The 57,308-nt window shown below is 60.9% G+C and carries 53 protein-coding genes (2 of these 53 only partly in view); 10 read left to right on the top strand and 43 right to left on the bottom strand.

The genetic code is table 11. The features are described 5' to 3' along the window. From M516_RS0114090 to M516_RS0113985, 22 genes are all read right to left on the bottom strand, one after another. On the bottom strand, window positions 1–371 hold the beginning of the coding sequence (locus M516_RS0114090) for a HEAT repeat domain-containing protein (RefSeq protein ID WP_029099712.1). Its footprint begins 796 nt before the window's first position; 371 of the gene's 1,167 nt are visible here — the first part of the coding sequence; its start codon is at window positions 369–371; its stop codon lies off the left edge, out of view. Between the two features lie 37 nt (window positions 372–408). Beyond that, a complete protein-coding gene (locus M516_RS0114085) occupies window positions 409–2,628 on the bottom strand; it encodes a hypothetical protein (protein ID WP_029099711.1) in 2,220 nt (739 codons plus the stop codon). Between the two features lie 348 nt (window positions 2,629–2,976). Beyond that, window positions 2,977–3,195, bottom strand: a complete 219-nt coding sequence (locus tag M516_RS0114080) for a hypothetical protein (protein ID WP_029099710.1) — start codon at window positions 3,193–3,195, stop codon at window positions 2,977–2,979. Between the two features lie 102 nt (window positions 3,196–3,297). Further along, window positions 3,298–5,079, bottom strand: coding sequence for a M3 family oligoendopeptidase (locus M516_RS0114075; protein WP_029099709.1), 1,782 nt, complete (start codon window positions 5,077–5,079; stop codon window positions 3,298–3,300). A 118-nt stretch (window positions 5,080–5,197) separates the two neighbouring features. Then, on the bottom strand, window positions 5,198–6,520 hold the full coding sequence (locus M516_RS23490) for an MFS transporter (RefSeq protein WP_035289735.1): 1,323 nt from the start codon (window positions 6,518–6,520) through the stop codon (window positions 5,198–5,200). 22 nt (window positions 6,521–6,542) lie between these two features. Continuing rightward, window positions 6,543–7,760 carry a M20 family metallopeptidase gene (locus tag M516_RS0114065; protein ID WP_029099708.1) on the bottom strand — a complete coding sequence of 406 codons (1,218 nt, stop codon included), beginning with the start codon at window positions 7,758–7,760 and terminating at the stop codon, window positions 6,543–6,545. A gap of 152 nt (window positions 7,761–7,912) precedes the next feature. Continuing rightward, on the bottom strand, window positions 7,913–8,470 hold the full coding sequence (locus M516_RS0114060) for an ECF transporter S component (protein WP_029099707.1): 558 nt from the start codon (window positions 8,468–8,470) through the stop codon (window positions 7,913–7,915). A 60-nt stretch (window positions 8,471–8,530) separates the two neighbouring features. After that, complete coding sequence (locus M516_RS0114055) at window positions 8,531–9,367, bottom strand: energy-coupling factor transporter transmembrane component T family protein (RefSeq protein WP_029099706.1); 837 nt, start codon at window positions 9,365–9,367, stop codon at window positions 8,531–8,533. A gap of 12 nt (window positions 9,368–9,379) precedes the next feature. Next, a complete protein-coding gene (locus M516_RS0114050) occupies window positions 9,380–10,240 on the bottom strand; it encodes an energy-coupling factor transporter ATPase (RefSeq protein ID WP_029099705.1) in 861 nt (286 codons plus the stop codon). After that, window positions 10,237–11,106 (bottom strand): energy-coupling factor transporter ATPase, encoded by an 870-nt coding sequence (locus M516_RS0114045; protein ID WP_029099704.1) that lies wholly within the window; start codon window positions 11,104–11,106, stop codon window positions 10,237–10,239. Before M516_RS0114045 ends, M516_RS0114050 begins: the two co-directional genes overlap by 4 nt. Before the next feature lie 20 nt (window positions 11,107–11,126). After that, complete coding sequence (locus M516_RS0114040; RefSeq protein WP_029099703.1) at window positions 11,127–11,885, bottom strand: SDR family oxidoreductase; 759 nt, start codon at window positions 11,883–11,885, stop codon at window positions 11,127–11,129. Window positions 11,886–11,898: 13 nt separating this feature from the next. Then, window positions 11,899–13,344: an aldehyde dehydrogenase family protein gene (locus tag M516_RS0114035; RefSeq protein ID WP_035289732.1), complete on the bottom strand. Its 1,446-nt coding sequence runs from the start codon at window positions 13,342–13,344 to the stop codon at window positions 11,899–11,901. Window positions 13,345–13,347: 3 nt separating this feature from the next. Further along, a complete protein-coding gene (locus M516_RS0114030; protein WP_029099701.1) occupies window positions 13,348–14,424 on the bottom strand; it encodes a tartrate dehydrogenase in 1,077 nt (358 codons plus the stop codon). A 150-nt stretch (window positions 14,425–14,574) separates the two neighbouring features. Then, the gene (locus tag M516_RS0114025) at window positions 14,575–15,888 is read right to left on the bottom strand and encodes a sigma-54 interaction domain-containing protein (protein WP_029099700.1); all 1,314 of its coding nucleotides are present in this window, start codon (window positions 15,886–15,888) and stop codon (window positions 14,575–14,577) included. Next, window positions 15,885–16,133 carry a hypothetical protein gene (locus M516_RS0114020; protein ID WP_029099699.1) on the bottom strand — a complete coding sequence of 83 codons (249 nt, stop codon included), beginning with the start codon at window positions 16,131–16,133 and terminating at the stop codon, window positions 15,885–15,887. Before M516_RS0114020 ends, M516_RS0114025 begins: the two co-directional genes overlap by 4 nt. A 113-nt stretch (window positions 16,134–16,246) precedes the next feature. Next, window positions 16,247–16,918 carry a hypothetical protein gene (locus tag M516_RS0114015; RefSeq protein WP_029099698.1) on the bottom strand — a complete coding sequence of 224 codons (672 nt, stop codon included), beginning with the start codon at window positions 16,916–16,918 and terminating at the stop codon, window positions 16,247–16,249. A gap of 25 nt (window positions 16,919–16,943) precedes the next feature. Beyond that, the gene (locus M516_RS0114010) at window positions 16,944–17,630 is read right to left on the bottom strand and encodes a GNAT family N-acetyltransferase (RefSeq protein ID WP_029099697.1); all 687 of its coding nucleotides are present in this window, start codon (window positions 17,628–17,630) and stop codon (window positions 16,944–16,946) included. 17 nt (window positions 17,631–17,647) lie between these two features. Further along, window positions 17,648–18,505: a carbon-nitrogen hydrolase family protein gene (locus M516_RS0114005; protein WP_029099696.1), complete on the bottom strand. Its 858-nt coding sequence runs from the start codon at window positions 18,503–18,505 to the stop codon at window positions 17,648–17,650. Window positions 18,506–18,725: 220 nt separating this feature from the next. Next, window positions 18,726–19,985, bottom strand: a complete 1,260-nt coding sequence (locus M516_RS0114000) for a M20 family metallo-hydrolase (protein ID WP_029099695.1) — start codon at window positions 19,983–19,985, stop codon at window positions 18,726–18,728. Beyond that, a complete protein-coding gene (locus M516_RS0113995) occupies window positions 19,982–21,604 on the bottom strand; it encodes an amidohydrolase (RefSeq protein ID WP_029099694.1) in 1,623 nt (540 codons plus the stop codon). Before M516_RS0113995 ends, M516_RS0114000 begins: the two co-directional genes overlap by 4 nt. A 24-nt stretch (window positions 21,605–21,628) precedes the next feature. Continuing rightward, a complete protein-coding gene (locus tag M516_RS0113990; protein ID WP_029099693.1) occupies window positions 21,629–23,119 on the bottom strand; it encodes a sodium:solute symporter family protein in 1,491 nt (496 codons plus the stop codon). Further along, window positions 23,116–23,316, bottom strand: coding sequence for a DUF3311 domain-containing protein (locus M516_RS0113985; RefSeq protein ID WP_029099692.1), 201 nt, complete (start codon window positions 23,314–23,316; stop codon window positions 23,116–23,118). The genes M516_RS0113990 and M516_RS0113985 overlap by 4 nt, the downstream gene beginning before the upstream one ends. 177 nt (window positions 23,317–23,493) lie before the next feature. Between M516_RS0113985 and M516_RS0113980 the strand changes: the two genes are divergently transcribed. After that, window positions 23,494–25,116 carry a PucR family transcriptional regulator gene (locus M516_RS0113980; RefSeq protein WP_029099691.1) on the top strand — a complete coding sequence of 541 codons (1,623 nt, stop codon included), beginning with the start codon at window positions 23,494–23,496 and terminating at the stop codon, window positions 25,114–25,116. Window positions 25,117–25,202: 86 nt separating this feature from the next. On the opposite strand, the gene M516_RS0113975 is transcribed toward M516_RS0113980, so the two are convergent. From M516_RS0113975 to M516_RS0113945, 6 genes are all read right to left on the bottom strand, one after another. After that, window positions 25,203–26,816 (bottom strand): ABC-F family ATP-binding cassette domain-containing protein, encoded by a 1,614-nt coding sequence (locus M516_RS0113975; protein WP_029099690.1) that lies wholly within the window; start codon window positions 26,814–26,816, stop codon window positions 25,203–25,205. Window positions 26,817–27,258: 442 nt separating this feature from the next. Then, complete coding sequence (locus M516_RS0113965; protein WP_029099689.1) at window positions 27,259–28,383, bottom strand: sulfate/molybdate ABC transporter ATP-binding protein; 1,125 nt, start codon at window positions 28,381–28,383, stop codon at window positions 27,259–27,261. Beyond that, the gene (gene cysW, locus M516_RS0113960) at window positions 28,383–29,243 is read right to left on the bottom strand and encodes a sulfate ABC transporter permease subunit CysW (RefSeq protein WP_029099688.1); all 861 of its coding nucleotides are present in this window, start codon (window positions 29,241–29,243) and stop codon (window positions 28,383–28,385) included. The genes M516_RS0113965 and cysW overlap by 1 nt, the downstream gene beginning before the upstream one ends. 3 nt (window positions 29,244–29,246) lie before the next feature. Then, a complete protein-coding gene (cysT, locus tag M516_RS0113955; RefSeq protein WP_029099687.1) occupies window positions 29,247–30,092 on the bottom strand; it encodes a sulfate ABC transporter permease subunit CysT in 846 nt (281 codons plus the stop codon). A gap of 23 nt (window positions 30,093–30,115) precedes the next feature. After that, complete coding sequence (locus M516_RS0113950; RefSeq protein WP_029099686.1) at window positions 30,116–31,210, bottom strand: sulfate ABC transporter substrate-binding protein; 1,095 nt, start codon at window positions 31,208–31,210, stop codon at window positions 30,116–30,118. 273 nt (window positions 31,211–31,483) lie between these two features. Next, a complete protein-coding gene (locus M516_RS0113945) occupies window positions 31,484–32,149 on the bottom strand; it encodes an MOSC domain-containing protein (protein ID WP_029099685.1) in 666 nt (221 codons plus the stop codon). Window positions 32,150–32,269: 120 nt separating this feature from the next. On the opposite strand from M516_RS0113945, the gene M516_RS0113940 reads away from it, so the two are divergent. Beyond that, entirely contained in the window at window positions 32,270–32,566 is a 297-nt protein-coding gene (locus tag M516_RS0113940; protein WP_029099684.1) for a DUF3846 domain-containing protein, read from the top strand. Between the two features lie 103 nt (window positions 32,567–32,669). Here M516_RS0113940 and M516_RS0113935 read toward each other — a convergent pair whose 3' ends face one another. The 3 genes from M516_RS0113935 to M516_RS0113925 form a co-directional block, all read right to left on the bottom strand. Continuing rightward, a complete protein-coding gene (locus tag M516_RS0113935; protein WP_035289728.1) occupies window positions 32,670–33,209 on the bottom strand; it encodes a dUTP diphosphatase in 540 nt (179 codons plus the stop codon). A gap of 39 nt (window positions 33,210–33,248) precedes the next feature. After that, window positions 33,249–34,280: a ribonucleotide-diphosphate reductase subunit beta gene (locus M516_RS0113930; RefSeq protein ID WP_081656544.1), complete on the bottom strand. Its 1,032-nt coding sequence runs from the start codon at window positions 34,278–34,280 to the stop codon at window positions 33,249–33,251. A 72-nt stretch (window positions 34,281–34,352) separates the two neighbouring features. Then, the gene (locus tag M516_RS0113925; RefSeq protein ID WP_193746976.1) at window positions 34,353–36,602 is read right to left on the bottom strand and encodes a ribonucleoside-diphosphate reductase subunit alpha; all 2,250 of its coding nucleotides are present in this window, start codon (window positions 36,600–36,602) and stop codon (window positions 34,353–34,355) included. Between the two features lie 297 nt (window positions 36,603–36,899). Between M516_RS0113925 and M516_RS0113920 the strand changes: the two genes are divergently transcribed. The 5 genes from M516_RS0113920 to trhO all read left to right on the top strand — a co-directional run bounded on the left by M516_RS0113920 (window position 36,900) and on the right by trhO (window position 41,473). Continuing rightward, window positions 36,900–37,637, top strand: a complete 738-nt coding sequence (locus M516_RS0113920) for a hypothetical protein (protein WP_029099680.1) — start codon at window positions 36,900–36,902, stop codon at window positions 37,635–37,637. Next, window positions 37,630–38,703 carry a DUF3419 family protein gene (locus tag M516_RS0113915; protein ID WP_029099679.1) on the top strand — a complete coding sequence of 358 codons (1,074 nt, stop codon included), beginning with the start codon at window positions 37,630–37,632 and terminating at the stop codon, window positions 38,701–38,703. Before M516_RS0113920 ends, M516_RS0113915 begins: the two co-directional genes overlap by 8 nt. After that, window positions 38,700–39,704 (top strand): GNAT family N-acetyltransferase, encoded by a 1,005-nt coding sequence (locus M516_RS25630; RefSeq protein ID WP_029099678.1) that lies wholly within the window; start codon window positions 38,700–38,702, stop codon window positions 39,702–39,704. The genes M516_RS0113915 and M516_RS25630 overlap by 4 nt, the downstream gene beginning before the upstream one ends. 10 nt (window positions 39,705–39,714) lie before the next feature. Then, complete coding sequence (locus M516_RS24365) at window positions 39,715–40,410, top strand: iron-containing redox enzyme family protein (RefSeq protein ID WP_051188219.1); 696 nt, start codon at window positions 39,715–39,717, stop codon at window positions 40,408–40,410. A 121-nt stretch (window positions 40,411–40,531) separates the two neighbouring features. Next, window positions 40,532–41,473, top strand: coding sequence for an oxygen-dependent tRNA uridine(34) hydroxylase TrhO (gene trhO / locus M516_RS0113900; protein WP_029099677.1), 942 nt, complete (start codon window positions 40,532–40,534; stop codon window positions 41,471–41,473). Between the two features lie 127 nt (window positions 41,474–41,600). Here the strand turns inward: trhO and M516_RS0113895 are convergent, their stop codons facing one another. The 4 genes from M516_RS0113895 to M516_RS0113880 form a co-directional block, all read right to left on the bottom strand. Next, complete coding sequence (locus M516_RS0113895) at window positions 41,601–42,650, bottom strand: sensor histidine kinase (RefSeq protein ID WP_029099676.1); 1,050 nt, start codon at window positions 42,648–42,650, stop codon at window positions 41,601–41,603. After that, window positions 42,647–43,321, bottom strand: coding sequence for a response regulator transcription factor (locus tag M516_RS0113890; RefSeq protein ID WP_029099675.1), 675 nt, complete (start codon window positions 43,319–43,321; stop codon window positions 42,647–42,649). Before M516_RS0113890 ends, M516_RS0113895 begins: the two co-directional genes overlap by 4 nt. Before the next feature lie 5 nt (window positions 43,322–43,326). Continuing rightward, complete coding sequence (locus M516_RS0113885; protein WP_029099674.1) at window positions 43,327–45,108, bottom strand: ABC transporter ATP-binding protein; 1,782 nt, start codon at window positions 45,106–45,108, stop codon at window positions 43,327–43,329. A gap of 564 nt (window positions 45,109–45,672) precedes the next feature. Further along, window positions 45,673–46,122 carry a hypothetical protein gene (locus M516_RS0113880; RefSeq protein WP_029099673.1) on the bottom strand — a complete coding sequence of 150 codons (450 nt, stop codon included), beginning with the start codon at window positions 46,120–46,122 and terminating at the stop codon, window positions 45,673–45,675. A gap of 450 nt (window positions 46,123–46,572) precedes the next feature. Here M516_RS0113880 and M516_RS0113875 point away from each other — a divergent pair, with 450 nt between their 5' ends. Beyond that, window positions 46,573–47,559 carry a glycerophosphodiester phosphodiesterase family protein gene (locus tag M516_RS0113875; protein WP_029099672.1) on the top strand — a complete coding sequence of 329 codons (987 nt, stop codon included), beginning with the start codon at window positions 46,573–46,575 and terminating at the stop codon, window positions 47,557–47,559. 139 nt (window positions 47,560–47,698) lie between these two features. Here the strand turns inward: M516_RS0113875 and M516_RS0113870 are convergent, their stop codons facing one another. The 4 genes from M516_RS0113870 to M516_RS0113855 form a co-directional block, all read right to left on the bottom strand. Then, on the bottom strand, window positions 47,699–48,799 hold the full coding sequence (locus M516_RS0113870; protein ID WP_029099671.1) for a YheC/YheD family endospore coat-associated protein: 1,101 nt from the start codon (window positions 48,797–48,799) through the stop codon (window positions 47,699–47,701). 42 nt (window positions 48,800–48,841) lie between these two features. Further along, complete coding sequence (locus tag M516_RS0113865; RefSeq protein ID WP_029099670.1) at window positions 48,842–49,762, bottom strand: RluA family pseudouridine synthase; 921 nt, start codon at window positions 49,760–49,762, stop codon at window positions 48,842–48,844. Between the two features lie 37 nt (window positions 49,763–49,799). Beyond that, the gene (locus tag M516_RS0113860) at window positions 49,800–50,147 is read right to left on the bottom strand and encodes a thioredoxin family protein (protein WP_029099669.1); all 348 of its coding nucleotides are present in this window, start codon (window positions 50,145–50,147) and stop codon (window positions 49,800–49,802) included. A gap of 81 nt (window positions 50,148–50,228) precedes the next feature. Next, window positions 50,229–51,116 (bottom strand): LysR family transcriptional regulator, encoded by an 888-nt coding sequence (locus M516_RS0113855; protein ID WP_029099668.1) that lies wholly within the window; start codon window positions 51,114–51,116, stop codon window positions 50,229–50,231. Between the two features lie 114 nt (window positions 51,117–51,230). Here M516_RS0113855 and leuC point away from each other — a divergent pair, with 114 nt between their 5' ends. Further along, entirely contained in the window at window positions 51,231–52,661 is a 1,431-nt protein-coding gene (gene leuC, locus M516_RS0113850; protein ID WP_029099667.1) for a 3-isopropylmalate dehydratase large subunit, read from the top strand. Continuing rightward, window positions 52,661–53,257, top strand: coding sequence for a 3-isopropylmalate dehydratase small subunit (gene leuD, locus M516_RS0113845; RefSeq protein WP_029099666.1), 597 nt, complete (start codon window positions 52,661–52,663; stop codon window positions 53,255–53,257). The genes leuC and leuD overlap by 1 nt, the downstream gene beginning before the upstream one ends. A 566-nt stretch (window positions 53,258–53,823) precedes the next feature. Here leuD and M516_RS0113840 read toward each other — a convergent pair. The 4 genes from M516_RS0113840 to M516_RS0113825 form a co-directional block, all read right to left on the bottom strand. Beyond that, window positions 53,824–55,482, bottom strand: coding sequence for an AMP-binding protein (locus M516_RS0113840; RefSeq protein ID WP_029099665.1), 1,659 nt, complete (start codon window positions 55,480–55,482; stop codon window positions 53,824–53,826). 176 nt (window positions 55,483–55,658) lie between these two features. Further along, complete coding sequence (locus M516_RS0113835; RefSeq protein ID WP_029099664.1) at window positions 55,659–56,129, bottom strand: hypothetical protein; 471 nt, start codon at window positions 56,127–56,129, stop codon at window positions 55,659–55,661. Window positions 56,130–56,210: 81 nt separating this feature from the next. Continuing rightward, a complete protein-coding gene (locus tag M516_RS0113830) occupies window positions 56,211–56,702 on the bottom strand; it encodes a YajQ family cyclic di-GMP-binding protein (protein WP_029099663.1) in 492 nt (163 codons plus the stop codon). 49 nt (window positions 56,703–56,751) lie between these two features. Beyond that, window positions 56,752–57,308, bottom strand: partial view of an SDR family oxidoreductase gene (locus M516_RS0113825; RefSeq protein WP_029099662.1) — the 3' portion only. Its footprint extends 232 nt past the window's final position; the window shows 557 of its 789 coding nt (coding positions 233–789); its start codon lies off the right edge, out of view; its stop codon occupies window positions 56,752–56,754.

Here is a 57,308-nt window from a genome sequence, read left to right as displayed (position 1 = left end):
AAGCGGTTTACGCCAAACGAACGGGTGAGACGGGCCAGTTCTTTTTCCGGCAGCCCCAGCCGCTCAAACAGCTCGGCCAGACGCTCGCGATGCTTTCCTTTGACGCGCTCGGCCAGCTCGATCAACTGCTCTTCCAGCACGGCCAGGTCCCACTTGCCGAGCGGACCGACCGGGAGTTTCAACTCCTCGTCCGCATCGAGATGGGCGATGACGTACGCAACATAGTCCTGCTGCTTTTTTCGTGCTTCGTCTTTCATGCGGGCCATTCGCAGGTTTCGCCACTTGATCACGAGCAGGAGGACCACCCCGCTGACAATCAGTGCGGATGCGACGCAGATAAACCCGTATGCGATCTGCAGATGTTGAAACATGCTTCTCGCACTCCTCTCCTCTCCTCTGACTTGACCACTAGCGGTAGGCCGGAATGGTCTGCAGCGCTTTCTGGTAGATCGAATAGCTCTCCTTTTTTCGTTCCGAAAACTGCGGCTGCTCCCAATCCCGCCAGGTATACCGCTCCCATGTCGAGAGCGGCACAACGGTGTCGCCCACTCCGCGGAGCCGTCCGGACGCTTTTTCCCCCCGCAGGCCAATGATGCGAATCCCTTCGGTTGCGACGGCGGTAAACGACTTGGTTTTGCCGTCTCCATAGCTCAGGACGTGTTTCGTGCTCGGATCGGTAAATCCCAGCAGCATCCAGGGAATGCGCACTTCCAACCACTCACCGTTGACCTGCCAGTGTGCCTGCGAGCTGTAGCCTTCTTTTCCAACAGCGGTCGTCCCCCGACGCAGCTTTCCTACCACCACCTCCTCAAACGGATGGACCTGCTTCGTATCCGGGGGCGACATCTCCAGGCTGACCGCCAGCTTCACCGGCGTAAACAGGCCGGAATTGTCTCGGCGCTCCTCCTCCGGGACGTTGATCATCCCGAACCGCTCCCCGTACAGTCGGCGGTGAAAATCGTACTGGGCCGCCAGTTTGACCTGGCTTTCCTGCTCGGTTCCCAACACCGCGAGCGCCTCCAGGCCTTCGTCCAGCGACAGTCCGGGAAGTTCGCCGGACTGCCGGTTGCCGCCCGGAATGGTGTCAAAGCCGATGTACACCGTTTCCTTCTCCGGCTGGAACGCACCGTCCAACCGGGCCAGCAGGTAGACGTACGCTTCGTCATGCGTCATCCAGATGTCGCGGAATCCGGGCATGTGTGCCGGGATCCTGCGCTTTTCCTCCGCCGGCAGCCTGTCCCAATCGTCCGCCTTCCCGTCTATGACCAGGTCATCCTCCTTGCCGGCGTCCATCGCCAACAGTCCGAAGAACGATTCGTTGGTCAGTTCGTTTTTCCAGTAGGCGCGCCGGTCTTCCGGGATCTCGAACCGCATGGTGTTCCACGTCCGTTTGAACCATTCGTCCTGCCAGGCGAACAGAATGGCGCCCGAATACCCCTCGGCGTATATCTCCTGAAGCAGTTCCGCATTGATGCGTCCTTGCTCGCGCTCGTCGTGTCCGCCCTGGTCGCGCCCCAAGGGGCCGAGGTGCGCGACTCCCAAGGAAGAGGGAACGCCAAATTCGGTAACCATGACAGGCATCCCCCTGTGGTGAGATTTCAACTGCCTGAGGTAGGCTTTGTACGGATCGACCTCGCCGCGCTCGTTTTTCACCGTCCTCAACGCCGGATCAAAGCGGAAAAAGTCGGGATAATACGGATAGACGTGATAGGCGGCGAAGAAGCCCGCCTCCCAGTTGACGGTCCGGATATGCGTCGGATCGACACTGACCATGTCCTCGTGAATGATCGGCTCGCCCGGATGGGAGAGCGGATCGGTGGTGACCCAGTTGGTAAACGTCACCGGATGCTGCCAGCCCCGTTTGGCCTCCAACTGCGCCGTATAATCCAGCATCTCCGCCAGCCAGCTTTCAAACGGCGTGGCTGCGGGAGCGGCCTGAAAGTGACGCCCGTGATACATCGGTTCCTGTTTGCGCACCCGGTTTGTCTGGCTCACCATTTCCGGGTCCCACTCGGTGCCGACATGCCAGCCCAACAGGTACGGACCGGCATTGGCCGTGTATGTACCGCTTGCTTTGCCCTGCCGCTCGGGAATCTCGATGTCCCCGTACACCGCTCCGACGGCGTATTCGATCTCCTGGCGAAACTCGGTCTTGATCTCCGGCAAAAACGCGTCCTTCTTTTCGATCAGCGCTTCTTCCGGCGACCAGATTCCCTGAATCAGGTAGAGCGGATCATCGGCGTGCTTCCGGTTGAACTCCACCAGTGCCTCGTAGAAGACCGGCTGATGGATGGTGTAGATCCGCACGGCTCTGACACCCAATTCGTGCATCATGCCGAACCAGCGTTCGTAGTCTTCCTTTTGGATCGGCAGCTCGCCAGGATAGTGCCCCGGCAGGGAAGCCCCCAAGTTGATCCCTTTGACGAAGTAGGGTTTCCACGCGCTGTCTTTGTACATCTGAAGCTGCTCGCCGTGCGTGCGGAATTTCAAATGGTGCCCCTCCGCCGTTTGCCCCGTCTCAACCTGGGCAGACGTGGGAAACATCCACATGGCATAGCCGATCGCGACGCCGGCGAATCCCGCGAGGAGCAGCCACCTGATTCGTTTGCGAATCCCTGCCTTCTCCATCTCGACACTCCCCGATCACGTTTTACTCGGATTGACACGCCTGTCGGTCATTATACGGCAGGAAATTCCACACGGGCCATAGTCGCAGTTTCCTGCTTCACGAACACCTGTTTTGTAAAGAAAATGTAATACAATTCCAATTTCGTGCCCTTATTCCCAGAGAATTCATCAGCCAGTCCTGCAACCTTTTGGGAGACATATGGACAAAAGAAATGGGATGGCAGGATGTGTAAACCATGACGTAGGTCCAAGTTACTTGAAAAAATTGGTATGTTGCTCCCAAAAAAACAGCCTTCCACTTTGCATGGAAGGCTGTTTTTTTACATTTTCTTTACAGCAAGGCTGGGTCTACTGTTGGGTGGTGTGCTGCTGACCAATCTCGATTTTGCCCAAGGCCTGTTTCATTTTATCCAACTGCATCTGGTAATCCCGCACCACCTCGGTCAAGACGCTGACCGACTCCTTGAAGTCGGGTTCGTTGGTAATCCTGTCGATGGCTCTATGTAAATGGAGCATCTTGTTTTCCGTTTCCCGCAGCAGATCGAGCAACTGCAATCCGTTCACCACAATATCACCTCATCCGTTTTTTCATATCGTCTCCACCCGACCGGCTGGCTATACGCACGCGAAAAAGCCCGACGGTTTTCGTCGGGCTCTTGGGCACATCGGTTAGCTGCGGGACGCGGCCAGGGAGACGAACGTTTCGACATCTTCCGCGATCAAGGCAAGCGAGCCGCGCCAGAAGTCGGCGGACCGGACGTCCACGTCCATGATGGCGGCGACGTCGGCAATGTTCATCTTGCCGGTGACCGCAAGCAGTTGATCGTATTGTTCGACAAACGAGGCGCCGCGCTTCAGGTACTCGGCGTACAGCCCCTTGGCAAACAGGAGGCCAAAGGCGTACGGGAAGTTGTAGAAATTGTAATCGGCGTAGTAGTAGTGCGGCTTGCACACCCACATGTACGGGTGCAGGAATTCGTGGTCCAGCCCGTCGCCGTACGCCTCTTTTTGCGCCTGCAGCATGATCGCCTTCAACTCGCTGACGGGAAGCGAACCGTTTTCGCGGCGCTTGAACAGCTCTGACTCAAACAGGTAGCGGCTGTAGATGTCGACGATTACCTGTCCCGCGCCGGAGATGTCATTTTCCAAAATGGCAAACGCCTCTTCCTCCGTCGCCTGCTGAAGCGCCGCTTTGGCGATGATTGTCTCGCAGAAGATGGAGGCCGTCTCCGCGATCGGCAGCGGGTAGTCGCTGTTCAAAAACGCTTCGTCCACCAGGCACTCGCCGTGATAGCCGTGTCCCAGTTCGTGGGCCAGCGTGCTCACGTCGTTGTACGAGCCGGTAAAGTTGGACATGATCCGGCTTTCTTTAACGACGTGCAGGTTGTAGCAGAACGCGCCGCCCCGTTTGCCTTCGCGCGGTTCGGCGTCAATCCAGCGGTTGTCAAACGCGCGCGCGGCATAGTTGGCCAGCTTTTCGCTGAAGCTGCCAAAGTGTTTGACGATAAAGTCCCGCGCCTCCTGATAGGTAAACCGCATGTCCGCTTCTCCCACGGGCGCGAACAGATCGTAGAACGGCAGCCCGTTCGCGTGGCCCAACAGCTTCGCTTTCGTCCGGTAGTACTTGTGAAAGACGGGCAGGCTTTCGCGCATCGCAGTCAGCATCGCGTCCAGCGTTTCCTTGTCCATGCGGGAGTCCTGCAGCGTTTTGTCGAGAGCCGATTGGTAGCCGCGCAGTTTGACGGTGGTGATCACCTCTCCCTTGATGCCGTTCAGGCAGGCTGCGGACGATTCCTCGATTTTCTTGTAGGCGGCCAGTTCCGCCTCATACGCCGTCCTGCGCACCTGCGGGTCTTTTTCGTAGGCCATGTTGCGCACGACCGTCAGCGGAAGCTGTTTCGCTTCGCCGTCCACGGTAATGTCCACCAGCAGCGTGGAGGTGAGCAGCTCCTGCAGCTTTGCCCAGGCGTTGGAGCCGGTGTTTTTCATCTTCGCCAGGATGATTTCTTCCTTTTCGCTCAGCATGTACTTCGCCTTTTCCGCCGTCTCGGTGAGGAAGAACCGGTGCGTTTCCAGCAGCGGAGACTGGCTGATCAGGCTGTCCAGGCCGGAAAGCGCTCCCAACCATTGTTGAAACAGGACGCCCGGCTCCACCAGTTCCACCGCCTGCTCCTGAATCCGTTCCACCAACTGCAGGGCGCGTTCGTTTTTCGCGTCAACGCTTGCGGTCAGCTCCGCGTAGCTGTACAGGCGGGACTGCGTTTGCAGCACGGACGTGAGTTTGGTTATGTACGTCTCCATTTTTTCAACCGCGTCATTCTGCCCGTGCAGGTGTTCTTTGCTCCACGCCTTCAGTTCCTTCATTTCGCTGCACAATTTGTCCCAATCTTTTTGCAGTTCCGGGGAATCGAAGGACGGGTACAACACGTCCAAATTCCAGCGCATGTCCATAAGCGCGTGCCTCCTTCTTCTTGATCAACCACTTCCTTATTGTAAAAAAAATCTTATGGAGTGAGCAAGTTTTTGCCAAAAGGAACCCCCTACCCTGATCCCGGGTAGGGGGCCGCGCTTACATGTTGATGTCTTCCTCGGGATGCTGCGCCAAGGTCTGCCGGTTGATCGCCAGCGTCAGCAGGGAGCAGAGGATCAGAAATCCGCTGAGAAAAAACAAGCCGGCTGTAACGCTGCCCGTCGCTTCCTTCAGATACCCGAGCGCATAGGGGCCGAGAAAACCGCCCAGGTTGCCGATGGAGTTGATCAGCGCGATGCCCACGGCCGCCGCCTCCTCGCTGAGAAACAGCGCGGGCAGCGCCCAGAACGGCCCAAAAAAGCTGTAAATCCCGGCCGTCACCACCCCCATCATGAGGACGGACAGGTACGGATCGTCGGTAAAGGCGCACACGATCAATCCGATCGCTCCCACCGCCGGCGGGATGGCCGCGTGCATCCGCCGTTCCCCCGTCCGGTCCGAGCGGCGGGCCCACACAATCATCGCCAATCCGCCGATCACATAGGGGATCATCGTGACCAGTCCCACCTGCGTATTGGTCAGCTTGCTGGAGAGCAGCTTGATGATCGTCGGCATCCAGAAACCGATTCCATACAGCCCCACGACCAATGTGAGGTAGATCAGGGCCAGGTGCCACACGCGCGGATTGGCCAGCACTTCTTTGGTCGTATACCGCTTGCGGGCCTGTTTGGCCTTCTGTTCGCGGGCCAGTTCCGCTTTGAGCCACTGCTTCTCTTCCGCGGTCAGCCAGTGCGCGTCATCGGGACGGTCCGTCAGGTAGAAATAGGTGACGACGCCGCAGATGACTGCCGGGATGCCCTCCAGGATGAACATCCAGCGCCATCCCGGCATGCCGAACCAGTTGATGTGGTCCATGATCCAGGTGGAGACCGGGGCCCCGACGATGTTGGAGGCGGCCAGCGCGGTCATGAACAAGGCAAACGCACGTGCCTGCTCCCGCGCCCGAAACCAGTAGGTAATGTAGAGGATGATCCCGGGGAAAAAGCCCGCCTCCGCCACGCCCAGAAGAAAGCGGAGAAGGTAGAGGTGCACGGCGTTCTGCGCCCATGCCGTGACGATCACGACCAGCCCCCAGCTCACGATGATGCGGGCGATCCAGATGCGGGCGCCGATCCGGTGCATCAGGATATTGCTGGGAATTTCAAACAGAAAGTACCCGATGAAAAAGATGCCGGACACGAGACCGAACACCTCGGCCGTCAATCCCAGCGCCTGGTTCATCTCCAGGGCGGCGTAGCCCAGGTTGACCCTGTCCAGAAACGCGACGATGTAGAGGAGAAAAATAAAGGGGATGATTCGCCGCATCACCTTGCGGACGGTTCGCTCGCCGACGGATGGCTGCACGGCTTGTTCCTGGTTCATTGGGATTCCTCCTTTCCTCTCTTCAGGCGTGAACCGGCTGCGTCAGATAGGTTAGCGCGGACAGGGCGAACAGTTGGGTCGCTTCCACGAGCTGTGTGATCTCCACGTACTCGTCGGCGTGGTGCGGGATGTGCCGGTCCCCTGCGCCGGTGGTCAGGATCGGGATGCCGGCCTTGTGCAGAAACGTCCCGTCGGTGGCGCCGGGCACTCCGTTGAAAACCGGTTCCTTTTTCGCCACTTCCCGGTATGCCGCCGCTGCCGCCTGCACCACATCCGCCTCCATCGGCGTCAGCGTCCAGGGACGTTCCTCGATCACGTCCAGCACGGCCTTGAACTGGTCGTCCTCGCGCGCCAACTGCTCCAGAATGGCGTTCATCTCCCGGCGCAGCGCGTCGTGATCCTGACCGGGCACCGTGCGGATGTCCAGCGTGGTCATGCACTGGTCGGGAACGACGTTGATCTGCGGTTCCCCATTGACAGGGGCCTGCAAAATCGTCGGCGTGATGCTGGGCCATCCGAGCATGGGATGCTGCCCCAGCCGGGCACACTCTCTCTGTTCCAGCTCCTCCAGCGCGAGTATCGCCCGGGCCATGCGGGTGTTGGGATTCACCCCGGTCAGCGGCATGGCGCCGTGGGCCATTTTGCCGTAGGTCCGCAGGATGGCCCGCATCGCTCCCTTCTGCGTGACGCAGAGCTGGTTTTCCTCCGGCTCGCAGATGATCGCGGCATCCACGCCCTCCGCCCACCCGCGGCGGATGAAATCCTTGATCCCGATCATCATGCCTTCTTCGTCGCAGGGGATGCAGAGCAGGATTTTTCCCGGAAACGGGATGGCGGAACGCTGAATCGCCTTGACGGCGCAGATTGCCGCCGCCAGGTTGCCTTTGGTGTCGCAGGTGCCCCGGCCGTAGATGCGGCCGCCTGCAATCTGCCCGCCGAACGGGTCGTAGCTCCACGCGTCGCGGTCCCCCTCCGTCACGACGTCCGTATGCGCCTCAAAGAGAAGCGTTTTGCCCGGACGGCCGGAATCGTAAAAGGCGATCACGTTGGGCCGCCCCGGCACCACTTCCTCGTAAAACACCTGAAGTCCCATCTCCTGCAGGGTATCGGCGACAAATTGGGCGACCCGCTCTTCGTTGCCGTCCGGCTGACCGGGCCGATACACGCTCGGGATGCGCACCAGCTCCTGCGTCAGGCGAACGACTTCCTGCTCATCGACAAAGGAAATGACTTGGTTCATGGACATTCGCTCCTCTCCAGATTCTGCACGGATACGGCGATGGGACGGCATACCGCCGGCCCGCTTCCGTCCGTCTCCCCTGCACCACGACTCCCGCCGGCATTCCCGCCTGCCTCATGATGCACGCACACCGGCAGGGGTTCCGCTCTCGGCTAAAAATCTCCTGAAATTTTCGACTTTTGTTTGCCGGCCGAGCCGATTTTCTTCCACGCCACCACGACGGCCAGCGTCACGATGACGGAGACGATCGCTTCCGGAAGGCCGCTAAACACCGCTACGCTGACGGCGACGCCGAACGGCATGTAGCCGCGGACAACCGCCATCCCGAGCACCAGGATCGTGTTCGTCATCGAGCCCACAAAGCCGGCAAGGCCAATCGCCGCATGCTCGTTGACACGCCGCAGGCCCGCGTACGTCAGGTACGCCGTGACCCCGATAAACAGCCGCGGCAGGATGGCGACCAGCGGGTCTTTAAACAGCGGGACGGTGGCGTTTAAAAATGAAGAGACACCGAAAATGAGACCAATCACCAACCCAACGCCCCATCCTTCCACAATGCCGCCGATCACCGCGGGGATGTGCATGATCGTCGCACTGCCCGCCGCCGTCGGGACCGGAATGAAGCCGAGCCGCGTCACGCCCAGCAGGATGGCGATGGCCCCAAGCACACCCGCGATGACAATTTTGCGAACCGTCAAGCCCTTTTCCATGCGTCTTCCTCCTTTGGATGCCGATTGCTGGGGAAATCCCCGTCCAGGGTGAACTCCCCACTACCACGGTATTCCCACCATCACCGCGGACATGACAACGCTTACAGCAACGGCGGCGTAATCCCGGCCGTGCGCCGTGTAATGGGCGTAACGCGTCCGGGCCGCCCCCGGCGTGTAGCAGCGCGCCTCCATGGCGAGAATCAGGTCCTCCGCGCGGGACAGGGCCACGTTGAACAGGGGGATGAGAATCGGGAACATGTCTTTCGTCCGCTTGACGATCCGCCACCACTCGCCGGTGCCGAAGTCGGCGCCGCGCGACGCCTGGGCTTTCATCATCTTTTCCATTTCCATCGCAAAGGTAGGCACGAAGCGGATCGCGATGGTGATGATCAGGGCGAACGCGTGGACGGGAAACCGGATTGTTTCCAGCGGTCTCAGGAGCCGCTCCATCCCGTGCGTCAGCTCGGTCGTCGAAGTGCTGAGGGTCAGCACGCTGGAGAGAAAGATCACCTCCACGAACCGCATCGCCGACACGATCACCAACCGCACGCTTTCGCTGGAAATGGTCACAACCCCGTACTGGAGATAGATTGTCCCGCCCTGGGCGATTTCCCCGTAAAAGAGAAGCTGCAAAACGGCCAGGATGAGGATGAACGGAACGGCCGGCTTCACCCCGGACAGGCCGTACCGCAGCGGAATCCTGGCGAGGTGAAACAGCCACAGGCAGACAAGGAGAGCGAACAGGTTGCCCACGTAGGTGCCGCAGATCGCGATGGCGAGAATGAGGATGACAAAGGCGGCCAACTTAAACCGCGGATCGAGCCGGTGCACAATCGAACCCGTCGGCAGATACTGGCCGATCGTTATGTTTCGGGTCAGTTCAAATTCGGCGGACATGCGAATCCCTCCTCACTGCCTGATCAACGTCACGATTTGGTCCGCTGCTTCTTCGACGCGGTACGCCCCCACATCGACCGGATACCCCTGGTCCCGCAGCCGGTAGAGGATGTCGACGCTCTCCGGCGTTCCGATCCGATGGGCGCGCAGAATCTCCTGGCTGCCGAAGATGTCGCGCGGGGTGCCCTCGCAGACGGCCCGCCCGTCGGCCATGACGTAGACGCGGTCGGCCAGCCGGGCCACTTCTTCCATGTTGTGGGAGACGAAGATCACCGTCAGGCCTTCCTCCCGGTTCAGCCGGCGAATCCGCTCCAACAACTCGCTGCGCGAACGGGGGTCAAGTCCGGCCGTCGGTTCGTCCAGCACCAGCACCTTGGGCGCAAGCGCCAGCACGCCGGCCAGGGCCACCTTCCGCTTTTGGCCGCCGCTGAGCGCAAACGTCGGCCTGTCTTTCATCTCCTGAAACGACAGCCCGACCAGCTCCATGGCCCACTGCACGCGGCGCCGCACCTCTTCCAGCGGCAGCCCCATCTTGAACGGGCCGTACGCCACGTCGTCGCCCACCAACTTCTCGAAAATCTGGTCTTCCGGGTTTTGAAACACGAGGCCCACCTGACGCCTGAGCGCCTTCACGTCCAGCTTCGGATGAGAGACGTCCAGCCCGTTGACGATGACGGTGCCGGACTGGGGACGGATCAAGCCGTTCAAGTGCTGAATCAGGGTCGACTTGCCCGACCCGGTGTGGCCGATAATGGCGATGCACTCGCCCGCTGCCACCTGCATGGTCACGTCGGTGAGAGCGCGGTGCTCCAGCGGAGTGTTCTGCATGTACACGTGAGACAGATTGCGCACCTCGATGATCGGCTGACTCATGATCCGCTCGCCTCCGCCCGTTTGATCGTGAGCCTGTTCACTTCCGCCACCACTTCCTCGTTGTGAATCAGCGCGGGAGAAAAGGCCGGCACTTCCCGGTGGACCCATGCGGCAATCCGGCTGGCGTCCGGAACGTCCAAGTGGAGCTCCCGCAGCCGCTCGTGCTGGGCGAACACGTCCCGCGGGGTGCCCTCCAGTGCGATCCGGCCGCCTTCCATCACGATCACCCGGTCCGCTGCCGCTGCTTCCGACATGTGGTGCGTCACGTTCACGATCGTCATGCCTTCGCGATGCAGCCTGCGGACGACAGCGAGAATCTCCTGCCGTCCGCAGCTGTCCAGCATGCTGGTGGCTTCGTCCATCACCAGGCACCGCGGTTTCATCGCCAGGACGCCGGCGATGGCGATCCGCTGCTTCTGTCCGCCCGACAGATGGTGCGGCGGCCGGTGGCGAAACGCGCTCATCCCGACGGCCTCCAGGGCAAAATCGACCCGCTGTTTCATTTCCTCCGGCGGCACGCCGATGTTTTCCAGCCCAAAGGCGACGTCCTCCTCCACGATGGTGGCGACGATCTGGTTGTCGGGATGTTGAAAGACCATGCCGACCTGGCTGCGGATCTCGTGCATCCGCTTCTTGTCCCGGGTGTTGATGCCGTTCACCCAGACGTCGCCTTCCCGCGGCGTCAAAATGCCGTTGAGGTGCTTGGAGATCGTCGATTTTCCCGAGCCGTTGTGGCCGATAATGGCCAGATGTTCGCCCGGGTACACCTCAAGGGAGACGCCGTGCAGGACGGGAATGTGCTGTTCCTGGTTCACCTGATAGGAAAACGAGACGTTTTCCACGCGAATGAGCGGCTCGTTTGTCATGCGTTCCCCTCGCTTTGCGCTTAAATTCCCCGCCCGCCGTCCACGTTGACGATCTCGCCGGTCACCATCCGGGACAAGTCGCTGCACAGATAGAGCGCGGCGTGGGCGATGTCGTCCGGCTGGATCAGGCTGCCGAGCGGGACGCTGCTTACAAAGATCTCCTGCGTGTCCCTGGAGATTTTCTCCGCATCCCCGCTCATGAATTTGCGCAGCATCGGCGTCTCCGCCGGACCGGGGTTGATGCCGTTCACGCGAATCTTGTAGGGAGCCAGTTCGATCGCCAGCGCCTTGGTCAGCATGATCGCCGCTCCCTTCGAGGCGCAGTACGCGTTTAGTCCCGGGCGGGCGCGGATGCCGGCGATCGAACAGATGTTGAGGATCGCGCCGCTTCCCTGCTGTTTCATGACGGGAACGGCGTACCTGGCCGTCAGGTAGATGGACTTGACATTGACATCCATGATCCGCTGCCACTGTTCTTCCGACACCTCCTCGACCGGGGTAAAGGCCATCGGCACCCCGGCGCAGTTGACGACGGTGTCAACGGTGCCGAAGCGTTGGACCGTCTGCTCCACCGCCGCCTTCACATCGGCGTCGACGGCCACGTTGGCCGGGACCGCCCAAGCGTCGGAACCGCACGCTTCGGCTGTCGCCCGAGCGGCTTCCTCGTTCCAATCGACGACGGCCACCCGCGCCCCCTCCCGCGCAAACTGGCGGCAAATCGCTTTTCCCATGCCGGAACCGCCGCCTGTGACGATAACCGCCTTGTCTCTCAACATCATCGGCGCTCTCCCCCTACTGTTTCAGATTCATCACGACCATGCGCAGGTCGGTCATCTCTTCGATCGCGTAGCGCGGCCCTTCCTTGCCCAGTCCGCTGTTCTTGATGCCGCCGTAGGGCATCACGTCATTGCGGTACGTGGACACGTCGTTGATGATCACGCCGCCGTACTCCAGCACCCGCGCCGCCCGCATGGCGATGTTCAGGTCGTTGGTGAAAATGCCTGCCTGCAGGCCGTAGCTGGACGCGTTGGCGATGGCAAAGGCCTCCTCGATGGTGCGGTAGGGGATGATCGTGACGACCGGGGCGAACACCTCCAGGCAGTTTACCTTCATCGCCGGGGTGGTCCGCGTCAGCACCGTCGGATGGAACACGGCTCCGTCCCGCCTGCCTCCGCAAAGCAGCTCCGCCCCCTGCGCGACGGCTTCCCGCACCCAGCTTTCCGCCCGGATCGCTTCCGCTTCGCTGATCATCGGCCCGACGTCCGTCTCCGGGTCTTCCGGATCGCCCACGCGCAGTTGACGCACCTCTTTCAGGTACGCCTCCGTAAACACCTCGGCGACGCTCTCGGCCACGAGGATCCGCTGCACGGCGATGCAGGCCTGCCCCGCGTTGTGAAAGCTGCGCTGGGCGATCAGCCGAGCCGCCAGGTCGAGGTCGGCGTCTTCGTGGACGATGTTGGGGGAGTTGTTGCCCAGCTCCAGCGCCACGGGACGCAGGCCGCTGCGCTGCTTGATGGCGGCGCCCACCTCTGCCGAGCCGGTAAAGGTGTACATGGCGATGCGGGGATCGTCCAGCAGCCAGTCTCCCACCTGGCTGCCGGAGCCGGTGACGATGTTGACGTGCCCTTTCGGCAGGCCGGCCTGTTCCAGCAGTTCCACCAGCAGGAAGGACGCGATCGGCGTGGCGGTCGCCGGTTTCAGCACCACCGTGTTGCCCGCGGCGATGGCGGGTGCCACCTTGTGCGTGCTTAGGAGAAGCGGGTAGTTGAACGGCGTGATCGCACCGATCACCCCTTTGGGCACGCGAATGGCAAAGCCGAGCCGGTTTTCCGCTCCCGGCGTGGCCGCGAGGGGCACCATCTCGCCGGCGATCCGCTTCGCTTCTTCGGACGAGAGACGAAGCGTGTTGATGACCCGGTCCATCTCGCCTCGGGCGTCTTTTCGCGTCTTGCCCACTTCCCTGACCAGCGACAGCTCCAGCTCCTCCCGCCGCTTCTCGGCGATCCGGCTGGCCTCCAGCAGGATGTCTGAGCGCTGGCTCGGCGTCAGGGCGCTTCGGCGGAACGTCTCCAGCGCGCGCGTGACGGCATCTTCCACGTGCTGCCGTTTCGCCTTGGCGATCGTGGCGATGACCTCGCCCGTATACTTGTGGGTGACGGGGATGCGCTCGTCCGTCTCCACCCATTCACCGTCGATGTACAATCGGTAGTGATGCACCTGTGCCTGTGTCCCTTCCATACGTCATCCTCCCCTGCGGTAAAGTTGTTCGCGAATGGCCTCCCCCATCTCCCGCGTGGTGGCGGTCCCGCCGATATCCGGCGTGCGGACGCGCCGCTCCGTCAGGACGTCTTCGATGCTGTCCAGCACCAGCCTGCCCAGTTCACGCTCGCCCAGGTGATCCAGCATCATGCTCACGCTCCAGATGGTCGCAATCGGATTGGCGATGCCTGTGCCCGCGATGTCGGGCGCCGATCCGTGAATCGGTTCAAACATCGAAGGGTAGTCCTTTTCCGGATTGATGTTGCCGGACGGGGCCAATCCCAGCCCGCCGACGATGGCCGCGCCCAGATCGGTCAGGATGTCGCCGAACAGGTTGCTGGCGACGACGACGTCAAACGTTTCCGGGCGGCTGACAAAGTAGGCGGACAGCGCGTCAATGTGCGTCAGGCGGGTCTCGATCTCCGGGTATTCCCCGCTCACTTCCTTGACGATTTCGTCCCAAAACGGCATGGAGTGGTTGATGCCATTTGACTTCGTCGCTGCGGTCAGGCGCCGCTTGCCGGTTTCTTTCGCCAGGCGGTAGGCGTAGCGCACGATCCGCTCCACGCCGTAGCGGGTGAAGACGTTGTTCTGCACCGCCAGTTCGTACGGCGTGCCCGTATGCAGGCGGCCGCCCATGTTGGAGTACTCGCCTTCCGTGTTTTCCCGCACGACGACAAAGTCGAGATCGGCGTGCCCCTTGTAGCGCAGCGGACTCTCCAGCCCGCGCAGCAGCTTGATCGGCCGGAGATTGACGTACTGCTGAAACGCCCGCCGGATCGGCAGGATCAGCTCCCAGACGGAGATGTGATCGGGTACGCCGGGATCGCCGATCGCTCCGAGCAGGATGACGTCAAACTGCCGCAGGGTCGTCAGGCCGTCCTCCGGCATCATCCGCCCGTGCTCCCGGTAATATCGGCAGTTCCAGGGAAAGGACGACGTCTCAAAGGCAAGTCCGCCGTGGATCTCGGCGGCCGCCTGCAGCAGGGCCAATCCCTCCGCCATCACCTCCGGTCCGATACCGTCACCGGCTATGACCGCGACCGCGTAATGGTTCATCGTGGCTCCTCCTTTGCAATGAGGATGCCTTTTCACTCCTGCAAATGTCATACCAAGTCAGTATATTCTTAATTTTCTGTCGTATCGTGGCGTGAAAAAACGTCTCGTTGCAAAACGTGCAGCATTTGTTGCAATCCATGCAGCATGTGTTCACCGGCGCGTCCCGCCGTCTCCGAACTTTTTCAGCTTTCGCCACAGGGTGGTCCTGTCCATGCCGAGTAACTTCGCCGCCTCCACCCGATTTCCCTTCGTCTCTTCCAAAACTTTCCGGATCAGCATTTCTTCGTCAGACGCTCCCGACTGCGGCCCGCTGCGGGCACGCTGCATTTTCCTGACAAAATAATCTGCATCGGACGCGTCCAGGCGGTCGGATTGGCACAGCAGCACCATTCGCTCCACCACGTTGCGCAGTTCCCGCACGTTGCCGGGCCAGTCGTGCCGCTGCAGCAGGGCAAAGATCGCCGGATCCACGTCCCTGATCCGTTTGTCTCCCCGCTCGCCCACCTCGTGAATGATCGACCAGACCAGGTCGGGGATGTCCTCTTTCCGTTCCCGCAGGGGAGGCAGTTCCAGCGTCAGCACGTTCAGCCGGTAGTAGAGATCGGAGCGAAACTGGCCGGATGCGATCTGCTGCTCCAGATCGCGGTTGGTGGCGGCGATGATCCGCACGTCGACGGGCACGATGCGCTCTCCTCCGATTCGTCTCACCTTTTTCTCCTGCAGCACGCGAAGCAAGAGCGCCTGGATCGGCAGCGACAGTTCCCCGATTTCGTCCAGGAACAAGGTGCCGCCGTGGGCCAGTTCGAACAGCCCGGGCTTGCCTCCCCTGCGCGCTCCGGTGAACGCCCCGTCCTCGTAGCCGAACAGCTCGCTTTCCAGGAGGTTGCCGGGCAGAGCGGCGCAGTTGACGGCGATGAAGGGGCCGGCCGCCCGTTGGCTGCCCAGGTGGATACCCTGCGCAAACAGCTCCTTTCCCGTCCCGGTCTCGCCCGTGATCAACACGGTCGCCTCCGTCTTCCCGAAGGTGGCCGCCCACGCTTTGGCCTCGCGGATCGCCGCCGAGCGGCCGACGATGTCTTCCAGCCGGTATTTGGCCTCCAGGCCGCTCTCCATGCAGTGCTTGCGGATGCGCATCTCCATTTTTTGAATGTCGGTGATCTCCTTGAACGTGGAGACGGCTCCCACGATCTCGCCGTCCACGACGATCGGCAGGCGGTTGATGATGATCTGCCTGTTGAGCACGGTGGCGATGTCGCCGATCTCCTTTTTGCCGGTCGCCAGGATGCGCAGCATGTCGGAATTCGGAATGTAGCGGGTGATCTTCTCTCCGACGATGTCGGCGGGGAGGCCGAGGATTTCGATCGCGTTCTTGTTCACCCAGATGACGGTGGAATCCCGGTCGACGGCGATGATGCCGTCATGCGACGCGTCCAAAATGGCCTGGATGTGGATGCTGCTGTTCACTTCGCCGAATCCCCCTCCTGCGCCCGTTCCACCAGGGCGTTTGCTTCTGCGGGCGGTTTTCGCACCGTCCGCCGTTTGGTCCTGCGCTTCTTCTTCCTCAGGGACACCAGCGCCGCCAGCATCAAGCCCAGCGTGGCCAACTGAATCGGCTGCACCATCTCGGGGACCACCCACCCGCTCATCCCGAGCAGATGGAAGAGCACAGCCACGTACAGCAGAATAGCGGCCAGATTGTGCGCATTCAATTCCCGTCTCTCCTTTTTCCCGCACGAGCGGGTTTATTTCGTACCGGTGCAAAAAACTCCCGTGAAGCGTCCCAGGCTTCACAGGAGTTTTGCGGACGGCCGACAGCTTCCCGTCAGATCGGGCGAAGGGCGACGCGGTCCATCCCGGACAGCCGCTCCACCATCTCCACCCACGCCTGCGGCTTTTGCGGCAGGACGGCGTAGTAGCGGGTGAGGAAGGTGACGATCAGATCGGCTTCCAGGCTGTCCTGGTCCTCGTCGGTTGGCAGGAAGCACAGGTCGAGACCGGTGACGGCCTCGCCGTCATTTTGCCAGGAAGGATGGACGTACGGGAAGTCAATCCGCTTGTACCCGAGATGGGACAGCACTTCCCGCCGCACGAACGGGTCCATCGGCTTGATCCCGCCAAACACGTGATCCTCGACGCGATACGGATCGTAAATCTCCGCGAACATGCCGTACAACTGCTTGCCGTTGGCCGCGGCGAGGGCGTTCAGGTCTTTTTGCCGTTCACGCGCGAGAAAACGTCCGATGCCGAGCCCCTCCCGGCCGATAATCGTAAAGTCGGTCATGGCCACGTTCAGGTCTGCGTAGTAGCGGTACTCGGTCGCTCCCACGACCTCTCCTTCGTGGACGGCCACAAACACGCGGATGCCCGGGTCTTCCAGCGGTTCCTTCCACAAGTCGAACGCCAGCACCTCTTCCGGCGGGAACACCTCCTGCATCAGGCGGTGCATACGGGCAAACAAGGGATCGTCAATGCTTTGAATGCGAATGTACTGCACGGAACAATTCCTCCTAGCCAATGGTTCATGGGCGCGCTTCCGTCTCGTGGTGGAAAAAGGGGTTTTTCCACTCCATCAGCGCGGCGTAATTGCGCGATTCTTCGTCTTCCAGGTAGTTGGCCACCACTTTCAGGGGCGTACGGCCGCAGCGCATCAGAAACGTCACGACCGGGTCCTTCAATTCCCCCGCCACCACCTTTTCCAGGTACGCTTCCGCCGTCATCTGGTCGGCGTACCGGCCGTAGCCGGGCATGCGGCCGCCGCCCAACAGGCGCTTCAGCCCCTTGTGGACGACCAGTTCGTACATCGCCTGCATCATCCATTTGCCCAGCCCCAGCTTGCGGTGGGACGGACGGATGCAGATGTCCACGATGTACAGGGTGTCGCCGTTGGGATCGTGGTTGCGAATGTAGCCGCTGTCGGTCACTTCCTCCCAGGTGTGGTCCGGGTGGGCCGGGTCAAACGTGACCAGCAGGCCGGTGATGGAGCCGGCAAGCACGCCGTCCACCTCGACGCAGACGGCTCCTTCGGGAAACAGCGTGACGTGGTTGGTCAACTGCTCTTCGTTCCACCACAGTTCCGAGGGAAACGGCGGCGGAAAGCTCTCCTGCTGGATCCGGATCAGCTCGGCAAAGTCGTCCCGCGTGTAATTGCGGATGACCGCCTTTACCGGCTTGTCCTGATCAAAGACGTACAGCTCTTTGCGGTACATGGCTCTCCCTCCCCGCTTTACTTCCAATCGGGATACAGGTCGATGCGGCGGTCGCGCCAGGTGGTGACGGAGCCTTTTTCCCGCACGTCGTACAGGAGCTGCAGATCCAGGTCGGCGGTGACGATCATGTCGTGGTTGATCTCCCCTTCGGCCAGGACGCCGCGCGGCGGGAACGGCACGTCGTTGGGCGTCAGCACGGCCGCCTGACCGAAGTTGGCCCGCATGAAATCGACCGTGGGCAGCGAGCCGACGGTGCCGGTTACGACGACGTACACCTGGTTTTCAATGGTGCGGGCGTGGCTGGTGTAGCGGACGCGGTGGAACGCGTGCCGATCGTCGGTGCACGACGGGCAGAAGATGACGTCTGCGCCGCGCGCCTTGGCCATCCGCACCAGTTCGGGAAACTCGATGTCGTAGCAGATGATCATGGCGATTTTCCCTTTGTCCGTCTCGAAAATCTCCAGGCCGTCTCCTGCGCCCATGTTCCACCCCTTGATTTCCCACGGGGTGATGTGGACCTTTTTCTGACGGCCGACACGTCCGTCCGGGTAAAAGAGGAAGGCCGTGTTGTAGAGCCGGCCGTTTTCTTCAATAATGTGGGTGCCGCCGATGATGTGCATGCCGTGCCGGGCGGCCAGCGTGGAGAACAGGTTGACGTAGTCCTCCGTAAAAGATGGCAGGGCGGTAATGGGCAGCGCGCTGCCTTTGCCGTCGCCGATCGACATCAGTTGGGTGGTGAACAGCTCCGGAAACAGCAGGAACTCCGTTTCGTACTCCTCCGCCGTTTTCACGTAGTGCTCCACCTGGCGGGCAAATTCGTCAAAGCTTTGTATGGTATGCAGGTGATACTGCACCGCGGAAACGCGCATCTTCATGTAGACGACTTCCTCCTTGTGAAATTCATGATAGCTAAACTATAGCAAAAAAGCGGGCCAAAGTCTTCCTGTAGCTGCACTTTTCGCTGCGGGAATCCAGAACACGGCTCACGGCCGTCTGTACCGGGACAGACGGCCGTGCAGACAAATGGTGATTGGCTCTGATGGTGGAAGAACTGCTTTTTTACCGAAACCCATGACAGCCGGCGATCGCTGCCGCCTACCCCAGCGCGGCCACCCGCGAGGCGGTGCGGTACAACAGTTCGGTGCCGAGCGCGATGTCTTCGGGGGAGGCATACTCCTGCGGGTTGTGGCTGATGCCGTCCTTGCAGCGGACGAAAATCATCCCGTACTCGCAGGCGTAGGAGAGCGCCAGGGCGTCGTGGAACGGGCCGCTCATCAGCTCGGGCGGCGTGAGGCCCATCCGTCCGCTCTCCTCCCGCATCACTGCCTTGATCCACTCGGCGCAGTAGCGCGGCTCGCTGTTCGTGTCCTCGGTGATCGTGTACGTGAGTCCGCCTTCGACCGCGGCCCGTTCGATCGCCTCGCGCAGTTCCGCCTCCCGCCGGTTTCGCCGGTCGAGGTCGATGTCGCGCAGGTCGATGCTGAACCGGACCCGCTCCGGGATGATGTTGCGCGAGTCGGGGAAGACCTCCAGATGGCCGACCGTTCCGACCGTGGGGGCGTTCGGGTCCTGACCGGCAATCTCGTTGAGGGCGGCAATCACCTTGGCGGCCCCCAAAAGAGCGTCGCGCCGCATCGTCATCGGCACGGAGCCGGCGTGACCGGCAAAGCCGGCAAATTCTACGGTCCACCAGAGCGGTCCGGAGATGCCGGTGACGATGCCGACGGGCTGCCCCGCCTGGTCCAGCACCGGTCCCTGTTCAATGTGCAGTTCCAGATACGCCCCGATCGACCCGGCCGGATAGACAGAGTCGGCAAGCCGCTCCGGGTCACAGCCAAAGTCGATCAAGGCCTGTCTGCGCGAGATGCCGTTTTTGTCCGTACGTTCCAACTCTTCGGGCTCCAACTGCCCGAGGATGCCGCGAGAGCCGAACAGCCCCTTTTGAAACCGGCAGCCTTCTTCATCGCAAAACGCGACCACCTCAACCGGCCGATCCGGCCGAAAGCCGGTCTCGATCATCGTCTGCACCGCCTCCAGCCCGCCGAGCACGCCGATCGTGCCGTCAAAACGGCCGCCGTACGGCTGGGAGTCGATGTGCGAGCCGATCATCAGCACCGGCGCATCCGGCTGTCTTCCCTCCAGCCGCCCGATCAGATTGCCGAAGTGGTCGATCCACGTCGTGAGTCCCGCCTCTTCCATCCAGCGTTTGACCAGTTCCACGCCCGCCCGGTCCTCGGGGGACAGCGCCAGTCGGCACACCCCCGTCTCCCCGATTTTCCCGATCCGCGCCAATGCGTCAATTCGCTGCTGCAGCCGTTCGCGGTTGATCGCAAGCGATCCTGCCTCGGTATTCATCCCTTCATGACCTCCCTGCCCTGTTTTTGGTAGACGATCTCCCCGTTGATCATGGTGAGCTCCACATGCAGGTCCTTGATCCGCTCCGGCGCCGCGTCGAGAATCCGTCCGTTCAAGACGACCAGATCGGCCAGTTTGCCCGCTTCGATGCTGCCTTTGATGTCCTCTTCAAAGCTGGCGTAGGCGCCGTTTACGGTGAACAGGCGGATCGCCTCCATCACCCCGATCCGCTGACGGTCCCCCACGACCCGGCCGCTTTTGCTCCTGCGGTTGACGGCGGCGTGGATGCCCAACAGCGGCGAAAAATCCGTCACCGGGCAGTCCGACGCCCCTGCCGACACGATGCCGCTTTGGAAAAAGTCGCCGACGGGATACATGTGGCCGGCCCGATCGCCGATGCTCCGGACGTAGCCGTCGCCGTACTCGTAGAGAAAGGCGGGATTGGGAATCGGCACGACGCCGAGACGGGCCATCCGCTCGACCAGGTCGGGGGCGGAGACGCCGGCGTGCTCGATGCGGTGGCGGTGGTTGTCCCGCGGATGTTTGCGCAGCGCGTCCTCGATGCAGTCGAGCAGCATGTCGATGGCCCGGTCCCCCTGCGCGTGGGCGGTAATCTGGAACCCTTTTGCATGCGCTTCTCCCAAAATCGTATGCAGCTCGTCCCGGTTGTAGTAGAGGATTCCGCAGTCGCCGGGACGGCTGTCGTACGGCTGCCGCATCGCCATCGTCGCTGCGATGCTGGCTCCGTCCGCGAACACTTTGGCCGGGCCGATCCGAAAGCGCTCGTCTCCCAGCCCTGTCACGACACCCGCCTCCATCATGCGGCGGACGAAGGCGTCTGACTCGTTCAGCGCGCAGATCATCGCGTAGATCCGCACTTTGACGTCGCCGCCCCGCACCGCTTTCTGCATCGCCCGCAGGTTGTCCGGCCCGTATCCGCCCGCGTCGTGCACACTGGTGATGCCCGCCGCCACAAAGTCGTCCGAAGCCAGGCGCAGGGCTCTCCGGTACTCTTCCTCGCTGAATGCTGCCGTTTCAAACATCTTCATGTGCGCCGTCTCCACCAAAAGTCCCGTCAGCGCCCCCGTCTCGTCCCGGTCAAGCCGTCCCCCCTGCGGATCGGGCGTGCGTTCGTCAAACCCGGCCAAGGCGAGCGCCCGGCTGTTGACGACGGAGTGATGGGCGCAGGTCCGCATCACGAAAATGGGATGTTCCGTCGACACCTCGTCCAGTTCCCGCCTGGTGGGGTAACGCCGTTCCTTCATCCGGTTTTCGTCAAATCCGGAGGCGCGCACCCACGCTCCCGCCGGCGTCCGCTCCGCCTGCCGCTTCAACGCCTCCAGCAGGCCGTCCACCGAGTCGATGCCCGCCGCCTTGCAGTCCACCCCCAATTTGTTTGTGCCGTAGAGTGTGATGTGCAGGTGGGCGTCGATAAAACCCGGCAGGAGGCTCCTGCCTTCCAGATCGATCACGCGCGTGCCCTCGTGCACGTGGCGGCGCATCTCTTCGTTTCCGCCCACGGCGGCGATCCGGTTTCCGCTCACCGCCACCGCTTCCGCCACGCGGTTTTGCGGGTCTGCCGTCACTACCTGTCCGTTCAGAAAAACGATGTCAGCCATGTCGTGTCCTCCCCTTTCCTGCTCCTAGATTGTCGGCGACTTTTCCGCCGCCGCGGCACGGGTCCCGGACGCTGTCAGCCGGGCGGTCAGGACATGGACCGCCCCCATCACCGCCACGTTGATGAGCAGGGCAATCACACCCACGTTGATGTCCTTGATGAAGGCGGGCAGCGCGGGAAACAGGGTGCCTATCGTCACCTCGGCCACCGTCACGTAGACAACCGTCAGCACGCCGCAGGCAATGCCCGCGAACGCCCCGTACTTGTTGACCAGCGGACGTGCGGGCAGACTGAACAGCAGCGCCGGAAACAACTGCGTCACCAGGCTGTATCCCATCAACAGCAGCGTGACCAGCGCCTCTCCCCCGCTCAGCGTGTAATACAGGCAGATCAGTGAGAGTACGGGCACCAGCCCTTTGGCGATGCGGCCGATCCGCTCTTCCGAGGACGCCGGCACAAACACGTGGATGACGTTCTTGGCCAGCAGGGTGGCTGCCGTCATCAGCAGCATCGACCCGGGCACCAGTGCCGTGAGCAAACCGGCCGCGCCGATCAGTCCCACCACCCAGGGGTCAAAGGTCCGCATCGACAGCCGCAAAAGCGACAGGTCGCCCTCCGCTCCCTGCAGTCCGGGAACCTGCAGGATCGCGGTGAATCCGACGAAGAAGACGAACAGCAGCATCAGGGTATAGAGCGGCAGCACGACCGTGTTTTTGCGAAACACCTTTTCATTTTTGGCGGAAAACACGGAGCCGAACGTATGCGGCCACATGTAAAACCCGAACACGGTCAAGAGCACGGTGGAGACAAACCAGGAGATGCTCATCCCTTCGGCCGGGAAAATCAAGAAGCCCGGCTTGGCCGCATCCACCGCTTCAAACATCGGCTGAATCCCGCCGTAGTAGTGATAGGGCAGAAACAGGCCGAGGAAGACGACCACGAAGAAGATCATGATGTCCTTGATCACGGCCGTCCAGGCGGAGCCGTGAATGCCGGAGATCATGACGTAGATGGTCACCGCCAGCACGCCGATCCAGACGGCGGCCGTCGGGGCAATCATCCCGTACGAGGCCTCCGACACGATAATCCCCAACCCTTTGAACTGCAGCACCAGGTACGGAATGATCGCCAGCACGCCGACCGTGGAGACGAGGATGCCGAGCACCGGACTGTTGTACTTGCTGACGAAAAAATCGGATTGGGAAACCAATCTGTGCTCCTTGGCGTACCGCCAGATGGGCGGCAGCAGCCAGTAGGACAGCACGTACGCAAGCGAAATGTACGCCAGCACGTAGTAGGCGGGGGCGCCTTTCGAGTACGCCCAGCCGCTGCCGCCCAGAAACGTGAATGTGGTGTAGATCTCGCCGGCAACGAGCAGGAAGATGAAGACCGATCCAAAGCCGCGGCCGCCTACCGTCCACTGCTCCATGTTCATGTCTTTTCCTCTCTGGGCGCGGATGCCGAGGTAAAGCGAGAGGGCGAGAAACAGAAAGAGGATGACGAGTGCCGGATTCACAGTTTCTCCCCCTTCCCGTCGGATTGGTCCAGCTTGTTGACGGCCAACATGATGAGCGAGGTCAGCACCACCCACATGACAATCCAAAACAGCACAAAAGGCATGCCCAACACGTACGGCTCCACCCGGTTGACAAACGCCACCCCGCCCAGCATCCCGATAAACGGCAGCGCGCCCAGCGCGTGTTTGACCTTCATCCTCATCCCCCTTTTGGTATGCGGTTTGTCCCATTGCCGGCCGGCTTTTCGGACTTGTATGCTACTATTATCGAAAGATTCACTCTTTTCCTTTGTCCCGTCAGCCAGAAAGAACCGGCGCTTTTTGTCCGCGGGACCAACGGATGAACGACACATGCACGTATGGGGAGGGGTCAGATGATTACTGTGCGTGAATTGATCGAGGTGGCCGGCATGGACACCACTGCTGTGCTGGCCGGGGAAGCGTTTCTGGACAAGGAACTGCGCGGGGTCACGTCGTTTGATTCGCCCGACGGCCACCGCTGGCTACGCCCGGGAGAATTTGTCCTGACGACCGGTTTTCCGTTTGTCGCCCAGGGGCGGGAAACCGCGTCCGGCTTGATCCAGTTGATCGACGCCCTGGCGGAACGGGGAACGACCGGGTTTGCCATCAAGCTGGGCCGGTACGTCGACGCGCTCCCGGAAGCGGTGATCGCCCGTGCCATCGACAGGCAGATGCCGGTGCTTTCGTTTCCCATGGAAAAGGGCTGGTCGGACGTGATCGTGCCGGTCACCAGCTACATCAACGCCAAACAGCGGCAGGAACTGGACCGGACCCACGCGATCTACGAACGGTTTCACCGCCATCTCACCAGCGGCGGCGGCGTGGAAAATCTGGCCGAACTGCTGCATCGCGTCCTGGAGCGGCCGGTCAGCATCTACCTGCGCACCCCTCGCAAAAGGCTGGACGTACCCGCCACCGTCACCCACGCGCCGCCGCTGGAAAAGCTGCTCGGCCGGACAGGCCCGAATGTGCCCACCCGTGAGCCCCTCACGCGTTACCGGGATCGTCACCTGATCCGCTGGCTTCTGCACCACGGCGAAACACAGGGGGCCATCCTGCTGTGGGAGGTGGAACGTGACCTCCACCCGTGGGAAAAGGTGGCGATTGAACAGACGGCCGCGCTGCTCTCGCTGGAAATCGAGCGGCATCAGACGGTCGCGGCGGCCTGCCAGCGGTTTCGCAACGACTTCCTGCACCTGCTGGTCGCCGGCTGTGACGGTTCGCGCGACCTCCTCTACCGCAAAGCGGAAGAAGCCGGCTGGAGCCTGGCGGACCACTATGCGGCCGCTGTGCTGAGCGACGCCGGCGCTCCCGACATCATGCACACCTGGAAGGAGCGGGCCGCTCTATTAGAGGCGCTGCGGAGCGAGTGGGAACACATCTCCCCGTCCGTCCTCTGCGGCCTGGACCGTGAGAACCGGATCCTGCTCCTGTTCCCCGCCGACGCAGGGGCGGCGGAGCCATCCCCCGAGGCGGTGGAGAGCGTTAAGCGCATCTCCCGCCGTCATACGCGCCCGCTCTGTTTGGGCATCGGCCGCCTCCATCCCGGCTTGGAGGCCGTCCCGCACAGTTACCGGGAAGCGGTGATCGCGTGCCGGGCCGCCCTGAACGCCGTCCCGACCGCCCCCGCCGGCGGCCAATCGGCGCCGTTGGTCGTGCGATGGTTTGCCCGGCTGGGTCTGGAACGGGTGCTGTTCGCAGCGAGCCCCGAACAGGAAGCCAGTCGCCTGGCCGATGAATACCTGGACAGTCTGAGCCGCTACGACCGGGAGCGGAACGGGCAGCTCGTTCGCACCCTGCGCGCGTTTTTGGAGGCCGACGGCAATCACGCGGCGGCGGCGGAAAAACTGTTCGTGCACAAAAACACCGTCAAGTACCGGCTGCAGTTGATCCGCGAGCTGACCGGCCTGCAGCCGGAGTGCGGCCGGGACCAGCTTCTGTTTCGCATCGCGCTGACCGTGCGCAGCGCCGGGTGAGCCCTCCTTCCGCCGACCGGCGGACGCGAAAAGCCCCCGCTCCTCACAGGGAAGAGCCGGGGGCCTTCGGGGAAAACGATCCGGCCTTACGCGTAATGTTCTTCGCGCAGCCGCTTGATCTCTTCGCTTTCCAGGTATTCGTCGTAGGTCATCAGCTTGTCGATGACGCCTTTCGGTGTGATTTCGATGATGCGGTTGGCGATCGTCTGCACGAATTGGTGGTCGTGGGAGACGAACAGGATCGTGCCTTCGAAGTCGATCAGCCCGTTGTTCAGTGCCGTGATCGACTCCAGGTCCAGGTGGTTGGTCGGTTCGTCCAGAATCAGCACGTTGGCGCCGGAGAGCATCATTTTCGCCAGCATGCAGCGCACCTTTTCGCCCCCGGAGAGGACGTTTGCCTTTTTTAGCGACTCGTCGCCGGAGAAGAGCATCCGGCCGAGATAGCTGCGGATAAACGTCTCGTCCTGCTCCTTGGAAAACTGGCGCAGCCAGTCGACGAGGGTGAGGTCGGTGTTGAAATACTCGGAGTTGTCTTTCGGGAAATACGCCCGGGACGTGGTGACCCCCCACTCAAACGTGCCGCTGTCCGGCTCGACTTCGCCCATCAGGATGCGGAACAGCGTGGTTTTGGCCAGCTCGTTGGGGCCAACAAAGGCCACTTTCTCCCCTTTGTTGATCGTAAGCGTCAGGTTCTCAAACAGCTTTTCGCCGTCGACCGTCTTGCTCAAGCCCTCGATCGCCAGCAGGTTCTTGCCCGCTTCCCGATCCGGTTTGAAGTTGATGAACGGATAGCGGCGGTTGGACGGTTTGATGTCCTCCAGCGTGATTTTCTCCAGCAGCTTCTTGCGGGAGGTCGCCTGCTTCGACTTGGAGGCATTGGCGCTGAACCGGGCGATGAACTCCTGCAGTTCCTTGATTTTTTCTTCCTTCTTCTTGTTCTGTTCTTTGGCCATCTTCAGGGCCAGTTGGCTGGATTCGTACCAGAAATCGTAGTTGCCCACGTAGAGCTGGATTTTGCCGTAGTCGATGTCGGCGATGTGCGTGCACACCTTGTTCAGGAAGTGACGGTCGTGGGAGACGACGATGACCGTGTTTTCGTAGTCGGCCAGGAAGTTTTCCAGCCAGCGGATCGACTCGATGTCCAGGTGGTTGGTCGGCTCGTCGAGCAGCAGGATGTGCGGGTTGCCAAACAGCGCCTGGGCGAGCAGCACGCGCACTTTTTCGTTACCGGTCAGGTCCTTCATCTTCTTGTCGTGCAGCTCGGCCGGGATGCCCAGCCCGGTGAGCAGTTCGGCGGCGTCGGCTTCGGCCATCCAGCCGTTCAGCTCCTCGAACTCCGCTTCCAGTTGGGACGCGCGCAGGCCGTCCTCCTCGCTGAAGTCCGGCTTCATGTAGAGCGCGTTTTTCTCCTCCATGATCTCGTAGAGGCGCTTGTGGCCCATGATGACGGTTTTCAGCACCTCGTACTCGTCGAACTCGAAGTGGTTCTGCTTCAGCACGGCGATCCGTTCGCCGGGCGTCACCGAAACGTGTCCGCTGGTCGGCTCGATTTCTCCGGCGAGGATTTTCAAAAACGTGGACTTCCCGGCGCCGTTTGCGCCGATCAGGCCGTAGCAGTTGCCGGGCGTAAACTTGATGGAGACGTCTTCAAACAGGACGCGTTTGCCGTAACGCAGCGTCACGTTATGTGTACTAATCATCGCAATACCTGCCTTTTTCCAATCGTTCAAACATTTATCATAGCAGAGTCGGCTCCGTTTTGCAAAAAAACGGGTCGGGCGGGCAGCGTCGTCGGCTGTAGCCGGCATGAAGGCGGACGCCTGATGGTGGGCGGCGTTGTCGTCTTTCGCCGGCATGGACGGCGGACGCCTGCGGACGGCGGCGCGTCCCTTTCCCCTCTGATAGAAGAACGGCGCCGCGGGCACACTACAGATGCAGACCATGCCAATCGCGGAAAGGGGTGGAAGCACATGTCCAAGCATAACGGCGTCAAAAACGAGAGGGGCGGCAAGGAAAATCCGCCGCAGACCCGGTCCTCCAACACGATCAGTAAAGAAGAAACGCGCTCCAAGCAGCACGGGGAATAGCTGTCGCAAAAAACCGGTCCGCACGCGGCAGACCGGTTTTTTCCTTGTTCATTCCCTATCCGTTTGCCCGGAGAGCCAGAGCGGAGGCAGCCGGCAATGCCGCCTGGACAAACCGGTTCTCCGGCTCCACGTATACGTACACGTTGCGCAGCGTGGCGTACAGGGTGTCACCCGTCTGGACGTTCAGCTCGGCAAAATGCTGCAGGCTCACTTCCGCTTCCAGCGTCTCCTGGGTATCCAGCCGTTTCAGCTCCAGCCGCATGAGCGACCCCAGCGCGTAGATGTGCCGCACCTCGGCCGCCAGGCTCTGCGCGTGCTGCGGCGTCCGGCTGAGCTCCACATCGTGCGGACGGACGTAGCCGACGGCTGGCAGTTCCTCCGTCTGATCCGCCCACTCCGCCGCAAACTCCGCATCCCCCAGGGTCACTTTGCCGCCGCGGATGCGCCCCTGAAACAGGTTGACCCTGCCCAGGAAACCGTAGACGAACGGATTGGCCGGCCGGTGGTACACCTCCTGCGGCGATCCGGTCTGCTCCACCCGCCCTTCGTTCATCACCACCACGCTGTCGGCCAGCTCCAGCGCCTCTTCCTGATCGTGGGTGACAAACACAATCGTCAGCTTCAGTTTTTCGTGCAGGCGGCGAAGCCAGCGGCGCAGTTCCTGCCGCACTTTGGCGTCCAGCGCCCCAAACGGTTCGTCCAGCAGGAGAAACTTCGGCTCGACGGCCAACGCCCGGGCCAGCGCGACCCGCTGCCGCTGCCCGCCGGAAAGCTGGGACGGATAGCGGTGGGCCAATCCGTCAAGCTGAACCAGTTTTAACAGGTCGTGAACCCGTTCGCGTATCTCTTCTTTCGTCGGCCGCACCTTGCGCGGGCGGACGGTCAGCCCGAACGCGACGTTGTCAAAAATGGTCATGTGCCGAAACAGCGCGTAATGCTGGAAGACAAACCCGACACGCCGCTCTCTCACGTCGCGATGCGTGTTGTCTTCCCCGTTGAAGTAGATCTGCCCCCGGTCCGGCGACTCCAGGCCGGCGATCAGCCTGAGCAGCGTCGTCTTGCCCGAGCCGGACGGCCCCAGCAGGGCGACCAGCTTTCCCTCGGGAATCTCCAGGCTGACGTCGTTGACGGCCGTAAACGACCCGTACGATTTGGTGATGTTGACCACTTGTATGCTCATCAGCTAGCCTCTCCCATCGCATGAAACTGAGGTTCCCCCGCCTGCTCGTGCCGCTCCGTCTTCCATTCGATGACGCTTTTGACCACCAGCGTCACCAGCGCCAGGGCGGCCAGCAGCGTGGCCACGGCAAACGCGGCGACAAAGTTGTACTCGTTGTACAGAATCTCCACGTGCAGAGGCAGGGTGTTGGTCTGGCCGCGTATGTGGCCGGAGACGACGGACACCGCGCCAAACTCCCCCATCGCCCGGGCGTTGCAGAGGATCACCCCGTAGAGCAGGCCCCACTTGACGTTGGGCAGCGTGATGCGGAAAAACGTCTGCCAGCCGTTTGCCCCCAGCGACAGCGCGGCCTCCTCCTCGTCCTTCCCCTGCGCCTCCATGACCGGAATCAGCTCACGGGCGACGAACGGAAAGGTGACAAACGTGGTCGCCAGCACAATGCCCGGCACGGCGAAGATGATTTTCAGATTGTGCGCCTCCAGCCAGGGGCCGAACAGCCCCTGACTGCCGAACAGCAGCACGAAAATCAGTCCGGAAATGACCGGCGAGACGGCAAACGGCAGGTCGATCAGCGTCAGCAGCACGTTTTTTCCGCGAAAGGAAAACTTGGCGATGGCCCACGCGGCTGCCAGCCCGAACACGACGTTGAGCGGGACGCTGATCGCCGCCGTCAGCAGGGTGAGCTTGACGGCGGCGAGCGTATTCGGATCGCTCACCGCTTGAAGAAACACGTCCACCCCCTGACGGAATGCTTGGGAAAAGACCGCGATCAAGGGAACAATCAGGAACAATCCCAAAAAGACGAGGGCCAAGCCGATCAACAGCCAGCGCACAACAACAGGTTCCGTCTGATTGGTCACAGGTTATCCCTCCGATCGGGCGGCGTTCAATTTATTCGTCTTCCACTGCAGGTAATTGATGACCAAAAGCATCACAAAGGAGGCGACCAGCATGACGGAGGCGATGGCCGTTGCCCCCGTGTAGTCGAACTGCTCCAGCTTGGTCATGATCAAAAGCGGTACGATCTCGGTCTTCAGCGGCATGTTTCCGGAAATGAACACGACAGAGCCGTATTCGCCCAGGGCTCGCGCAAACGCCAGAGCGAATCCCGTGACCACCGCCGGAAGCAGATGAGGCAAGATCACGCGGGTGAACGTCTGCCACCGCGTCGCTCCCAGCGTCGCCGCCGCTTCTTCCACTTGTCTGTCCCAGTCCTGCAGGACCGGCTGGACGGTTCGGACGACGAACGGCAGTCCGATAAACGTCAGCGCCACGAAAATGCCCAGCGGCGTATAGGCGATTTTGATCCCCCAGACGGCAAACCACTGGCCGATCCAGCCGTTTTCCGCATAAATGGAAGCCAGCGCGATCCCCGCCACGGCGGTGGGCAGGGCGAACGGCAGGTCGACGATCCCGTCAATCACCCGCTTCCCCGGGAACTGGTACCGCGCCAGCACCCAGGCCACGAGCACGCCAAACACCGCATTCAGGCACGCCGCGAAAAAGGAGGTCAGGAAACTGACCTGAAACGACGCAATCACCCGCCGATTCAGCACCGTGTCGATAAACTGTTCCCACGTCATGCTGGAGGTCTTCAGGAACAGGACGGAGAGCGGGATCAGCACCAGCAGGCTGAGGTAAATCACGGTATAGCCCATGGTCAGGCCAAATCCGGGCAGTATCCATTTGGCTCGCTTACGTTTGTTCATGGATGGCACTCCCTACCGCAAAATCAAGGTTGGTAAATCTGGTCAAACACGCCTCCGTCCGCGAAATGGATCTTCTGGGCTTTCTCCCAGCCGCCGAACACCTCGTCGATGGTGAACAGCTCGATGTCGGGAAACTCCGCTTGATGCGCCTTTCTCACTTCTTCGGAACGGGGACGGTAGTAATGTTTGGCGGCCAGCTCCTGCCCCTCTTTGCTGTACAGGAACTGGAGATACGCTTCGGCAACCGGCCGCGTGTTGTGCTTGTCGACGTTTTTGTCTACGACCGCGACAGGCGGCTCCGCCAGAATGCTGACGGACGGGTTGACGATTTCAAATTTGTCCTTGCCCAGCTCGTTGATCGCCAGATAGGCTTCGTTTTCCCAGGCAAGCAGCACGTCGCCGATGCCCCGTTCCACGAAGGTGGTGGTGGCGCCGCGGGCGCCGGAGTCGAGCACCGGCACGTTTTTCAGCAGGGCGGTGACAAATTCCTGGGCTTTCTTCTCGTCGCCGTTGTGTTTCTTCAGCGCGTATCCCCAGGCGGCGAGGTAATTCCAACGGGCGCCGCCCGATGTTTTGGGATTGGGGGTGATAACGGAGATGCCCGGCTTCACCAGATCGTCCCAATCCTTGATTTGTTTCGGGTTTCCTTTGCGCACCAGGAAGACGATCGTGGACGTGTACGGCGAGCTGTTGTCCGGCAGGCGCTTCTGCCAGTCGGCGGGCAGCAGGCCGTATTGGGCGATGGCGTCGATGTCATAGGCCAGGGCCAGCGTCACGACGTCCGCCTCCAGTCCGTCGATGACGGAGCGGGACTGCTTCCCCGATCCCCCGTGGGACTGCTTGATGGTGACGGTCTGCCCCGTTTTCGTTTTCCAGTACTGGGCAAAGTGCTCGTTGACGTCCTGATACAATTCACGGGTCGGGTCGTAGGAGACGTTGAGAAGCTCGACACTCGAACCTGCTGCGGCAGCCTGCTCACCGCCCGGTTTGGCCTGCTCTCCGCCCGACTGCGTCTGTTGTCCGCCCGGCGATCCGGCGCAGCCGGCCAGACTGAACGCCAGGACGATCGGCAGCAGTTTGGTGTAAAACGGTTGACGAACATGTTTCGTACGTTCCATGCCAGTTTCTCCCCCAGAAAAGTCATAGTAATGTAATCGGAATTATATGTATTGTATTTCCCCTATTTTCTCCCTGTCAACACTTTTTTCCCCATTACCCAGGCTGGCGCCCGGTAACGTCAATCTACCCTATGCGGCCGGCATGGGCAGCGTTCGTCTCGGCACGCAAAAAAACGGCGCCCTTGGCTTGGGCGCCGCATCGATTCCGCGCGATCCGGCAAGGCAGCCGGCGATCGGCAAAAAAAAGACGGACAGCCGAAGCGGCCTGTCCGTTTACGCTTTCCCTGCCTGCAGTCTCGATTCGAATGACGCTCGCCAACTGTCAGCCAGTTCCTTCACCGCCAGTATCCGCTCAATGTCGGCGCGGTTGTCCGTGTCGTGATACTTGATCCGGTTGACAAAGGCGACGCTTACCTCGTGCTGCTGCCGCTCCAGCAGGCGAAACGGCATGTCTGTCCCGATCAGGCCCGGCTGCAGCACGCGGAAGTAAAAGCCGCTGAAGCCGGTCTGCTGTACAAGAACCACCAGATCGACACGACCGTACCTGACGTTCAGTTTGAAACAGGGCTGGCGCGGCTGGTTCACCTGCACCACCGCCTCTCCCAACTGAAAGATGTCCCCGATGCACACCTCTTCTTCAGTGAGCCCGCGAACCGTGATGTTTTCCCCGAATGCGGCGGGAGCCAACGGCCGTTTCAGCACGTTTTCCCAATACGGATAATGATCGGCGCTGTAGACGCAGAGGGCCTTGTCGGGACCGCCGTGGTAGCGCAGGTCGGCCTGTCCGTCCCCCTCCAACTGCGCCCAGTCCAGATAGACGGGACCTGTGACCGGCTGTTTGTATATCCCGGTGCTCAGCTCCCTGCCCTGATATGTCACGGTCTGCGGTTTGCCCGCATTGACGGATATCACTTCCACGGAGACGACCTCCCCTTCCATTTTCTGCTCATTGTACCACGGGGAAGAGTCCTCCGGCTGTTGTCAGAATGAACGGATGATTCCGACATCCCGCGTCCGTCCTTCTTTTCGATTATGATAAAGGAGAAGGAGTGATACCCCGTGATTACCGTTCTGATCAAACGTCCCCACGAGGAAGCGGAGCCCGTCGCCATTGCCGGTGCGGACGAGCTGAGCGAACTGGTCGGCGGCGACTACGACGTGGTGCGCGACGACCGCCTCCCCGGCTTCTCGCTGATCGTCAACGAAGAGGCCCGCGGCGTCGAGGCCAACAACTTTCCCGTGACCACCGACGGCTACCTCGATTGGGTCTACGGGCCATGCGTCTTTGTCAAGGAAGACGGCACGTCGCTCACTGAGGAGGACATCGAGACGGTCCGCCGCTATCTGGCTGGCTAGAGCTGAATTCGAATTCCGCAGCCAAACAAAAGACCAAACCCCTGCCCCCTTTCATGGTAAAAGGAGGACAGGGGTTTTCTGTTTCGGAGCCGGTCCGGCTGCCTTACTGGACGCCGCTGCTGCCAAACCCGCCAGCGCCGCGCTCCGTCTCGTCAAGCTCGTCCACGACTTCAAACTGTGCCAGCGGGACGAGGGCCAGCACGCCCTGGGCGATGCGGTCGCCTTTGCGGATCAGGTAGGTGTGGCGGTCCACTTCCCGGTCGACCGTCGCCGGTTTTTCGCTGACGTCCAGGCAGGTATGACCCACTTCGCCGGACGGCGTGCGGATGTTGTCCATCAGCACGCACACTTCCCCCCGGTAGCCGGCGTCTACGGTACCAGGCGCGTTGCTGATGCGCAGTTTCGTCTTGGCGCTGATGCCGGAACGCGGCCGCACCTGCAGCTCATAGCCGTCCGGCAGGGCGAAGGCAAGCCCGGTGGGAATCTTCGCCGTCTCCCCGGGCGGGATCAAGACGTCCTCCACCGCCACCAGGTCGAAGCCGGCGTCAAACGCCCGCGCGTACCGGGGAATGACGGCGTCTTCGTGCAGCCGTTTGATTTTCACCGGGGCAACAAGCCGTTGGTTGATTGCGATTGTGCTCATGTCAGGTCTCTCCTTGCTGATGTGTACGCGTTTTTTTCCTTACAGATCGCCGAAATTCAAGCCGCTCGATTTGGTGTAGTTGGTCACCTTTTGCTCAAAGAAATCGGTCTTGGTCTGGTTCAGGTTGGCAAAGCTGTCCACCCACTTCATCGGGTGTTCGGTATGCGCGGGATAGAGGATCTCCAGGTCGAGCGCCTTCAGCCGCTGGTTGGCCAGGTATTTGATGTACCGCTCCAGGATGTCGTTGTTGATCCCGAGGATTTCGTTGTTGGTCACGTATTGACCCCAGCGGATTTCGTGCGTGGCCGCCGTGTGGAACATGCCGCGCAGTTCCTCGATCAGCTCGGGCGTAAAGACGTCCGGGTTTTCCGTTCGCAGCTCGCGGAACATGTTCTGGAACAGCACCACATGCGTCAGCTCGTCGCGCTGGATGTACTTGATCATCGTCGCCGTTCCCGTCATTTTTCCCTGACGCGCCAATGTATAAAAGAAGGAAAAACCGGAGTAGAAGTACAGCGACTCCAGCAGGTAATTGGCGATGACCGTCTTGACGAAGTTGACGTCGTTGGGGTTGTCCACGAACTGCTGGTACAAGTCGGCGATGAACTTGTTCCGCTCCAACAGCCGCTCGTCGTTGCGCCACTCGTCGTAGATGTTCTCCCGCGTCTGCGGCGAGCAGACGGAATCCAGGATGTAGCTGTAGGACTGGGCGTGAATCTCCTCCTGGAAGGTCTGGATGTTCAGAAGCGAGCAGACCTCCGGCGCCGTGATGTAGTCGGAGATGTTCGGCAGGTTGACCGACTGCAGCGAATCCAGGAAGTTGAGAAACGAGATGGTCTTGTCAAAGGCGCGCCGCTCCGCCGGGGACAGCGATTCAAACTGCTTGGCGTCGTTGGCCAGCGGCACCTCTTCCGGAATCCAGAAGTTGTTCAGCATCGTCCGGTACAGCTTGGCCGCCCACGGGTATTTGATCCGGTTCCACTCGCGCAGGTTGGTGGTGTTTCCGCCGATCATGCGCTGCGTGCCCCGCTGGCCGCTTTCGTTGAACAGCCGCTTTTTTTCCAATTGCATGCGTGTCACACTCCTCCGGCAATTCGATTCCCCGGCCAACAGAGACCGGGGAACCGGCGTATGCGCTTGTCGTCAAGCGGAACAGCTCACGCAGTCTTCCACGTCGACGGATTGGTTGCGCACGTAGTAAATCGTCTTCAATCCGTTTTCCCACGCCTGGATGTACAGGTCGAGAAACTCCGGCGCGGTAATCTCGGGTGTGATGTACAGGTTGAACGACTGCGACTGGTCGATGTGCCGCTGTCTCGCCCCCGCCGCCTTGATGGACCAGCGCTGGTCGATCCGGTGCGCTTCCTTGTAGTAAAAGAAGGTTTTGTCATTCAGGTTGGGCGCGGTCTGCGGGATGTTGCCGCTCCGTTTTTCCTCCACGAAAAACTTGGCGTAGACCGGGTCCGTCGACGCGGTGGAGCCGGCGATCAGGCTGGTCGTGCCCGTTGGCGCGACGGCAAACGTCCAGGCGTTGCGCATCCCAAATTGGGCGACGTCCCGTTTCAGCTCGGTCCAGCGTTCATCCGTATAGCCGCGGCGGTCGAAGTATTCGCCGGTGTGCCACTCGCTGCCCTCGAACACGGCGTACGTCCCTTTCTCTTTGGCCAGTTCCATCGACGCATTGATGGCGTGGTAGGCGATTTCCTCATACAGCTTGTCCGCCGTCTCGACGTGCTCGTCGCTCTCCCACTTGATGCCGTGCTGCGCCAGGTACTGATGGTAGCCGCTCGTCCCCAGTCCGACGGCGCGGTACTTCCGGTTGGTGACCGCCGCCTGTTTGACAGGATAGTAGTTGAGATCAATCACATTGTCCAGCATCCGCATCTGGATCGGCACGATCCGGGCGATGTCGTCCATCGAGCGGATGCGGCCCAGGTTGAGCGAAGAGAGGTTGCACACGACAAAATCGCCCGGTTTGTAGCGCAGCACCACGTCGCCATCCTCCAGCTCCTCGCCGGCGAAGACCGTGGGGCTCATGTTTTGCATGATTTCGGTACACAAATTGGAACTGTACACCATGCCCGCGTGCTTGTTCGGGTTGGCGCGGTTGACCGTGTCCCGGTAAAAGATGAACGGCGTACCCGTCTCAAACGCGCTGGACATGATCCGCTTCATGATCTCGATGGCCGGGATTTCCGTCTTGATCGCCAGGCGCTCTTCGCTGACGCACAGCTCGTAGCGCCGTTCAAATTCTTCGCCGTAGAAGTCCTCCAGCGAAAAGCCCATCACCTGGCGAATCTCATGCGGGTCGAACAGGTACCACATCCCCCGCTCCTTGACCCGCCGCATGAACAAGTCCGGGATGCAGACGCCGGGGAAGATGTCGTGCGCCTTCATGCGGTCGTCGCCGTTGTTTGTCTTCAGGTTCAAAAAGTCCAGAATGTCGGCATGCCAGACGTCGAGGTAGATGGCGAAGGCTCCGGCCCGCGTCCCCAACTGGTCGACGCTGATGGCGATCTGGTTGTACAGGCGGGTCCACGGCACGATGCCGCCGGATGCCCCCTTGTGGCCGCGAATGGACGCGCCGCGGCTGCGCACCTTGCCCAGGTAGATGCCCACGCCGCCGCCATACTTGGAAACCATCGACGTGGCCCCGGCCGTATTCATGATGCCGGACAGCGAGTCGTCCACCGTGTCGATGAAGCAGGAGGACAGTTGGTGAAACGGCGTCCCGGCGTTGGACAGGGTCGGCGTCGCCACCGTAATCTCCAGCTTGGAGAGAATGTCGTAAAAGTCCTTGGCGTGTTTCAGGCGGTCCTTTTCCTTCATCGCCAGGTGCATGGCGATGACCATGAATCGCTCCTGCGGCAGTTCCATCACGCCGCCGCCAAAGTCCTTGATCAGGTACCGGTCGGCCAGCAGGCGCAGGCCTGCATAGTTGAACAGCTCGTCCCGCTCCGGCTTGATGTACGCCCCCAATTCCGCCAATTCGAAATCCGTGTATGTTTCCGTCAGATACGTGCCGTAGAGGCCTTTATCCGTCAATGTATGTATGAGCTGCGCAAAGTCGCCGTATCCGAAATGGCCGCGGTACCCGCGGTTGATGGCGGCGTCCTTGTACAGGTCGTACGCCAGCAGGCGGGCGGCCACAAACTGCCAGTCCGGGTTGTCCACACTGGTCTTCTCGACGGCGGTCTGCATGACGATCCGCTGGATTTCCTTGGTCGTCATGCGATCGCGAAACTGAATGCAGGCGTCCATCTCCAGTTCGAGCGGATCGCATGCGGGATAATGGGCGCACGCAAAGCCGATCACCTTTTTCAGCTTGTCGATGCGGAGGTCCTCCGTCTCGCCGCTGCGCTTGACGATTTGAATGGTGCTTACTGCGCTCATAGGGCCACCCCTGCCTCTCCCGTGTTTCTCGCGCACCTTCCAGGAAAAAAGAGGGCTGGCGAGATGTCGTGAACCTTTTTCATAGTGTACAGGATGCCACTATATCTAGCAAGCTGATAAATTTTTCGACAAATTCGACACAAGATATTGATTTCGATAGGGTGGCTGTGTATGTAACACAAGACTGGCCAAAAAGAAACGGGACCGAAGACCCATTTCCAGTGTGCTTGTCAGCGAAGCGTCAGAAGATTTACAATCGGATGGAGACGCGCGAAAATTTTGGAAAGGGTGGGGACCATGATCCAGTTTTCCTACCGCCTGCTCTCCTCCCTGTCCGCCGCCGACAGACAGGCATGTGTGGAGACCGCCAACAGCGCTTTTCCCCACTGCGACCAAACCGCCTACCTGACGGAACGCTTCCCCCTGTATGACGCAGTGCTGATGGCCCATGACGAATCCGGACTGGCCGCCTTTCAATTGATGCAGCGGTTTCGGACGGACCAGGGCTGGTTTGTCTACCTGGGCCCCCTGTACTCCCGGCGGAAGGCCTATCTGCAGATGCTGTTCCACTTCTTCCGCAGCGCGATGGACACATGGCCGGACGAGACGCTTCACTTCATGGCCGAACTGCAGAATCCCGACCTGCTGCTCGTCTGCAAAACCCTGTTTCAGCGGTCGTACCCGCTTCTCCAAACCCGCAAAATCCCCCTGACCGTTCGGCAAACGGCCCACGTCTTCGTCGAACGGATTGCGCATATCGAGGGATTCAGGCCGGACAACCTGTCTTCGCGCGGCAGCCATACCCTGTACCGCGCGGCGGCCGGCAGCGATGCGGTCATGACCTGGCTGCACGCCAGGGGCGTGCGGCTGGACCGGGGAGACAGCCAGATCCTGCTGCTCACCTGCCCCGCGGATGCTTCATCCCGCTCCCGTCTCATGCGGGAGATGGAACGCGGCCGGCTGATGCTCGCGCACTGGGAGCGGTTTCGGCCGGTGATGCTGCGAAAATTTGAGGAGGGAGCTGCCCGTGACTGACCTGTATTTTGCTCAGATTCGCGAAGACAGCATGGTGGAACGAACGCTTGCGGACCGGTACCATCCGGAGACGATCGCCGTCGTCGGGTCCGGGGGGTGTACGGCGTTTTCCCTGCTGCGCGACGATGTGCAGACAATCTACGCGATAGATGTCAACCCCGCACAGGCCGCGCTGATCGAATTGAAAAAGGCGGCCATCGGGGCATTGAGCCGCGAGGAATACCTGGCGTTCGCGGGAGAGACGGACGGGACGGACCGGCAGGAAACGTACCGCCGCCTGTCGCCGCTGCTCCCCGAATACGCCCGCTCCTTTTGGGACCGCCATCCGCACCTGCTGACGCTTGGCGTGAATCAGTGCGGCGCGACGGAGCGTTTCTACCGGTTCATCAGCCAAAATATTCGCCTCAACCTCTACGGGGACGAGGTCTGGCAGGAGCTGCTGTCCTGCCGCACCTTGGACGAGCAAGCCGCCTTTCGCGAGCGCTACCTGAACACAGACGCCTGGCGCACAGCCGTGCGTCTTTTGCTGAGCAAAACCACCCACCTGCAGTTCTTCCCTGCCCACATGTTTGCCCAGGCCAGGGAACAGGACTTTGGCGCATTTTTTGACATGATGTTCAGAAGAGAGCTGGAGAGACGGTTGATCGGCAACAACTATTTTTTCACCCAGCTCATGTTTGGCACGTACCTGCTCGACAGACCGGAAGGAGCTCCCCACTACTTGAGCGAGGAGGGCTTTGCCGCGGCGAAGCGCAACCTGCACAAACTGCGGGTGCTGCCGCTCTCCCTGCAGCAGGCGCTGCCGCAGATGCAGGGCATCGACGCCTTTTTCCTCTCCAATGTTTTCGACTGGTCGGACGAATCGCAGCGGGCGGCGATTTGCGCCGCCGTGCTCGGGGCCAAAAGCCGGGAAGCGGTCTTGCTGTACCGCAACATGCTGTCCGCTCCTCCCCTGCCCGAGGCATTTCGGGAGCGGCTAGCGGTGGACGAAGCGTGTTCCCGGGAGATGACCGGCCTTGATCGGTCGATGATGTACCGGCAGATTACCGTGGGTGTGCTGAGATGAACTACACGACATCACCATTGACGATGGAACACAACAACGCGCTCTTGGCCCTGGCCCATGCGACGGATACGGGCAGCGACCTGTTTGTTGTGGATCGCTCCCCCGATTTCTTCCGGCTGGGAGAGAGCTGGGGGGAATCGCGGTACACGGGGCTGTGGCGCCGCGGCCGGTTGATCGGCTGCTTCGGGGTGACGCGGCAGGTCCGCTTTCTGAACGGCCGGGCTGAACCCGTGTTCTACCTGCACGATGTCAGGATTCACCCTGACTATACCGGCACCCGCGCCTTTCAGCGGCTGGCGGGTCATGCCGTGGAGAGCCTGCGCCAAGCGTGCCGCTGGGTGTTTGCCGTCGTCCTGGACAGCAGCCGGCACCGCTCGCCGCTGACGCGGGCAAACAGCGTGTTCCCGCCGGCGGTTCCCATCGGCCGCACCGTCCACCTTGGCGTGCCGCTGTTCTGGCCGGTGAACGGAGACTGGCCGCGCGTCTGTCCGAACGACGGCGAGGAAGCGTGGTCCCATTACGAGCGCTGGGCGGCGGGCACTGCGTTTGCGTACGCCGACCGCGCCCGCTTTTTGCGCCGGGATGGCTGGTTTTTGGGCCTGCATGACGGCGGGAAACTGCGCGCCGTCTGCAAAGTCATCGACCAATCGGCGGAGCGCCGGCTGGTCGTCACCCGTTCGCTCCCTCTCCCGCTGCGCCTGATCCATGCCGCCTGCCGGTGGCGCGGGACCGCTTCCCTGCCCGGTCCCGGCGAGCCGTTTCCGCACGCCTATCTCGCCTATTACGCCTGCGCGGACGGGGAAGACGGGCGGCGGGCGTTTTTCGCCTATCTGGCCCGCTTTCACCGGCAGGAGTATCCCTACGTCTTTGCCGGCGTCTCCCCGGAACTGGCGGAGACGTATCGCCACCCGCTGTTCATCAAGCTGGGCTCCACCGCCTACGCCTACGGAGATGTCCCGCCCGGCCTGGCTCTGGACGCCCGCGAACTCACCTTACTGTAGGAGGGATTCGATGACAAATGCATACACGGAAGTGAAGCACCTGGCGCAGCAGCTCTTTGCCCGGCACGAGGTGGAGCGGCATCCGCTGTTTCTCGCGCTGCACGACCAAACGTTTTCCTCGGCGCAGGCCAAGGAAGCGGCCCTGCAGATCTATCACGTCGTGGAGCATTTCCCCCGCTTTTTGTCCGCCATCCTGACCAATCTGCCTGATTACCGGCTGCGCATGCCGCTGGTGGAAAACCTGTTTGAAGAGCACGGCCGGATAAACGCAGCGCATGTGCACCTGGAAACGTACAAGCTCTTTTTGCGCGGTATCGGCGTGACGGACGCCGAACGGGAAGCGAGCCGTCCGATCATTCCCGTACTGGCGTACAACCGCGCCGTCACCGATCTCTGCCTGCACTACCCCTACCCGGAGGGACTGGCCGCCCTCGGCGTGATTGAAGAGATTGTGGCCCGCGTCTCTCCGCTCGTCGGCGCCTACGCCGCCTCCGCGTACGGCGGCACGGCCGATCTGGCCCATTTTACCGACCACGAGACCCTGGATGTCACGCATGCCAACGAAATCTACGAAGTGGTCGCCCAGGTGTACGCGGGCGACAACAAGCCGCTGGTGGAACGCGGCATGCAGTTGGGCATGTACTACCACACCCGGCTATATACGGACATACTGGACCATGTGCGGACGTTTGCGGCTCACGCGTGACCGGCGGACATCAAATGGTCACATCCTTCCTGACATTTTTTCGGCATTTTTCGGCGCAATGTGATATAATCACGGTTGCGTCAAAAATTCAATAAGAATAGAAGGAAGGGTGAATTGTACCTTGCAAGTACAAAAACCGTATCGTGTTTTGCTTTACTACAAGTACGTCCAGCTTGACGACTACGAGGAATACGCGGCGGAACACCTCAAGTTCTGCAAGGAGCTCGGACTGAAAGGGCGCATCATCGTCGCGCCGGAGGGCCTGAACGGCACGGTGTCCGGCACCATCGAACAGACCGACGCGTACATGGAATTCGTTCGCAAGGATCCGCGTTTTGCGGACATCTGGTTTAAGATAGATGAAGCGGACGGACATGCGTTCAAGAAAATGTTTGTTCGCGCGAAAAAAGAGTTGGTCACCTGGCGTCTGGAAGACGATTTCAGCCCGACCGAACTGACGGGCAAGTACCTGACGCCGAAAGAATTCTATGAAATGCTGCAGCGGGACGATGTGGTCGTCATCGACGGCCGCAACGATTACGAGTACGAGCTGGGTCACTTCCGCGGCGCCATCAAGCCGGGCGTGCGCTCTTCCCGCGAGTTTCCGCAGTGGATCCGCGAGAACCTGGGCCAGTTCAAGGACAAGAAGGTGCTCACCTACTGCACCGGCGGCATCCGCTGCGAAAAGCTGACCGGCATCCTGCTGAAGGAAGGCTTCAAGGATGTGTACCAACTGCACGGCGGCATCGTCACCTACGGCAAGGACCCCGAGGTGAAAGGGCGCCTGTGGGACGGAAAATGCTACGTCTTTGACGAGCGCATCTCCGTGAAGATCAACCACACCGAGGAAGACACGGTCATCGGCCGCTGCTACTACTGCGGCAAGCCGGAAGACCGCTACGTCAACTGCGCCAACCCGTTCTGCAACAAGCAGCACTTCTGCTGCCCGGAATGCGAAGTGAAGTACAAGCGTTCCTGCTCCGACGAATGCCGCGAGCATCCGCGCAACCGCTACGTGGAAGAAGAAAACGCCAAGCTGCAGACAGCCGGCTCCCAGGCGTAAACAGGCAAACAAGCTGATCTCCGTGACGAGATCAGCTTGTTTTTTTGCCAGTGATAGCATCTGCCCTCCGCAGCCGTTCCTCCCTGTCGGCCGTCCGAACTTCAAGTCCTGCGGAGCGGAAGGCCCGCTACGGCTCAACGGGCAGCGTAACGGTAAAGGCCGCCCCTTCCCCCGGTTTGCTCTTCACGCTGATGGTTCCGTGATGCATGTCGACGATTTTCTTCACGATGGACAGACCGAGCCCGCTGCCGCCGCTGGAGCGATTGCGCGATTTGTCGGCCTTGTAAAAGCGTTCGAATAGATGCGGCTGATCCTCCTCCGCGATGCCGATGCCGGTGTCGGCAACGCATACGATCACGTCCTGCCCGTTCCGCTCCAACCGGATGGTGATGCTCCCGCCGTTTGGGGTAAATTTCACACTGTTGTGAAGCAGGTTGACCCACACCTGGCTCATCAGTTCTTCATCGGCGACGACGTTCACTTCCTCCAGGGACACGTCCATGTCGATCGCTTTGTCCACCCACTGCGGTTCGCAGGCGAGGATCACCTGCCGCAATTGACGGTCCAGGCGGTAGCGCTTCGGCTCGAACGGATGATGGTCCGACTCCAGGGACGTGAGCTTCAGCAGGTTCTCGCTCAGCTTCGACAGGCGTTGGCATTCCGTCTCGATGATGCCGAGATAATGCAGGCGCTCCTCCCGGCTGAGCCGGTCGTTTTGCAGCGCCCGGGCAAACCCGCTGATGGAGGTGAGCGGCGACTGGATCTCGTGGGAGACGTTGGAGATGAACTCCTGGCGCATTTTCTCCATTTGGCTCAGCTCGACGGCCATGTGGTTGATGCTCTCGACAAGCTGTCCGAGCGGATGGTGTTCGCCCGGCTTGACCTGCAGGTTGACGTTGAAATCCCCCTTGGCGATTCGCCGCAGGGCATCGTACAGCGACTGCCACACCGCTCTTTGTTTGGAGCGGGCGAAGAAGCCGATGACAGCCATCACCATTCCCGCCAGCACATAGCCGAGCATCACGGTGACGAGCTGCCTGACGTAATCGGGCATCTGGTTGGTCAGCCCGCCGGCGTACAGCGACGTCAGGAAATAGGCGGCCGACCAGCACACGGTAAAGAATCCCAGCACAAACACGATGCCCGCCGCGTGGCGCAGGAAGAGCTTTCCTTTCATGAACGAACCTCCAATCGGTAGCCAAGCCCGCGGATGGTGCTGATCCGAAACGAGTGCCGCTCTTCCGGAAAACGCTCGCGCAGTCGCTTGATGTGCACGTCGACGGTCCGCTCGTCCCCTTCGTAATCGTACCCCCAGATCTGCTCGATCAACTGCTCGCGGGAAAAGGTCTTTCCGGGGTAACTGGCCAGTTTGAACAGCAGTTCAAACTCCTTGAGCGGCAGGGTCACCTGCTTGTCGCCCACCTGCGCTTCGTAGGTTTTGCGGTCAAGCAGCAGTTCGCCGATCTGCACCCGCTGCGATACGGCGATCCGGTAGCGCCTCAGCAGCGCTTTTACCCTGGCGACCAGTTCCAGCGGTTCAAACGGCTTGACCAGGTAGTCGTCCGTGCCCAATTGGAAGCCTTTGATTTTCTGCGACGTTTCTCCTTTGGCGGTCAGCATGAGCAGCGGGGTGTCGTAAAGTTCCCGCAGTTCGCGGCAAAGCTGCCACCCGTCCATGTTGGGCATCATGATGTCGAGGATCACCAGATCCGCCCGGGTTGTTTCCAGGAGCGCGAGCGCTTCCCTGCCATCGGCGGCCTCCAGGACGGTGAACCCTTCCTCCCGCAGAAAAACACCGACCAGTTCCCGAATGTGGGGATCGTCGTCTACAACCAGTATGGTGGCCATGGTCCTCATCCCTTTCCCGATTGGATTTCCGCCGCGGTCCGCTGATCGATCCGCAGCTGCTGGGTGGCAAATTCGCGGTACATCGCATGGGTGGCGAACAGTTCCTGATGCGTTCCCCGGCCGGTGATCCTGCCTTTTTCCAGAAAGATGATGTGATCCGCGTCCATGACGGTGGACAAGCGGTGGGCAATCACCAGCGTCGTTCGCCCCTTCATCAGATTCTGCAGCGCTTTCTGCACCTCGATTTCCGATTTGCTGTCCAGGCTGGACGTGGCTTCATCCAGCATGAGGATGCGCGGATTTCGCAAAAGCGCCCGGGCGATGGCGATGCGCTGGCGCTGGCCGCCGGACAATTTGACCCCTCTTTCCCCCACCTGGGTGTCGTATTGGTCCGGCATCTCCTCGATGAAGTGATCGGCGTAGGCCATGCGCGCGGCGCGGCGCAGCTCTTCCTCGCTGATCTCCCTTTCCATTCCGTAACAGATGTTCTCCCGGATGGTTCCGGCGATGATCGGACTCTCCTGGGACACGTACCCGATCTGGCTCCGCCACGATTGGAGAGAAAACGCGTCGATCGGTTCCTCGCCCAGCCTGATCGTCCCCCGCGTCGGCCGGTAGTAGCGCTCCATCAGCGAAAACAGCGTCGTTTTCCCGCTTCCGCTGGGCCCCACGATCGCCGTGACCCGCCCCGGCTCGATCGTGAAGCTGACGTCGTCCAGTACCGGTTCGCCCGACTTGTAGGAAAAGCTCACATGCTCCAGGATGATCGGCTGATGCGGGTTGGTGACCTCGCGTCCGGCCGTCTGGTCTTCTTCCGCCGCTTCCAGCGTGGCAATAATCCGCTCGGTCGCTCCCCTCGTCTTTTGCAGGTGGGTTACAAACATTGTCAATTGGCTCATCGGCATGACAATTTGAAAGAGATACAGGATAAACGCGACCAGATCGCCCGCCGTGAGCGCTCCGGATGACACCCGCATGCCGCCGTACCCGAGAATGACCACCAGCACCACCATCAGGACGAGGGAGACAAACGGGGAGATCAGTGCGTGCACCGTCCCTTCTTTGATGCCGAGGTGAAGCAGGTTGGTGATGCCCCGTTTGCCGTTTTGGTACTCAATCGCCTCCGCGTTTGACGCCTTCACCAGTCGAATCTCCGACAGCACCTGGTTCAAGGTCGCGGAAAATGCGGCGGTCTCATCCTGCATCCCGCGGGAAATCTTGTGCATCGTCCTCCCCAGCGGCATCAGGATCAGAATCGACAGCGGCACGGCGGTCAGCATCAGCAGCGTCATTTTCCAGTCCAGAATGAGCAGGATCGTCACCGAGCCGACGATGGAGATCGCGCCGGTAAAAAAGTTGGTCAAATGATCCGTAATCAGCCCCTTGACGACCGCCGTGTCATTCGTCATCCGGCTGATCGTCTCCCCGGTCTGGTGGTCGTCGTAATAGGAAACCGGCAGGACGAGCAGCTTTTTCCACAAGCGGTCCCGCAGTCCGGCCACCACGCCCTGGCCGATCCGGTTGAGCAGGTAGATCGACAGTCCGCCGGCGATTGACTGGGCGAGAAAGGCGGCCACCAGCACGGCTACCTGCCACCTGTCCAGCGACGCCAGCGAGAAGCTGTTGACGAGGTCTTTCGTGAACAGCGGAACGAACAGGCCCACCACGGTGGAGGCCACGCTCAGGAACAGCGCGATGGCCAGCGGCAGAGCGGGCGGGTTCGTCTGTCTGATCAGATTGAGAAACGGGCGCCAGCCACCCGTTTGTTGCTTCGACATGTTCTCCATCTCCTTTTTCAAAAACGTAGGCTGTGATCCTCACAACGCTTGGGGTTAAACGCTCTCGGCCGCCTGGACGTCCGGGTCCCTCTCCAGCCCGACTCGCGGATTCCTGTTTGCCATACGTGTTCTCTCCTTTTCATCCCGTTTCGGCGTGAACAGGATACAACACGTATATGAACGGAATGTGAACGACGCGGGCCCCGAAAAAACGGCTCTCGCTTCATGTTTTCGCGTTGGGTGCAGCCGAACTGCCGCCCTGTGTGATCAAGGGCGGAAACGCCATGACTTGCATCAGGGCAGCGCACATGACCGCATGACCGGATGGCAGGTACGGCCGCCACAGACAGCCGCTCCGCCGGGAGACGCGAAAACTCCGGTGTTTGTCCAATTGCGGGAACATACCGGAGTTTTCTCATGCCAGTTTTTTCGTTTTGCGAATGTTCGTTGCGCCAGAAGTATGCGCCGGTCCCAGCCCGTTTCAGGCTTCGTGCATCCGGTCAAGGGCGAGCGGCCGGGCAGACGGGATGGGCGCGGCGTTCGATGACGTGACGCCGCCGCATGCGCTCCCGTTTACAGCGTAGTCTGGGACGGCTCCGCTTTGTTCAGCTTTTCCTTGAACATGTCACCCAACACCCCGATATCCACTTCCCATTTGTTCTCTTTGTAATAGACAGTCGCCTTGGATTCGCCTTTTTTCCCGGTGATCCGGATGTTGGCCGTCTTTACTTCATAGCTGCCGTCGTCATGAAACAAGATGTCCGCGTCCTTCAGTTCCGACTCCAGGATGGGGACGACCGTCTTCTGCACCGCATCCTGCGTGGTCTGCACGGCTGTGCGTCCCATATCGATCACCTGCTCCGGGCTGAAATGGAAGACCAGCACGAGAATGACGCCGATCACCGCCATCATGGCAAATAGCCGAAACAGGCTTCGCATGATCCATTGAAAGGCTGCGATCACCACGATCGCGCATATGACGATGGGCCAATAGTCTGTAACGAGGTTGAGCAGCGATTCCACATCTATCACTCCTTCTTTACCCATTCTGACCCAAACGGGGCCGGACCTATCCGTGCCCCCACAAGAAGAACGGCTCCCCGCATGTGTTTCGCCAGAAGCTATTCTTATTATGAATGTTCGCAAACGGTCCGGTCAAATGGCGCCGCGCTTTCCCCTCCTCTACTCAATACGAACAGCCCGTCCTGATCGTTACAGTCCAGGGGCAGGCCCCGGCAAAAACGCAAAAATGCAGGGTGCCATTCCCGACAGCGGCACGGAACTCAAAAAGGCGCCATCGCAGCGCCGCACCAGGGAGTCGGATATGACTGTCCGCTTTCTCCGCGCGTTCCCTTTGCGGGCGATCGTTTCGCTGGAAAAGGCCTCCTCCCCATACGTTGTTTGTCGAACAACGCGCCCATCCATGGTATCATGGTGTTCTGTACGAAAAGCATGATGGACGAGGAGAGTAGAATGAACAGATTTCGTGCGTTTTTCAAGAACAAGATCGTGTTGTTTTGCATCGCGCTCGTTGCCTTCATGTATGTGAACAATACGTCGCTGCTGGCCGAGGAGCGGACAGGAACCCCCTTGCTTTTGGCCCATCGGGGATTGGCTCAAACGTTCAACATGGAAGGCATCACCAATGAAACGTGTACAGCCGCGCGCATCCACAAACCGGAGCATCCTTACCTGGAGAACACGATTCCGTCCATGGAGGCTGCCGTCAGGGCGGGTGCCGATCTCATCGAGTTTGATGTCCATCCGACAAAGGATGGAAAATTTGCCGTCTTCCACGATTGGACGCTGGATTGCAGAACCAATGGAAAAGGGGTTACCCGAGAGCATACGCTGGAAGAATTGAAGAAGCTGGACATTGGCTACGGCTATACGTATGACCACGGGAAAACGTATCCGTTTCGCGGAAAAGGCGTCGGCATGATGCCTTCTCTCGATGACGTGCTCGCTCATTTTCCCCACCAGTCCTTCTTGATTCACGTGAAAAGCAACGACCCGGAAGAAGGAAAACAATTGGCCCGGTACTTGTCCACCCTGCCGGAAAAGCGCCTGGAACAGTTGACGGTATACGGGGGAGATCAGCCGATCGAAGCGCTGCGTGAAGAGCTTCCGCAGCTGCGCGTTATGTCTCTCGCGACGATGAAGCGTTGTTTGCTCCCGTATATCGCAGTGGGATGGACCGGGTATGTTCCGGAGGCCTGCGCAAGAACGGAACTGCATATTCCGGAAAAGATTGCCCCTTGGCTGTGGGGATGGCCTGACAAGTTCCTCAATCGAATGGACGAACATGACACCAGGACCATTTTGGTTGCGGGAAATGGAGATGTCTCCCAGGGGTTTGATTCGGTGGAAGACCTTGAACGTCTGCCCGCCAACTATACCGGAGGAATCTGGACCAACCGCATCGATAAAATTGCACCCGTGTTCAAGAAGCAGGAGTAACCCTGCCGTGTTTGTTTGCATGACAAAGGGGCTGTCCCGGACCTGTTCGGGAAGCCCCTTTGCTTTATGCGGAACGTGACCATTCTGTTGATGACACATGGCAGGCGGACGTTCTCATCGACAGCCTGAAGCGGCGCTATCACAGCGCCGCTCGTGCCGCCTGCCGCTCGCCGCCGGACTGCTGCCGGGCGAGGTGCAGGGCGTATTGAATCGGTTTGCGGATGGCTTCCTTGTATACCTGAGGCGTTCCCAGCTCGCGGAAGATTTCCCGCCCCGGCTTGGGATTCACCTCGATCAGCCAGGCCCGGCCGTCGACGTCGATGCCGATGTCCAGTCCCAGCTCGATCATCCGGCCGAAGTGCTGCTCGATCGTCTCCGCCGTCTGATAGGCCAATTGCTCGCAGTCCCGGATGATCTCCCGCGCCCGCTGTTCGCCAAACCGGGCGCGCAAAAACGCCTGGGCGGACACCGCTTTGCCGCCGCCGTGCAGATTGGCCGTGGCGCTCTTCTCCCCGCCGACGCGCATGCCCGCGCCGGTGATGCTCCAGCGGCCGTTCCCGTCTTTCTGGATCAGCAGGCGCATGTCTACTGACCGTTTCGGAACCAGATCGAGACGAAGCCCTTGCTGGATGATCATCTTCTCGCTTTTCCACCGGTCGATCCAGCGCAGCAGGGCCGGGATGCGCCTGATCAGCGCGGACACTTTGGTCCGATCCTTGTTTCGCCCCAGGAGGCGGTACCCCTCAGCCGTCTTCTCCAGGCGGACAATCCCCCTGCCGCCGGTGCCATTCAGCGGCTTCAGGTAGAGAAGCGAATGGCGCGCGAGCATGCTGCGCAGATGGGCGTGGCTGTACAGCATCGCCTCGGGAAGCCAGCGGTGCATCCGCGCGTCCCGCCACAGGACCTCATGTACTTTCCACTTGTTGGCCAGCCGGCTGTTGGCGTACCGAAAGCCGTTTGTCCGGCGAAACGCGACGTACTGCCGAAACGCCGCCCTCGGCGTGTAGCGGTAGCGGTCGATCACCACGTCGGGACGGGGAAACATGCGGGCCCTCCAGCTCCGCCCATCCGGCACAAAACCGCGCACCTGCCTGCCGGACGGCGACACGTCCTGCGGCGAAAACAAAAAAACCGTGCCGCCCAACGCCTGGCCCGCCCGGATCAGCCGGCGAAAGTAGGCCGGCTCGGCAAATCGTTTTCCCTCCCGCCAGGTCAGGATGCCGATCACGGGTCGTTTCATCACACCACCCTCTTTCGTTCCCTTCCCTGGCAGTGTATTCACCTAGCGGCGCATTGGCGCTTGCCGCAGGGCCTGTTCCAGACGGCGCAAATCGTCCGGCAGCGGTGATCGGACCTCCATCGTCTCTTCGCCAAACGGGTGGGAAAAGCGCAGGACGGCGGCGTGCAGGGCCTGTCTGCCGATCATGCCGGCCTTTCCGCCGTAGAGGGTATCACCGATAAGGGGATGGCCCAAATGGCTGAGGTGGACGCGAATCTGATGGGTGCGGCCCGTCTCCAGCCGACACTCCAGCTTCGCCGCTTGAGCAAACCGCTCCACCACGCGGTAGTGCGTGACCGCCGGATCGCCGTTGAGCGACACCCGGCGCCGATTGGGATGAAACCGGTCCTTGCCGATCGGTTGGGTGATCGTGCCGCTGGCCTGTTTGACCGCTCCATGCACGAACGCGATGTAGGCGCGCGAAATGTTCCGCTCCCGCAGCCGCTCGTCCAGGAGGGCCGACGCCAGGGCGTGCTTCGCGTAGAGGACGACCCCCGAGGTGTCCTGGTCCAGCCGGTGGACGTGGCGTACCTTGGCGGCCACGCCCGTCCGCGCGAAATGGCCGGCGATCAGATGATCGAGCGTCTTGGTGTGACGCGGCTCCGTGGGGTGGAGCAGCAACCCGGCGGGCTTGTTGGCGACCAGCAGATGGTCGTCTTCGTACAAGATGTCTACCGACTCGTCCACTGGCTCAAGCCCCAGCGGTTCCGGCTGGCAAAGACGGAGGCGGATCTCCTGCCCCGCCTCCGCTTTCGCGTGCTGGGCGACCGGTGCGCCGTCCAGCAAGACCTCCTTGTGCTGAAAGAGCAGGTGAACCTGCTTGCGCGGCAGCCTCCACTGCTCCCGGAGCAGCGCGCCCACGGACACGGCGTCCTCCGCGAGATGGCCGACCAGCCATTCCCCTTCTTTTTTCATGTGTATCATGCCGTCGTGTCTCCCGGTTGGTTGGTTTCTCGTCTGGTTACGCCTGCTTCAGTCCCTCGTACACTTCAACTGCGCGGTTCAGGAAGTGTTCGATTTCTTCCCGGCTTTTGCCCAGCTTGCTGACGAACCGGACCAGTTCCTTTCCGTTGGAAAAGGCGATAAAGCTGGGGATGCCAAAGACGTCCAGCTTTTGCGACAGCTCCGGCAGGGTGTCGCGGTTGACAGCGACCATGTCCAGCTTGTCCTTGTAGGCTTCCTCGACTTCCGGCATGAACGGATCGATCCGGTGGCAGTCCGGGCACCAGTCCGTGTAAAACTTGACGACCACGGGTTTTTCCGAGGCAATGGCCTGTTCAAATTCCGCTTCGGTCTTGATTTCCTTCATGTCTGATCATCCTTTCTCGGATTTCTTGTGGATTAAGTGTACCACAGCCGCAGGTGTTTGTCCCGGCGGGGCCGCACTTGGCTACATCGCGCCTCCCTGCTCCACCAGGGAACGGACGAACGACTCCGCCGGACGGGAGAGCGGCCGGTCCTTGCGGTAGGCGACGACCAGCGTGCGAAACGGCCGGCCGGTAAGGCTCAGGTAGACGGGCGGCTCCGTCGTGCCCGGTGCCAGCGTAATCATCTTGGGGGCAAACGAAAAGCCCATCCCCGCCGCCACCAGCGACTGCACCGTCTGGATGTTGCTGCTCTCAAAGACGATCCGCGGACGGAACCCGGCCTGTTCGCACAGCCTCAGCGAGATCGTGCGAAACCCCTGCCCTTCTTTCAGCAGGATAAACGGCTGTCCGGCCAGCTCGGCCAGATCCACTTCCTGCCGCTTCGCCAGCGGGTGCTGCGGGGGAACCGCCAGGTAAATCTCCTCGTGAATGGCGGGGATCACCTCCAGCGAGGGATCGGCGATCGGCATCGTCAGTAGGCTGACGTCGATTTTCCCCCGGACCAAAAGCTGCTCCAGATTGCTGGACGTGTCCTCGATCAACTGCAGCTCGACACCCGGAAACTGCTTGGTAAACGCGGGGATGACCCGGGGCAGGACGTACGCGCCGGTGATCGGCAGACTGCCCACCAGAAGCTTTCCGCTCTCGCCGACCGCGTAGGCGCGCATCTCCCGCTCAAGCCCTTCCGCCATATCGATCAGCGATTGGGCCACCTGAACGAAACGCTGACCCGCGTCCGTCAGCTCCACGTGCTGCGGCAGGCGATGAAACAGGGTAACCCCGAGTAATTTTTCCAATTTGGCGATCTGCTGGCTGAGCGACGGCTGGGCCAGATGGAGCCGGCCCGCCGCCCGGGAAAAGCTGCGCTCTTCCGCCACAGCCAGCACGTAACGAATCTGTCGTAATTCCATGAAGACCTCCCGATAGGCAAAAGCTATCCATCTCATAATAATTATATCTTTGAACTATTCCCATGGCCATGATACAACCGTGATAAGAGTTTCGCACGAAGGAGGAATGTCCACATGAAACCCCGCACGATGTTTGAAAAGATCTGGGATGCCCACGTGATTCACGAAGAGCCCGGCAAACCCAGCCTGCTGTACATCGACCTGCACCTGGTCCACGAAGTCACCTCGCCCCAGGCGTTTGAAGGCCTCCGCCTGGCCGGCCGCCGCGTCCGCCGTCCCGACCTGACGTTTGCGACGATGGACCACAATGTGCCGACGGCTGACCGGTTTAATGTCAAAGACCCGATTTCCCGGCAGCAGATGGAGACGCTGACGAAAAACTGCGAGGAGTTCGGCATTACGCTGGCCGACCTGAACAGCCCCGATCAGGGGATTGTCCACGTGATCGGACCGGAGCTGGGATTGACCCTCCCCGGCAAAACGATCGTCTGCGGCGACAGCCACACCTCCACGCACGGCGCATTCGGCGCTCTGGCCTTCGGGATCGGCACGAGCGAAGTGGAGCACGTGCTGGCCACCCAATGCCTCCAGCAGGCCAAACCGAAGACGCTGGAAGTGCACGTGAAAGGCGAGCTCCCCTTCGGCGTCAGCGCCAAAGACTTAATTTTGGCGATCATCGCAAAATTCGGGACGGACTTTGCCACCGGCTACGTGATCGAGTACACCGGTGAGGCCATCCGCAAACTGACGATGGAAGAGCGCATGACCGTCTGCAACATGTCGATCGAAGCGGGAGCGCGGGCCGGCCTGATCGCGCCGGATGAGACCACGTTCGCCTACCTCAAGGGCAGACGCTACGCGCCGCAAGGGGAAGATTTCCTGCGGGCCGTCGAGCGCTGGAAACAGCTCTGCACCGACCCGGGTGCCACGTACGATCACCGCGTGGAAATCGACGCGAGCGAAATCGCGCCGCAAGTCACCTGGGGAACCAGCCCGGGCATGGGCACCGACATCACCGGCACCGTCCCCCATCCCGATTCGTTCCCGACGGCGGCGCAGCGAAAAGCGGCCCAGGACGCCCTCGCCTACATGGGGCTCACACCGGGCACCCCGATGACCGAGATCAAGATCGACCGCGTCTTTATCGGCTCCTGTACCAACGGCCGGATCGAAGACCTGCGCCGCGCGGCCGAAGTGGCGAAGGGACGCCGCGTCGCGCCCCACGTGCACGCGATGGTGGTCCCCGGTTCGCAAGCCGTGAAGCAGCAGGCGGAACAAGAAGGCCTGCACCTGATCTTCCAGGAGGCCGGCTTTGAATGGCGCGACTCCGGCTGCTCCATGTGCCTGGCGATGAACCCGGACGTGCTTCAGGAAGGTGAACGCTGCGCCTCCACCTCCAACCGCAACTTCGAAGGACGCCAGGGACGGGGCGGCCGCACCCACCTGGTCAGCCCGGAAATGGCGGCGGCGGCAGCCATCGCCGGCCACTTCGTCGACGTGCGCGAATGGAAACGTGAAGGCGTGAACAAGGAGGTCCTGCAATAATGAAACCGTTTGTCGTACACACCGGAATCGCAGCGCCGTTGGACCGCGTCAACGTGGACACCGACGCCATCATTCCCAAGCAGTTTCTCAAACGCATCGAGCGCACCGGCTTCGGCCAGTTTCTCTTTTACGAGTGGCGCTTCAACGCCGACGGCAGCCCGATCGAATCGTTCGTGCTGAACCAGCCCAAATACGCCGGCGCCACCGTCCTCTTGGCCCGCAACAACTTCGGCTGCGGCTCCTCCCGCGAGCACGCGCCCTGGGCGCTGTTGGACTACGGCTTCCGCGCCATCATCGCGCCGTCGTTTGCCGACATCTTTTACAACAACTGCTTTAAAAACGGCATCCTGCCGATCAAGCTGAGCGAGGAACAGGTGCAGGAGCTGTTCAGCCGCGCCGAGAGCCGCGACAACTACCAGCTCACGATCGATCTGCAGGAGCAGGTGATTACGGACGACGCCGGCCTCTCCTATCCGTTCGAAGTGGACGCGTATCGCCGGTACTGCCTGCTCAACGGGCTGGACGACATCGGCATCACCCTGCAATACGAAGACAAGATCGCCGCCTACGAGGCAAAGCGGGAAACGTTCGTATAACTCCCCGCACACCGGCGAAGGCATGGAACCGCTCCGTGCCTTCGCTTTTTTTGTGACAAAAACAGCGCCTCCTCCAGCTTTTCCCACCCATCATAGTGCAGAACGGCCGGAAAGTAAAGATTGCCCTTTTCGCGACGGGGGATGCCCCGGCGTTTCAGACTGAAGACAAACCGATTGCATCGAAGGAGAAGCATGTTTCCAGGCAGAGCGACTTGTGAGCCCTACCGAGCGGAGCATCGATTTGCGGGGAACAGGAGCGCCACCTTTGAATGGGCTGCGCAGCGATACGGCTTTGGCGATCCCCCGCAAATCGATGCGGAGCGTGCAGTCCCTGCTTCCCTGCTGGGCGTAAACTGGGCCCCGCCGAACGCGAGCGTTAGCTTGTGTTCGGTGGGTAAAGCACGGAGCGGATGCCGGAAACGTGCTTCTCCCCCCAGCAGTCACTTTGTCTGCACACTGCAACGCCGGGGCATGCCCCGGCGTTTTTCGCTGTCCGCTTTCCACGCTGCTCGCGATACATCGTCTCACTGTTCGCCGCGTGTTTCACGCTCTTCGCTGTCGGTCTGTCACGCGGTTTCGATGCCGTCCGCCGCCTCCAGGCCGAAAGCGCGAATCGCCTGCTCCCGCAGCTTGAACTTCTGGATTTTGCCGGAGGCGGTCATCGGGTATTCACTGACGAACTGGATGTAGTGCGGAATTTTAAACCGGGCAATCCTGCCTTCGCAGTATGTTCGCACCTCTTCCGCTGTCAGCGTCTCCCCCGGTTTCACCTTGATGCAAGCCAGCACCTGTTCCCCGTATTTGGGGTCCGGCACTCCAACCACCTGAACGTCCAGCACTTTGGGATGGGTGTAGAGGAATTCCTCGATTTCACGCGGGTAGATGTTTTCTCCGCCGCGGATGATCATGTCTTTCAGCCGGCCGGTGATGCGGAAGTAGCCCTCTTCGTCCACCGTCGCCAAATCGCCGGTGTGCAGCCAGCCTTCGTGATCGATGGCTTTGGCTGTCTGCTCCGGCATGTTGTAGTATCCTTTCATCACGAGATAGCCGCGCGTGCACAGCTCTCCCTGCACACCGGGAGGCACTGTCTCTCCGGTGACGGGATCGATCACCTTCACCTCCACGCCGTCATGCGCCCTGCCCACGGTGGAGACGCGGCGCTCAATCGTGTCGTCCGGCCGCGTCTGCGTGATGACCGGCGAGGATTCCGTCTGTCCGTACGCGATCGTGATCTCGCGGATGCCCATTTTCTCCACGACGTTCTTCATCACCTCGGTCGGACACGGGGAACCGGCCATGATCCCGGTGCGCAGCGAGCGAAGATCTCGCTCCGCAAACGACGGGTGGTTCAGCTCGGCGATAAACATGGTCGGCACGCCGTACAAGGCGGTGCAGCGCTCCTCCTCCACGACGGACAAAACCGTCCCCGGATCAAAGGTAATCACCGGCACCATCGTGGCTCCCGTCGCCACGCAGGCAAGCGTGCCCATGACGCAGCCGAAGCAGTGGAAAAAGGGCACCGGGATGCACACCCGGTCCTCCGCGCCCAGCCGCTGGCACTCGGCCACCTTGATCGCGTTGTTGACGATGTTGTTGTGGGACAGCATGACGCCTTTGGGAAACCCGGTCGTCCCCGACGTGTACTGCATGTTGATGACGTCGTCCGGATGCAGCTCCCGCTGGCGGGCCATCCGCTCCCCGTCAGGCACGGCCGCGCCGCGTTCCAGCAGATCGCGCCACAAAAACATGCCGGGCTGCCGGTCCTCCCCGATGTAGATGACGTTTTTCAGATGCGGCAGCCGTGCCGACTGCAGCCGCCCCGGTTCGCACTCGTCCAGCTCGGGGCAGATTTCCCGGATCATCTCCAGGTAGCTGGCGCCCCGGAACGAGTCGATCAGCAGGAGCGTGGTGGATTCCGACTGGCGCAGCAGGTATTCCAGCTCGTGAACGCGATAGCTGGTGTTGACCGTGACCAGCACTCCCCCCATTTTCGCCGTGGCAAACTGGCTGATCACCCACTCCGGCACGTTGGTGGCCCAGATGGCGATGTGTTCCCCTTTTTGGATCCCCAGCGAGAGAAACCCCCTGGCGGCCAGGTCGCACACGTCCCGGAACTGTGAAAACGTGTAGCGCAGGCTCCGCTCCTTGTAGACCACGGCCTCCTTGTCAGGAAAGCGGCCTGCCGTTTCGTCCAGCAGGTCGCCGATCGTAATGGAACGCAACATCGAAAGCCCCCCTTCTCCCCTAAACGTCTGACTATTCTGTCTGTTGTAGTTGATTCGATTCGCCGGCTGTATATTCCTTCCTGTCATACGTTTTTTCGGAATGGTTCTCCTGTCGTGAAGCCGGTCCGACATCCGGCGGGAAAGAAAAAGCGTCCCTTTGTCGGAACGCCTTTTCCTTACTGCACCACGAATTTTTGCACCGCTTCCACCTTGTACGGCAGGTGATTGCTGTAGTTCAGCTCAACCCGCAGCTCGTGCTCCCCTTTTGGCAGCTTCTTCAGCAGAAACTCCGGATGGTAGATCATCCCCTTCGGTTCGCCGTTCAGGTACAGGTGCGCGTGCCCTTGGCCGAAGACAGCCTGGTTGGGATCGCCCGAATCCTCGACAAACTGAAAGTTCTGGGTGAGCAGTTTGACGTCAGCCGTGCTTCCCTCCACCTTCACGTCCAGGTTGAGGGACGGCTTCGCGGCGCCGTCCGGCGGAGCAGCGGGCAGTGCGGATGCGGGGACGCTCGGTTCTTCCGGTCTGTAGGAGTCGGATACATGCAGCGGGTCTTTGACCAGCAGTACGATACCCGCCACCAGCACGATCAGAAAGACGATGCCGCCCAGGATCAGATTGCGCAAACTGACGATAAAGACCTTCATATCCTACTCTCCCTTTCGCAGATGCTTGTCGCCTATTGGTACATGCATACGCGAAGAGAGAAAAAATAGAAGCAAAACTTTTTATCGGTAGTTGATGAACTGCACCTCAATCGGCAGGTCGGCCTTGCGGATGGCGGCGATCACCGCCTGCAGATCGTCCTTGCTTTTGCCAACCACCCGGATCTGGTCGTCCTGGATCTGCGATTTCACTTTCAGGCCGGTCTCCTTGATGATGCTGGTGATTTTTTTCGCGTTCTCCTTGTCGATGCCCTGTACGAGCTTGACCCGCTGACGGACGGTCCCGCCCGCGGCGGGCTCCACTTTGCCGTACTCCAGATTTTTGACCGGCACATCCCGTTTGACCAGTTTGCCGAGGAGGATGTCTTTGACCTGGCCCAGCTTAAATTCGTCGTCGGAAATCAGCACGATCTCCTCTTTCTCAAGCGTGATGCTGCTCTTGCTGCCTTTGAAGTCAAAGCGGTTTTCGATCTCCTTGACAGCCGTGTGGATGGCGTTCGTCACCTCGGCCAGATCCACTTTGGATACGATGTCAAACGAACTTTCCTTGCTCATGCCAGTTCCCCTTCACCTGTATTTTCCATCCATTATAGCACAGCGGCGGTCAGATCGCCTTGACCAGTCCGCCGTCGACGAGGAACGCCTGGCCCGTCACGTAGCTGTTGGCCGGGGAGGCCAGGAAGGTGACGACGCGGGCGAACTCCTCCGGTTGGCCGTAACGGCCGAGCGGAATCGCAGCCTCCACCTGCCGTTTCACCTCGCCGACGTCCACCTGGAGCTGCTCCGCCCGCAGCCGGTCCAGCGAAGCGACCCGGTCCGTCGCGATTCGTCCGGGCCCGACGGTGTTGATGAGAATCCCGTCCGGGCCGAGCTCCACGGCCAGGCTTTTCGCCAGCCCGACAATCCCGGTGCGGAAGGTGTTGGACAGGATCAGGTTTTCCAGCGGCTGTTTGAACGAAGAGGAGGCAAAATTGACGATGCGGCCGAACTGCTGCCTGCGCATGTGCGGCAGCACCGCGCGAATCGCCCGCACAAAGCTGAGCAGGTTCAGCTCAAAGGCCGCGATCCACTGCTCGTCGGTCAGTTGATCAAAGGTGCCCGCTGCCGGACCGCCGGCGTTGTTGATCAAAATGTCCACACTGCCGAACCGGGCGGCCGTCT

It is taken from the genome of Brevibacillus thermoruber 423, assembly GCF_000454065.1.
GTDB classification, from domain to species: domain Bacteria; phylum Bacillota; class Bacilli; order Brevibacillales; family Brevibacillaceae; genus Brevibacillus; species Brevibacillus thermoruber.
This window is presented reverse-complemented; position numbering and strand designations above follow the sequence as displayed.

Excerpts from the sequence above, each read along its gene's own strand:
- M516_RS0114085 (WP_029099711.1), bottom strand. The coding sequence starts at position 2,628 with ATGGAGAAGGCAGGGATTCGCAAACGAATCAGGTGGCTGCTCCTCGCG.
- M516_RS0114075 (WP_029099709.1), bottom strand. The coding sequence starts at position 5,079 with ATGGACATGCGCTGGAATTTGGACGTGTTGTACCCGTCCTTCGATTCC.
- M516_RS23490 (WP_035289735.1), bottom strand. The coding sequence starts at position 6,520 with ATGAACCAGGAACAAGCCGTGCAGCCATCCGTCGGCGAGCGAACCGTC.
- M516_RS0114065 (WP_029099708.1), bottom strand. The coding sequence starts at position 7,760 with ATGAACCAAGTCATTTCCTTTGTCGATGAGCAGGAAGTCGTTCGCCTG.
- M516_RS0114060 (WP_029099707.1), bottom strand. The coding sequence starts at position 8,470 with ATGGAAAAGGGCTTGACGGTTCGCAAAATTGTCATCGCGGGTGTGCTT.
- M516_RS0114055 (WP_029099706.1), bottom strand. The coding sequence starts at position 9,367 with ATGTCCGCCGAATTTGAACTGACCCGAAACATAACGATCGGCCAGTAT.
- M516_RS0114050 (WP_029099705.1), bottom strand. The coding sequence starts at position 10,240 with ATGAGTCAGCCGATCATCGAGGTGCGCAATCTGTCTCACGTGTACATG.
- M516_RS0114045 (WP_029099704.1), bottom strand. The coding sequence starts at position 11,106 with ATGACAAACGAGCCGCTCATTCGCGTGGAAAACGTCTCGTTTTCCTAT.
- M516_RS0114040 (WP_029099703.1), bottom strand. The coding sequence starts at position 11,885 with ATGATGTTGAGAGACAAGGCGGTTATCGTCACAGGCGGCGGTTCCGGC.
- M516_RS0114035 (WP_035289732.1), bottom strand. The coding sequence starts at position 13,344 with ATGGAAGGGACACAGGCACAGGTGCATCACTACCGATTGTACATCGAC.
- M516_RS0114030 (WP_029099701.1), bottom strand. The coding sequence starts at position 14,424 with ATGAACCATTACGCGGTCGCGGTCATAGCCGGTGACGGTATCGGACCG.
- M516_RS0114010 (WP_029099697.1), bottom strand. The coding sequence starts at position 17,630 with ATGTACCGCAAAGAGCTGTACGTCTTTGATCAGGACAAGCCGGTAAAG.
- M516_RS0114005 (WP_029099696.1), bottom strand. The coding sequence starts at position 18,505 with ATGAAGATGCGCGTTTCCGCGGTGCAGTATCACCTGCATACCATACAA.
- M516_RS0114000 (WP_029099695.1), bottom strand. The coding sequence starts at position 19,985 with ATGAATACCGAGGCAGGATCGCTTGCGATCAACCGCGAACGGCTGCAG.
- M516_RS0113995 (WP_029099694.1), bottom strand. The coding sequence starts at position 21,604 with ATGGCTGACATCGTTTTTCTGAACGGACAGGTAGTGACGGCAGACCCG.
- M516_RS0113985 (WP_029099692.1), bottom strand. The coding sequence starts at position 23,316 with ATGAAGGTCAAACACGCGCTGGGCGCGCTGCCGTTTATCGGGATGCTG.
- M516_RS0113980 (WP_029099691.1), top strand. The coding sequence starts at position 23,494 with ATGATTACTGTGCGTGAATTGATCGAGGTGGCCGGCATGGACACCACT.
- M516_RS0113975 (WP_029099690.1), bottom strand. The coding sequence starts at position 26,816 with ATGATTAGTACACATAACGTGACGCTGCGTTACGGCAAACGCGTCCTG.
- M516_RS0113965 (WP_029099689.1), bottom strand. The coding sequence starts at position 28,383 with ATGAGCATACAAGTGGTCAACATCACCAAATCGTACGGGTCGTTTACG.
- cysT (WP_029099687.1), bottom strand. The coding sequence starts at position 30,092 with ATGAACAAACGTAAGCGAGCCAAATGGATACTGCCCGGATTTGGCCTG.
- M516_RS0113950 (WP_029099686.1), bottom strand. The coding sequence starts at position 31,210 with ATGGAACGTACGAAACATGTTCGTCAACCGTTTTACACCAAACTGCTG.
- M516_RS0113945 (WP_029099685.1), bottom strand. The coding sequence starts at position 32,149 with ATGGAAGGGGAGGTCGTCTCCGTGGAAGTGATATCCGTCAATGCGGGC.
- M516_RS0113935 (WP_035289728.1), bottom strand. The coding sequence starts at position 33,209 with ATGAGCACAATCGCAATCAACCAACGGCTTGTTGCCCCGGTGAAAATC.
- M516_RS0113930 (WP_081656544.1), bottom strand. The coding sequence starts at position 34,280 with ATGCAATTGGAAAAAAAGCGGCTGTTCAACGAAAGCGGCCAGCGGGGC.
- M516_RS0113925 (WP_193746976.1), bottom strand. The coding sequence starts at position 36,602 with ATGAGCGCAGTAAGCACCATTCAAATCGTCAAGCGCAGCGGCGAGACG.
- M516_RS0113920 (WP_029099680.1), top strand. The coding sequence starts at position 36,900 with ATGATCCAGTTTTCCTACCGCCTGCTCTCCTCCCTGTCCGCCGCCGAC.
- M516_RS25630 (WP_029099678.1), top strand. The coding sequence starts at position 38,700 with ATGAACTACACGACATCACCATTGACGATGGAACACAACAACGCGCTC.
- M516_RS24365 (WP_051188219.1), top strand. The coding sequence starts at position 39,715 with ATGACAAATGCATACACGGAAGTGAAGCACCTGGCGCAGCAGCTCTTT.
- M516_RS0113895 (WP_029099676.1), bottom strand. The coding sequence starts at position 42,650 with ATGAAAGGAAAGCTCTTCCTGCGCCACGCGGCGGGCATCGTGTTTGTG.
- M516_RS0113890 (WP_029099675.1), bottom strand. The coding sequence starts at position 43,321 with ATGGCCACCATACTGGTTGTAGACGACGATCCCCACATTCGGGAACTG.
- M516_RS0113885 (WP_029099674.1), bottom strand. The coding sequence starts at position 45,108 with ATGGAGAACATGTCGAAGCAACAAACGGGTGGCTGGCGCCCGTTTCTC.
- M516_RS0113875 (WP_029099672.1), top strand. The coding sequence starts at position 46,573 with ATGAACAGATTTCGTGCGTTTTTCAAGAACAAGATCGTGTTGTTTTGC.
- M516_RS0113870 (WP_029099671.1), bottom strand. The coding sequence starts at position 48,799 with ATGAAACGACCCGTGATCGGCATCCTGACCTGGCGGGAGGGAAAACGA.
- M516_RS0113865 (WP_029099670.1), bottom strand. The coding sequence starts at position 49,762 with ATGATACACATGAAAAAAGAAGGGGAATGGCTGGTCGGCCATCTCGCG.
- M516_RS0113860 (WP_029099669.1), bottom strand. The coding sequence starts at position 50,147 with ATGAAGGAAATCAAGACCGAAGCGGAATTTGAACAGGCCATTGCCTCG.
- M516_RS0113855 (WP_029099668.1), bottom strand. The coding sequence starts at position 51,116 with ATGGAATTACGACAGATTCGTTACGTGCTGGCTGTGGCGGAAGAGCGC.
- leuC (WP_029099667.1), top strand. The coding sequence starts at position 51,231 with ATGAAACCCCGCACGATGTTTGAAAAGATCTGGGATGCCCACGTGATT.
- leuD (WP_029099666.1), top strand. The coding sequence starts at position 52,661 with ATGAAACCGTTTGTCGTACACACCGGAATCGCAGCGCCGTTGGACCGC.
- M516_RS0113840 (WP_029099665.1), bottom strand. The coding sequence starts at position 55,482 with ATGTTGCGTTCCATTACGATCGGCGACCTGCTGGACGAAACGGCAGGC.
- M516_RS0113835 (WP_029099664.1), bottom strand. The coding sequence starts at position 56,129 with ATGAAGGTCTTTATCGTCAGTTTGCGCAATCTGATCCTGGGCGGCATC.
- M516_RS0113830 (WP_029099663.1), bottom strand. The coding sequence starts at position 56,702 with ATGAGCAAGGAAAGTTCGTTTGACATCGTATCCAAAGTGGATCTGGCC.